The organism is Polynucleobacter necessarius (assembly GCF_900095185.1).
Taxonomy (GTDB): domain Bacteria; phylum Pseudomonadota; class Gammaproteobacteria; order Burkholderiales; family Burkholderiaceae; genus Polynucleobacter.
The window spans coordinates 1-57,671 of the sequence record NZ_LT606948.1 but is presented as its reverse complement, the minus strand read 5'-3'; the positions used below and the strand labels follow the sequence as shown (position 1 = coordinate 57,671).

At 45.2% G+C, this 57,671-nt stretch carries 51 protein-coding genes, 1 tRNA gene and 16 pseudogenes (1 of these 68 running past the window's edge); 48 read left to right on the top strand and 20 right to left on the bottom strand.

Features of this window, described 5'->3' with window-relative positions:
• Window positions 1-1,301: the 3' portion of an arginine/lysine/ornithine decarboxylase gene (locus DXE31_RS00325; protein WP_114697403.1), read on the top strand. 967 nt of this gene lie to the left of the window's left edge; 1,301 of the gene's 2,268 nt are visible here — the last part of the coding sequence; the start codon falls outside the window, past its left edge; its stop codon occupies window positions 1,299-1,301.
• A gap of 140 nt (window positions 1,302-1,441) precedes the next feature.
• On the opposite strand, the pseudogene DXE31_RS11815 reads toward DXE31_RS00325, so the two are convergent.
• The 3 genes and pseudogenes from DXE31_RS11815 to argH all read right to left on the bottom strand — a co-directional run.
• A pseudogene (locus DXE31_RS11815) lies at window positions 1,442-2,526 on the bottom strand (TRAP transporter large permease subunit); the annotation flags it as partial.
• A pseudogene (locus DXE31_RS00315) lies at window positions 2,523-3,044 on the bottom strand (TRAP transporter small permease subunit). The pseudogenes DXE31_RS00315 and DXE31_RS11815, both read right to left, overlap by 4 nt.
• 34 nt (window positions 3,045-3,078) lie before the next feature.
• The gene (gene argH, locus DXE31_RS00310; RefSeq protein ID WP_114698607.1) at window positions 3,079-4,497 is read right to left on the bottom strand and encodes an argininosuccinate lyase; all 1,419 of its coding nucleotides are present in this window, start codon (window positions 4,495-4,497) and stop codon (window positions 3,079-3,081) included.
• 43 nt (window positions 4,498-4,540) lie between these two features.
• Here argH and hemC point away from each other — a divergent pair, with 43 nt between their 5' ends.
• Together hemC and DXE31_RS00300 are read left to right on the top strand one after the other, a co-directional pair.
• Window positions 4,541-5,518 (top strand): hydroxymethylbilane synthase, encoded by a 978-nt coding sequence (gene hemC, locus DXE31_RS00305; RefSeq protein ID WP_114697402.1) that lies wholly within the window; start codon window positions 4,541-4,543, stop codon window positions 5,516-5,518.
• Window positions 5,519-5,532: 14 nt separating this feature from the next.
• A complete protein-coding gene (locus DXE31_RS00300; protein ID WP_114697401.1) occupies window positions 5,533-6,357 on the top strand; it encodes a uroporphyrinogen-III synthase in 825 nt (274 codons plus the stop codon).
• Window positions 6,358-6,372: 15 nt separating this feature from the next.
• Here DXE31_RS00300 and DXE31_RS09895 read toward each other — a convergent pair whose 3' ends face one another.
• Together DXE31_RS09895 and DXE31_RS00290 are read right to left on the bottom strand one after the other, a co-directional pair.
• Window positions 6,373-6,666, bottom strand: a complete 294-nt coding sequence (locus tag DXE31_RS09895; protein ID WP_231969210.1) for a chorismate--pyruvate lyase family protein — start codon at window positions 6,664-6,666, stop codon at window positions 6,373-6,375.
• 199 nt (window positions 6,667-6,865) lie between these two features.
• The gene (locus DXE31_RS00290) at window positions 6,866-8,332 is read right to left on the bottom strand and encodes a DEAD/DEAH box helicase (RefSeq protein WP_231969209.1); all 1,467 of its coding nucleotides are present in this window, start codon (window positions 8,330-8,332) and stop codon (window positions 6,866-6,868) included.
• Window positions 8,333-8,582: 250 nt separating this feature from the next.
• On the opposite strand from DXE31_RS00290, the gene leuE reads away from it, so the two are divergent.
• Complete coding sequence (leuE, locus tag DXE31_RS00285; protein ID WP_162785487.1) at window positions 8,583-9,266, top strand: leucine efflux protein LeuE; 684 nt, start codon at window positions 8,583-8,585, stop codon at window positions 9,264-9,266.
• 188 nt (window positions 9,267-9,454) lie between these two features.
• Here the strand turns inward: leuE and DXE31_RS00280 are convergent, their stop codons facing one another.
• Together DXE31_RS00280 and DXE31_RS00275 are read right to left on the bottom strand one after the other, a co-directional pair.
• Window positions 9,455-9,748 (bottom strand): aldehyde dehydrogenase family protein, encoded by a 294-nt coding sequence (locus DXE31_RS00280; RefSeq protein WP_114697399.1) that lies wholly within the window; start codon window positions 9,746-9,748, stop codon window positions 9,455-9,457.
• A gap of 58 nt (window positions 9,749-9,806) precedes the next feature.
• On the bottom strand, window positions 9,807-10,031 hold the full coding sequence (locus DXE31_RS00275; protein WP_114697398.1) for an aldehyde dehydrogenase family protein: 225 nt from the start codon (window positions 10,029-10,031) through the stop codon (window positions 9,807-9,809).
• Window positions 10,032-10,048: 17 nt separating this feature from the next.
• On the opposite strand from DXE31_RS00275, the pseudogene msrA reads away from it, so the two are divergent.
• Window positions 10,049-10,565: pseudogene (msrA, locus tag DXE31_RS12575) on the top strand (peptide-methionine (S)-S-oxide reductase MsrA).
• Between the two features lie 14 nt (window positions 10,566-10,579).
• On the opposite strand, the pseudogene pdxH reads toward msrA, so the two are convergent.
• Window positions 10,580-11,216, bottom strand: a pseudogene (pdxH, locus tag DXE31_RS00265) (pyridoxamine 5'-phosphate oxidase).
• 22 nt (window positions 11,217-11,238) lie between these two features.
• On the opposite strand from pdxH, the gene DXE31_RS00260 reads away from it, so the two are divergent.
• The 7 genes from DXE31_RS00260 (at window position 11,239) to DXE31_RS00235 (ending at window position 19,174) form a co-directional block, all read left to right on the top strand.
• Window positions 11,239-11,988: a tRNA threonylcarbamoyladenosine dehydratase gene (locus DXE31_RS00260; protein WP_114697397.1), complete on the top strand. Its 750-nt coding sequence runs from the start codon at window positions 11,239-11,241 to the stop codon at window positions 11,986-11,988.
• Window positions 11,989-12,235: 247 nt separating this feature from the next.
• Complete coding sequence (locus DXE31_RS00255; protein ID WP_114697396.1) at window positions 12,236-13,603, top strand: amino acid permease; 1,368 nt, start codon at window positions 12,236-12,238, stop codon at window positions 13,601-13,603.
• A 28-nt stretch (window positions 13,604-13,631) separates the two neighbouring features.
• The gene (ald, locus tag DXE31_RS00250) at window positions 13,632-14,750 is read left to right on the top strand and encodes an alanine dehydrogenase (protein WP_114697395.1); all 1,119 of its coding nucleotides are present in this window, start codon (window positions 13,632-13,634) and stop codon (window positions 14,748-14,750) included.
• 174 nt (window positions 14,751-14,924) lie between these two features.
• Entirely contained in the window at window positions 14,925-15,059 is a 135-nt protein-coding gene (locus tag DXE31_RS10710) for a TMEM165/GDT1 family protein (protein WP_231969208.1), read from the top strand.
• 135 nt (window positions 15,060-15,194) lie between these two features.
• Window positions 15,195-15,398 (top strand): TMEM165/GDT1 family protein, encoded by a 204-nt coding sequence (locus DXE31_RS12235; protein WP_331851963.1) that lies wholly within the window; start codon window positions 15,195-15,197, stop codon window positions 15,396-15,398.
• Between the two features lie 85 nt (window positions 15,399-15,483).
• Window positions 15,484-18,093 (top strand): aminopeptidase N, encoded by a 2,610-nt coding sequence (pepN, locus tag DXE31_RS00240; protein ID WP_114697394.1) that lies wholly within the window; start codon window positions 15,484-15,486, stop codon window positions 18,091-18,093.
• Between the two features lie 67 nt (window positions 18,094-18,160).
• Window positions 18,161-19,174: a class 1 fructose-bisphosphatase gene (locus DXE31_RS00235; protein ID WP_415077781.1), complete on the top strand. Its 1,014-nt coding sequence runs from the start codon at window positions 18,161-18,163 to the stop codon at window positions 19,172-19,174.
• A gap of 385 nt (window positions 19,175-19,559) precedes the next feature.
• Here the strand turns inward: DXE31_RS00235 and DXE31_RS13085 are convergent.
• A pseudogene (locus DXE31_RS13085) lies at window positions 19,560-20,823 on the bottom strand (cyanophycin synthetase family protein); the annotation flags it as partial.
• Window positions 20,824-20,945: 122 nt separating this feature from the next.
• Between DXE31_RS13085 and DXE31_RS00210 the strand changes: the two are divergent.
• The 12 genes and pseudogenes from DXE31_RS00210 to DXE31_RS00160 form a co-directional block, all read left to right on the top strand.
• A pseudogene (locus DXE31_RS00210) lies at window positions 20,946-21,218 on the top strand (cyanophycin metabolism-associated ABC transporter); the annotation flags it as partial.
• 301 nt (window positions 21,219-21,519) lie between these two features.
• Window positions 21,520-21,723: pseudogene (locus DXE31_RS00205) on the top strand (tripartite tricarboxylate transporter TctB family protein); the annotation flags it as partial.
• Between the two features lie 113 nt (window positions 21,724-21,836).
• A pseudogene (locus DXE31_RS00200) lies at window positions 21,837-22,848 on the top strand (tripartite tricarboxylate transporter permease); the annotation flags it as partial.
• A gap of 201 nt (window positions 22,849-23,049) precedes the next feature.
• Window positions 23,050-23,283 carry a DUF2946 family protein gene (locus DXE31_RS09865; RefSeq protein ID WP_197712060.1) on the top strand — a complete coding sequence of 78 codons (234 nt, stop codon included), beginning with the start codon at window positions 23,050-23,052 and terminating at the stop codon, window positions 23,281-23,283.
• A gap of 336 nt (window positions 23,284-23,619) precedes the next feature.
• Window positions 23,620-23,868 carry a TonB-dependent receptor plug domain-containing protein gene (locus tag DXE31_RS00190; protein ID WP_114697389.1) on the top strand — a complete coding sequence of 83 codons (249 nt, stop codon included), beginning with the start codon at window positions 23,620-23,622 and terminating at the stop codon, window positions 23,866-23,868.
• Between the two features lie 40 nt (window positions 23,869-23,908).
• Window positions 23,909-24,250: a TonB-dependent receptor gene (locus DXE31_RS00185; protein WP_231969206.1), complete on the top strand. Its 342-nt coding sequence runs from the start codon at window positions 23,909-23,911 to the stop codon at window positions 24,248-24,250.
• Between the two features lie 289 nt (window positions 24,251-24,539).
• Entirely contained in the window at window positions 24,540-25,361 is an 822-nt protein-coding gene (locus DXE31_RS00180) for a TonB-dependent receptor domain-containing protein (protein ID WP_162785484.1), read from the top strand.
• 1 nt (window position 25,362) lies between these two features.
• The gene (locus DXE31_RS09630) at window positions 25,363-25,506 is read left to right on the top strand and encodes a hypothetical protein (RefSeq protein ID WP_162785483.1); all 144 of its coding nucleotides are present in this window, start codon (window positions 25,363-25,365) and stop codon (window positions 25,504-25,506) included.
• Window positions 25,506-26,669, top strand: coding sequence for a sialidase/neuraminidase family protein (locus tag DXE31_RS00175; protein ID WP_162785482.1), 1,164 nt, complete (start codon window positions 25,506-25,508; stop codon window positions 26,667-26,669). The genes DXE31_RS09630 and DXE31_RS00175 overlap by 1 nt, the downstream gene beginning before the upstream one ends.
• 74 nt (window positions 26,670-26,743) lie before the next feature.
• Window positions 26,744-27,142 (top strand): TlpA family protein disulfide reductase, encoded by a 399-nt coding sequence (locus DXE31_RS00170; RefSeq protein WP_162785481.1) that lies wholly within the window; start codon window positions 26,744-26,746, stop codon window positions 27,140-27,142.
• 55 nt (window positions 27,143-27,197) lie between these two features.
• Window positions 27,198-27,512 carry a hypothetical protein gene (locus DXE31_RS00165; protein WP_114697384.1) on the top strand — a complete coding sequence of 105 codons (315 nt, stop codon included), beginning with the start codon at window positions 27,198-27,200 and terminating at the stop codon, window positions 27,510-27,512.
• Window positions 27,513-27,604: 92 nt separating this feature from the next.
• Window positions 27,605-28,066, top strand: coding sequence for a copper chaperone PCu(A)C (locus tag DXE31_RS00160; RefSeq protein WP_114697383.1), 462 nt, complete (start codon window positions 27,605-27,607; stop codon window positions 28,064-28,066).
• An 80-nt stretch (window positions 28,067-28,146) separates the two neighbouring features.
• Here DXE31_RS00160 and ilvD read toward each other — a convergent pair whose 3' ends face one another.
• The gene (gene ilvD, locus DXE31_RS00155; protein WP_114697382.1) at window positions 28,147-29,844 is read right to left on the bottom strand and encodes a dihydroxy-acid dehydratase; all 1,698 of its coding nucleotides are present in this window, start codon (window positions 29,842-29,844) and stop codon (window positions 28,147-28,149) included.
• Between the two features lie 316 nt (window positions 29,845-30,160).
• Here ilvD and DXE31_RS00150 point away from each other — a divergent pair, with 316 nt between their 5' ends.
• A complete protein-coding gene (locus tag DXE31_RS00150; RefSeq protein ID WP_114697381.1) occupies window positions 30,161-31,147 on the top strand; it encodes a helix-turn-helix domain-containing protein in 987 nt (328 codons plus the stop codon).
• Window positions 31,148-31,175: 28 nt separating this feature from the next.
• Here DXE31_RS00150 and DXE31_RS00145 read toward each other — a convergent pair whose 3' ends face one another.
• From DXE31_RS00145 to ppa, 3 genes and pseudogenes are all read right to left on the bottom strand, one after another.
• Window positions 31,176-31,514, bottom strand: coding sequence for a P-II family nitrogen regulator (locus tag DXE31_RS00145; protein ID WP_114697380.1), 339 nt, complete (start codon window positions 31,512-31,514; stop codon window positions 31,176-31,178).
• 71 nt (window positions 31,515-31,585) lie between these two features.
• Window positions 31,586-33,214 (bottom strand): annotated as a pseudogene (locus tag DXE31_RS00140) (NAD+ synthase).
• 23 nt (window positions 33,215-33,237) lie between these two features.
• A complete protein-coding gene (ppa, locus tag DXE31_RS00135; RefSeq protein WP_114697379.1) occupies window positions 33,238-33,774 on the bottom strand; it encodes an inorganic diphosphatase in 537 nt (178 codons plus the stop codon).
• Window positions 33,775-33,955: 181 nt separating this feature from the next.
• Here ppa and DXE31_RS00130 point away from each other — a divergent pair.
• Window positions 33,956-35,640: pseudogene (locus DXE31_RS00130) on the top strand (sodium-translocating pyrophosphatase); the annotation flags it as partial.
• A gap of 31 nt (window positions 35,641-35,671) precedes the next feature.
• Here the strand turns inward: DXE31_RS00130 and trxB are convergent.
• Window positions 35,672-36,628: a thioredoxin-disulfide reductase gene (gene trxB, locus DXE31_RS00125; protein ID WP_114697378.1), complete on the bottom strand. Its 957-nt coding sequence runs from the start codon at window positions 36,626-36,628 to the stop codon at window positions 35,672-35,674.
• Between the two features lie 117 nt (window positions 36,629-36,745).
• Here trxB and DXE31_RS00120 point away from each other — a divergent pair, with 117 nt between their 5' ends.
• The 14 genes from DXE31_RS00120 (at window position 36,746) to phoR (ending at window position 49,583) form a co-directional block, all read left to right on the top strand.
• Entirely contained in the window at window positions 36,746-38,983 is a 2,238-nt protein-coding gene (locus tag DXE31_RS00120; RefSeq protein ID WP_174222253.1) for a DNA translocase FtsK, read from the top strand.
• 6 nt (window positions 38,984-38,989) lie between these two features.
• Entirely contained in the window at window positions 38,990-39,673 is a 684-nt protein-coding gene (locus DXE31_RS00115; protein WP_114697376.1) for an outer membrane lipoprotein carrier protein LolA, read from the top strand.
• Between the two features lie 42 nt (window positions 39,674-39,715).
• Entirely contained in the window at window positions 39,716-41,029 is a 1,314-nt protein-coding gene (serS, locus tag DXE31_RS00110; protein WP_114697375.1) for a serine--tRNA ligase, read from the top strand.
• Between the two features lie 230 nt (window positions 41,030-41,259).
• Window positions 41,260-41,457 carry a hypothetical protein gene (locus DXE31_RS00105; RefSeq protein ID WP_162785480.1) on the top strand — a complete coding sequence of 66 codons (198 nt, stop codon included), beginning with the start codon at window positions 41,260-41,262 and terminating at the stop codon, window positions 41,455-41,457.
• A gap of 52 nt (window positions 41,458-41,509) precedes the next feature.
• A tRNA-Ser gene (locus DXE31_RS00100) sits at window positions 41,510-41,599 on the top strand.
• A gap of 583 nt (window positions 41,600-42,182) precedes the next feature.
• Window positions 42,183-42,332 (top strand): hypothetical protein, encoded by a 150-nt coding sequence (locus DXE31_RS09625; protein WP_162785479.1) that lies wholly within the window; start codon window positions 42,183-42,185, stop codon window positions 42,330-42,332.
• Window positions 42,333-42,383: 51 nt separating this feature from the next.
• The gene (locus DXE31_RS00095; protein WP_114697373.1) at window positions 42,384-42,638 is read left to right on the top strand and encodes a hypothetical protein; all 255 of its coding nucleotides are present in this window, start codon (window positions 42,384-42,386) and stop codon (window positions 42,636-42,638) included.
• A 320-nt stretch (window positions 42,639-42,958) separates the two neighbouring features.
• Window positions 42,959-43,981: a phosphate ABC transporter substrate-binding protein PstS gene (gene pstS, locus DXE31_RS00090; protein ID WP_114697372.1), complete on the top strand. Its 1,023-nt coding sequence runs from the start codon at window positions 42,959-42,961 to the stop codon at window positions 43,979-43,981.
• Window positions 43,982-44,068: 87 nt separating this feature from the next.
• The gene (pstC, locus tag DXE31_RS00085) at window positions 44,069-45,046 is read left to right on the top strand and encodes a phosphate ABC transporter permease subunit PstC (RefSeq protein ID WP_114697371.1); all 978 of its coding nucleotides are present in this window, start codon (window positions 44,069-44,071) and stop codon (window positions 45,044-45,046) included.
• Window positions 45,047-45,051: 5 nt separating this feature from the next.
• On the top strand, window positions 45,052-45,918 hold the full coding sequence (gene pstA, locus DXE31_RS00080; RefSeq protein WP_114698605.1) for a phosphate ABC transporter permease PstA: 867 nt from the start codon (window positions 45,052-45,054) through the stop codon (window positions 45,916-45,918).
• An 8-nt stretch (window positions 45,919-45,926) separates the two neighbouring features.
• On the top strand, window positions 45,927-46,763 hold the full coding sequence (gene pstB / locus DXE31_RS00075) for a phosphate ABC transporter ATP-binding protein PstB (RefSeq protein ID WP_231969204.1): 837 nt from the start codon (window positions 45,927-45,929) through the stop codon (window positions 46,761-46,763).
• 13 nt (window positions 46,764-46,776) lie between these two features.
• A complete protein-coding gene (gene phoU / locus DXE31_RS00070; RefSeq protein ID WP_114697370.1) occupies window positions 46,777-47,484 on the top strand; it encodes a phosphate signaling complex protein PhoU in 708 nt (235 codons plus the stop codon).
• A gap of 13 nt (window positions 47,485-47,497) precedes the next feature.
• On the top strand, window positions 47,498-48,211 hold the full coding sequence (phoB, locus tag DXE31_RS00065; RefSeq protein WP_114697369.1) for a phosphate regulon transcriptional regulator PhoB: 714 nt from the start codon (window positions 47,498-47,500) through the stop codon (window positions 48,209-48,211).
• A 55-nt stretch (window positions 48,212-48,266) separates the two neighbouring features.
• Entirely contained in the window at window positions 48,267-49,583 is a 1,317-nt protein-coding gene (gene phoR / locus DXE31_RS00060) for a phosphate regulon sensor histidine kinase PhoR (protein ID WP_114697368.1), read from the top strand.
• Window positions 49,584-49,724: 141 nt separating this feature from the next.
• Here the strand turns inward: phoR and DXE31_RS00055 are convergent.
• Window positions 49,725-49,907: pseudogene (locus DXE31_RS00055) on the bottom strand (MgtC/SapB family protein); the annotation flags it as partial.
• Between the two features lie 69 nt (window positions 49,908-49,976).
• On the opposite strand from DXE31_RS00055, the gene DXE31_RS00050 reads away from it, so the two are divergent.
• From DXE31_RS00050 to DXE31_RS00030, 7 genes and pseudogenes are all read left to right on the top strand, one after another.
• Complete coding sequence (locus tag DXE31_RS00050; protein ID WP_269460611.1) at window positions 49,977-50,570, top strand: DUF2252 family protein; 594 nt, start codon at window positions 49,977-49,979, stop codon at window positions 50,568-50,570.
• A gap of 213 nt (window positions 50,571-50,783) precedes the next feature.
• Window positions 50,784-51,074, top strand: a pseudogene (locus DXE31_RS00045) (DUF2252 family protein); the annotation flags it as partial.
• Window positions 51,075-51,179: 105 nt separating this feature from the next.
• Entirely contained in the window at window positions 51,180-51,569 is a 390-nt protein-coding gene (locus DXE31_RS09860; RefSeq protein ID WP_197712059.1) for an alkaline phosphatase, read from the top strand.
• Window positions 51,570-51,833: 264 nt separating this feature from the next.
• The gene (locus DXE31_RS12565) at window positions 51,834-52,079 is read left to right on the top strand and encodes an MgtC/SapB family protein (protein WP_415077780.1); all 246 of its coding nucleotides are present in this window, start codon (window positions 51,834-51,836) and stop codon (window positions 52,077-52,079) included.
• On the top strand, window positions 52,063-52,377 hold the full coding sequence (locus DXE31_RS12560) for a hypothetical protein (protein ID WP_415077779.1): 315 nt from the start codon (window positions 52,063-52,065) through the stop codon (window positions 52,375-52,377). Before DXE31_RS12565 ends, DXE31_RS12560 begins: the two co-directional genes overlap by 17 nt.
• Before the next feature lie 101 nt (window positions 52,378-52,478).
• Window positions 52,479-52,646, top strand: a complete 168-nt coding sequence (locus DXE31_RS12555) for a GDCCVxC domain-containing (seleno)protein (protein ID WP_415077778.1) — start codon at window positions 52,479-52,481, stop codon at window positions 52,644-52,646.
• A gap of 198 nt (window positions 52,647-52,844) precedes the next feature.
• Complete coding sequence (locus tag DXE31_RS00030) at window positions 52,845-54,326, top strand: Ppx/GppA phosphatase family protein (protein WP_114698603.1); 1,482 nt, start codon at window positions 52,845-52,847, stop codon at window positions 54,324-54,326.
• Window positions 54,327-54,407: 81 nt separating this feature from the next.
• Here the strand turns inward: DXE31_RS00030 and DXE31_RS00025 are convergent.
• The 5 genes and pseudogenes from DXE31_RS00025 to DXE31_RS12550 all read right to left on the bottom strand — a co-directional run.
• Window positions 54,408-55,083: pseudogene (locus DXE31_RS00025) on the bottom strand (GNAT family N-acetyltransferase); the annotation flags it as partial.
• 269 nt (window positions 55,084-55,352) lie between these two features.
• On the bottom strand, window positions 55,353-55,751 hold the full coding sequence (locus tag DXE31_RS00020; RefSeq protein WP_114697365.1) for a diacylglycerol kinase: 399 nt from the start codon (window positions 55,749-55,751) through the stop codon (window positions 55,353-55,355).
• A gap of 11 nt (window positions 55,752-55,762) precedes the next feature.
• Window positions 55,763-56,788 (bottom strand): annotated as a pseudogene (locus DXE31_RS00015) (glycosyltransferase family 4 protein).
• Window positions 56,785-56,940, bottom strand: coding sequence for a hypothetical protein (locus DXE31_RS09620; protein ID WP_162785478.1), 156 nt, complete (start codon window positions 56,938-56,940; stop codon window positions 56,785-56,787). Before DXE31_RS09620 ends, DXE31_RS00015 begins: the two are co-directional and overlap by 4 nt.
• Window positions 56,894-57,031: pseudogene (locus DXE31_RS12550) on the bottom strand (UDP-2,3-diacylglucosamine diphosphatase); the annotation flags it as partial. The pseudogene DXE31_RS12550 and the gene DXE31_RS09620, both read right to left, overlap by 47 nt.
• Before the next feature lie 192 nt (window positions 57,032-57,223).
• Between DXE31_RS12550 and DXE31_RS10705 the strand changes: the two are divergent.
• Window positions 57,224-57,671 (top strand): annotated as a pseudogene (locus DXE31_RS10705) (lysophospholipid acyltransferase family protein); the annotation flags it as partial.

The following is a 57,671-nucleotide window of genomic DNA, read 5'->3' as shown; positions in this document are numbered from 1 at the left end:
CGCGCGTCATGACTTTAACCCAAAGCACTTATGATGGTATTGTCTATAACGTGGAGATGATTAAAGAGATGCTGGACGGTAAAGTGGACTCTTTGCATTTTGATGAGGCGTGGTTGCCACACGCTGCATTCCATCCTTTTTATAAGGACATGCATGCAATTGGCTCAGATCGTAAACGCTCTAAAAAGAGTTTGATGTTTGCAACTCAGTCAACCCATAAATTGCTGGCAGGCTTATCACAAGCATCGCAAGTCTTGGTTCAAGATGCTGAAGATACAAAGTTAGATCGTGCTTGCTTCAATGAAGCTTATCTTATGCATACCTCAACGAGTCCTCAATACGCCATTATTGCCTCGTGCGATGTTTCAGCGGCTGTGATGGAGTCTCCTGGTGGCACTACCTTGGTCGAGGAGTCCATTGCTGAAGCAATGGACTTCCGCCGTGCCATGCGCGAAGTGGATGATAAATTTGGAGCTGACTGGTGGTTTAAGGTTTGGGGTCCCGATCACTTAGCTGCAGAGGGTATTGGTGAACGTTCCGATTGGATCTTAGAGTCATCAGCTTCTTGGCATGATTTTGGCAAGCTGGCTAAAGATTTCAACATGCTTGACCCCATTAAGGCAACCGTAGTGACACCAGGTTTGGATATTGAGGGCAATTTTGGTTCTATGGGTATTCCGGCCAGCATTGTCACCAAGTATCTTGCTGAGCATGGGGTTATCGTAGAGAAGTGCGGTTTGTATTCTTTCTTCATTATGTTCACGATTGGCATTACTAAAGGTCGCTGGAATACTTTGGTTACTGAGCTACAACAATTCAAAGACCACTTTGATAAGAATTCTCCATTGTGGAAAGTGCTTCCAGAGTTTGTGGCCAAGCATCCTAGATACGAGCGTGTAGGCCTTAAAGATATTTGTCAGCAAATTCACGAGTTTTATAAGAGCCGTGATGTGGCACGCATGACTACGGAGATGTATACCTCTGATATGGTTCCGGCCATAATGCCATCTAAGGCGTGGGCAAAGATGGCGCATAAGCAAGTGGATCGCGTACCTTTAGATCGACTAGAGGGACGCGTAACGGCAATGTTAGTAACGCCGTACCCTCCGGGCATCCCTTTATTGATCCCTGGGGAGCGATTCGATAAACGCATTGTTGACTATCTCTACTTTGCAAGAGATTTCAATGAAAAGTTTCCTGGATTCGAAACGGATATTCATGGCTTAGTAAAAGCAGATATCGCTGGCCGTAGTGAGTACTATGTTGATTGCGTGAGACAAGAGCGCGACATCACTTTATAGCCGACAACTTGATAATGCGATTATTTCGTAGTCGACTTTTCTAAGTGAAAAGTAACTGGAGCATCTTCATCTAGAAGATTTGAGGATGACTTCGGTTTTCCATCCTATGCCCTTTTAGGATGGAAATCGTGACTCTCTGCTATCGCAGCTGGTTTATCCAAGAATATAGTCACTATCACGAATTGCAGTGCAACCCAAGGTAATGCTCCCCAGTAGATATGCTACTTTTGACTTCCTTAGGCGCTACGCCTCGGAGATAAAAAAGGGCAAATCCACATGGCGGATGCATAAATGAAGTTTGCATATTGACGCAGAGCATCACACCCAAACTATGGCAGCACTCGCAGCTGCTTGAGGATTGCCATTCATCGAATCTAGCAGTATGGGTGAGAGTAATTGCACTGCAACTGATGCCAGAATAGGCATCACGATACAGGTGATCTCAAAAAAGTCTAAAAAGAAGGTCAAAAAGAAAACAAACAGGTTCACAACAATCAAAAAGCCAATCCAACCACCCGGCAGATTGGAAAATAATTCTTCAACCCAGAAACCGCCATCCACCCCTTGAAATACAACTGAGAAACAAGTTGATCCAATCAGGATGAAAACCACCATCGCAGTAATGCGCCCATAGCACCAGATTCAGTAGGGGTAGCGATGCCGTTCATGATAGTGCCGAGTACCCAGAAACTCAGTACTGCAGAAGGAATAATGCCTAGTAAACATTTTTTCCAAAGCATCCAACCTTTTAGCGTGAGTTCACTAGCAGGCACTGGGGGTAAGTATACAGAGCAAGCAAGGCAATTTGTAAAAGAGAAGGCCCCCAAGCACCTAGATACATACTGCCCACATCAGCGCTTCCACTTTTTGCGTCTTGAGTTGATCTGCTAGAACGATTAAAACTAGAGAAGGCGGGATCAATTGGGTGATAGTGCCAGATGCTGCTAATACCCCTGTGGCATAGCGCATGTTATAGCCGTAACGCATCATCACATGACTGGTAATGAAATCATCGCCATAGCAATTACCTGGGCAGCCACTGTGCCAGTGATAGCCCCGAGAAAATGGCTTGTAAGAAGGCGACCCCCAAGAATCCCTCACTGATCGCAATTGCCGCAAAAAATAATCCAGTTGCCATTAAAGAGAATGCCACCGGAAAACCAATCAACATAAAGATGATCAGTCCACCAAACATCAGAGGAGGCATCCACTCCAATGGAGTCATTCCATCGGCTTTTCGTAATGAAGGTCTTCGGCAGGTAAAGTGACTTCACCTCTAAGCGCGCCGATACGCTTGATGATTTCTGAAAGACCTTGCAGACTCAGCATCATGAACCCGAAGGGCACCATCAACTTAATTGGATAGCGGGCTAAGCCGCCAGCGTTTAGTGAGTACTCCATGACTAACCAAGATGGGGAAAGCAGAGTCGACTATGAGAGCCACGCAAATAGGAGGCATGCTGGCATTAAAAAGAACGACAGCCCAAATCAATCAACCCATAAACGTCCGCGATCGGAAAGATGTGAGTAAATTAAATCGACGCGTACATGTTCATTACGTTTTAGGGTGTATGAGGCCCCAAGCATCACGGCAGCTGCAAATAGATACCACTGAAGCTCTAAAGGCCAGTTGTTACTAACATCTAATCCGTAGCGCAAGAGCGCATTTGCTGCAGAAACTACGCAAGACAGCAAAATCATCATGCTGGCTGCCTTACCCAGGAGTTGGTTTACTCGATCAATGCCTGTAGAGAGTTTGGATCAAAACCGCATGGCCTCAGAGATCTGCCCGACCTCGTTTGATAGCAGCTAGCACTTGTGCCGGAGCGGTTCCACCAGCATGTTGTCGGGACTGTACTGCGCCATCAATGGTGAGTAGGGCAAATACATCATCGTTAATCAGTTCAGGGCGATTATCTAAGCCGCATGCAAAGCGTAATTCGGAAAGACTCAGATCGGTCAGCATGCAGTTTCTGCCAACGCAGGCTTTTACTGCGTGAGCTACCGCTTCATGTGCGTCGCGGAAAGCCAAACCTTTTTTCACTAGGTAGTCAGCCAAGTCTGTAGCTGTTGCAAAACCGTCTTCAGCGGCTTTTTTCATTACCTCCGCTTGGACTTCAATATGGGGCACCATGTCAGCAAAGATGCGCAAGGTATCTTGTACAGTATCTACTGCATCAAACAAAGGCTCTTTGTCTTCTTGGTTATCTTTATTGTAAGCAAGAGGTTGCCCCTTCATTAAAGTCAATAAAGAAATCAAATCGCCATAAACGCGTCCAGTTTTACCCCTAGCAAGCTCTGGAACATCTGGATTTTTTTTCTGCGGCATGATGGAGCTGCCGGTACAGAGGCGATCCGGTAGATCGATAAAACCAAAGCGGGGGCTGAGCCACAGAATGAGCTCTTCTGACAGGCGAGATACGTGCATCATCAGGATCGAAGCAAATGCACAGAATTCAATAGCAAAGTCTCTATCAGATACTGCATCTAAAGAGTTATTGCAAATGCCATCAAAACCTAAGATCTTGGCAACTTGCTCGCGATCAATGGGGTAGGTTGTTCCTGCCAGCGCTGCTGCACCTAAGGGCAGGCGATTAAAACGCGCACGCAAATCTGCTAAGCGGCTCGCATCACGGCTAAACATTTCATAGTAGGCCATTGAATGATGGCCAAAGGTAATGGGTTGAGCAACTTGCAAATGCGTGTGACCTGGCATGATCGTTGATGCATGCTTCTCTGCTAAATCTAATAATGCAACCCGTAACGATTTGAGAGTAGTTGCAATATCATCTACGTTTCCACGTAACCAAAGACGTAAATCAGTAGCAACCTGATCGTTACGTGAGCGGCCAGTGTGTAAACGTTTGCCAGCGTCTCCTACTAACTCTGTAAGACGAGCTTCAATATTGAGGTGCACATCCTCGAGAGCTAATTGCCAATTAAATTGTCCAGACTCGATTTCACTCTGAATTTGGGCCATACCCTTTTGAATATCAGCCAAATCTCGATTGCTGATGATCTCTTGATCTGCCAGCATTTGGGCGTGAGCCAGAGATCCTGCAATATCAACCAATGCAAAGCGTTGATCAAAATCAATAGAGGCGGTATAACGCTGAACAAGTTCGTCGACAGGTTCGGCAAAGCGGGCCGACCATGCTTGGGCTTTGTTGGCTAAGGAATTATTTGATGAGCGCATAAACACAGTATATTGGTGTAGGTCTTTGAGTATTTTAAATGTTATGCCCCAACCCCTACATTCTTCTCCCTTATCAACCACGCTAGCTGCGCCAAAGAGCCTGGTGATTGCGTCCCGCAAGAGTCGCCTAGCCATGTGGCAGGCCCAGTATCTCCAAGCCTGCCTGCAAAAGCTCTATCTCGAGTGTAATGTCCAGATTTTGGGGATGACCACTCGGGGGGACCAGATTTTGGATACAGCCCTCTCTAAAGTCGGTGGCAAAGGCCTGTTTGTGAAAGAACTAGAGACCGCCTTAGCAGATGGCCGAGCCCACTTGGCAGTGCACTCCTTAAAAGATGTCCCGATGGTCATGCCAGCAGGTTTTGATCTGACTTGCGTGATGGCTAGGGAAGATGCCAGAGATGTGTTTGTCTCCAATGATTGCGCTAGCTTAGAAGCGCTACCGCCAGGAGCTGTGGTGGGCACTTCCAGTCTGCGCCGTGAGTCCGTGCTGCGTGCCCACTTCCCCCATCTGAGCATCGAACCCTTACGGGGTAATTTAGATACCCGCATCGGTAAGCTAGATAAAGGTGAGTACCAAGCCATTATTTTGGCTGCCGCGGGACTCAAGCGCTTGGGCCTTGAGTCCCGGATCCGCGCCTACCTACCGTACGATCCTTACACCCCTGCACCAGGGCAAGGTGCCCTGGGTATTGAGACCTTAAGTACACACCCTCACATCCAAGCCTGGCTGACTCCCTTAAATGATTTACCAACCCTTTTAGCCGTATCAGCCGAGCGGATGGTGTCTCGTCAATTAGTGGGCTCTTGTGAAGTGCCCCTAGCAGCCCATGCGACTTGGGAGCAAAACTACATGAAGATCCGCTCTTTTGTAGCCAGTACCGATGGTAAGCAGATGTGCCTAGCCCAAGGAAGTGCTCCGGTCACTTCCATAGCAGATGCAGAGGCCTTAGGACTAGCCGTTTCGCAGGACCTGCTGGCGCAAGGGGCGGCTGAGTTGATACCAAATTTTTCTAAATAAAATTCATTCTAGCGATGAGTACTAAAACCATCGTCGTCACAAGGCCAAGTGGCCAAGCGCGTCAATTAATTGAGATGCTCACCCGTGCTATTGAGGACAGTGGTGTCAGTAAGAGGAGTCTCCTCGAGATTATCTCTTTACCCTTGCTAACCATTACTCCTAAATCTGATGAACATTTAGCGATCCACATTCAATCCGCTTTGAGTAATGCAGATCTAGCAATTTTCGTAAGTCCAAACGCCATTGAAAGTGTGATGCGTTTATTCGAGCGAGATTGGCAAGAGGTTGCGAAGAGGGTTATTCCGATTGGGGTGATGGGTGGCAGCAGTCGTTTAGCACTCAAGAATCATGGCATTGGTGAAGAAGAGCTACCCACCCCCATCATCATTCCAAAAAATAATGAACAGTGGGATTCGGAGGGCTTATGGAATGAGCTTCAAGCCCTTAATAGTGATTGGAGAAATAAAAAAATCGTTATTTTTAAAGGCGAAGATGGTCGTGATTGGCTTGCAGAAATCTTAAAGAAAGCAGGAGCTACCGTAGAGCCAATCTCCACTTATAGTCGAGTGCCACTTGATATCGAGAACCCAGCTTGGCAAGCCATTTGGGAGATAGAGTTTAGAAATTCACTTTGGTTGCTAACTTCATCCGAGGCAGTTCGTTATCTTGGCGAAGTCATCCGTGATCAATTTACTCAAAATCTGAGTGCCGCTAGTGCCTTATGTCTACATCACAATATTTCGGATGCAGCTGAATTGATTGGGTTTGGTGAAGTCTTTACGAGTGAGCCAGGTGATGAAGCTCTGATTAAGTCAGCTTTAGCTTGGTTATCAATTTAAAAAATAGTTAATCAGTTAATGCTTTGCTGCTTCTAGTAAAGCAGGTAAGAATATTTCGTTGACCAAAATAGGATGACCCTTTAAGCGATAAAGGGTGCGTCGAGCCCACAAAGGTGAGTTCAATTTAGCAAAATGCTTGGAGTATTTTTTCCATAGCTCACTACTCTTATCAAGACGAGCAATCTCCCCTGACGGCTTTGACTTCGAGTGCTTACGGGTTTTACTGAACAAAACAGCACCCAAGGGTTTGGTACCTAGGCGCAATATGGCATGATGATTCCTACTGCTAGCTCTAGCGGTAGGAATCATGCCTATTTAAGGATGGTGGGCAGTCACGCAAGACTTGAACTTCTAACGTTTGCCCGCTTGTCTGTTCAATTTTTTGGGTAATGGAACCAATATCGCCAAGCCAAGTTTGGCACTCGCGTGGTGCTCGATGGATTTCACCGGAACCGACTCGGTTCCATGCAGAACGGAGACGATTACGGTGAATCATGTTTAGCTGCCGCTAAAGTTGCGACGTTGACCGGCCAGACTTAGGTTTCGCAAAGCGTGGACCTGCAGGACGACTTGGACGAGAGTCAGTAGAGCGTGCAGGACGGGAATCGCCTGAGCGACTACCACCTGCATTACCGCCACCGCCAAAGCGTGACTCTGAACGTGCGCCTGAGCCATAACGACCACCGCCACCACCTGAACGGTTACCACCAAAACCGCCGCTTGGGCGACCACCGCCACCACCAACGCTTGGCTTCTTGGCCTGTGGCTCAAGACCAGCGATGACTGAGGCTGCGATATCTTGCTGCGTAAAGCGCTCGATATTGCGGATCTTGGCACGATCACGGTGTTCAACCAAAGTGATAGCAACGCCATTGCGACCAGCGCGACCTGTACGACCTATACGATGCGTATAGTCTTCCGGTTTCATTGGTAGGCCAAAGTTAATGACGTGGCTGATACGTGGTACATCAATACCGCGAGCCGCTATGTCAGTTGCGACCAAAATCTTGGTGTGACCTGTGCGTAAAGACTCGAGACGACGCATCCGCACAGCTTGAGGCATCGCACCATGTAAGGCAGTTGCCTCATAGCCATCGGCACGCAATGTATCAGCGATCTTCTCGCTCTCAACTTGAGTGCTTGCAAACACCACTGCTTGATCCAAATCAGCATCAGCCAAAATATGCTCTAGCAATTTATGCTTGTGTGACATGCTGTCCGCCCAATGCAACTTCTGTTCGATGTTCGCGTGCTTCTCGCCTGCATGGGCAAGTGCGATACGCTTGGCATCGGTAGTGAGTTCGTTTGCTAAAGACATCATCTTCGGCGCAAAAGTTGCAGAGAACATCAAGGTTTGTTTACGGCCAGCGCAACGTTTGTCAATTGCCTCGAGATCATCAGCAAATCCCATGTCGAGCATGCGATCGGCTTCATCAATTACGAGTTGTTTTACATCATCTAAGCGAATCGCTTTGCTATCGCATAGATCGAGTAAGCGACCTGGTGTGGCAACAACCAACAATGCGCCTTTCAATGCTTGGATTTGCTTGCCATAAGGCATGCCACCCATCACAGTTGCAATACGAATTCCTTTCATGCCGCGTACTAAGTTCACAGCATCAGCTGCAACCTGTTGCGCTAATTCACGAGTAGGGCAGAGTACTAACACTTTCGGTTGTGCACGTCCTGGTACAGGCGAGTTATGCGGGTTGTCTTCAATGAGTTGATTAATCAACGGCAATAAAAAGGCTGCGGTTTTACCGCTACCAGTTTGGCTGCTGACTAATAAGTCAGCACCAGCTAAAGCTGCAGGAATAACCTGAGCTTGTATGGAAGTGGCTTGGGTAAAACCCAATTCAGCAACGTTTTTAAGGAGTGATGCCGCTAGGGCAAAGTTCTGGAATTCATGTCCAGCGCTCTTTGAGTCGCGACTTGCGTCTTTTGACGCGTGTTTAGTTTCTTTAGAAAAAGTCATGCTATTACACATCCCCTTAAAGGGATGTCTCCGTATGTTGCATCCCGTGTTTTTTATAGGACGCGATGGTCAAAGGCATCGACCATCAGACAAGCGGCAGCGCGTTTTTTTACTTCTGTGTTTATGACTTCTAAACGGTACGCTGAAATAGAGCTGGGGGGCGATGAATCCAATTGCTTTAAAAGCTTTCTATTATGACAGTTTGAGCACTCGATTGCAAGGGTTTTCCCGAATAAATTATGATATCGAGATGGAATGGCTCTCATTCAGTCTCTTATCGCCTACTAGCGCGGGAATTATTGGTTTTCCAAGTTATTTATTGGGAACGATTTTCATCATCTTATTGCCAGGACCTAACTCACTGTATGTACTAACAATTGCCATACAGAAGGGGTGGCGTTTTGGAGCATGGGGTGCTTTGGGTATTTTTATTGGTGATTCCATTTTGATGATGGCAGTGGCATTGGGTGCAGCCACACTCTTGCTTTCATCCCCATTCATTTTTATTGTGGTGCGTGCCTTGGGCGCACTCTATTTGGGATGGATGGGGGTAGGTTTGGTTCGGAATGGGTTGCAACGCTGGAAACTTAAGGAGTCTGCAGCTACACACAGTGATCTGCAGATGCGCATCATGATGCGTTTACATCCCTTACTTGCTGCGCTAACTCTGTCGCTAACAAACCCCAAGGCCATCTTTTTCTTTATTGCATTTTTCTCGCAGTTCATTCAGCCTGAATTTGCCAGTCCGACATATGCTTTCATCTATCTAGCAGTGGTCTTGCAAATGCTAAGCATGACGTATTTGGCGTGTTTAATAGCTGTGGGGCAATGCTGCTTTCAATTCTTCCAAAATCAGCCACGCCTCACGGCAGTATTGTGGTTATTGGCTGGAATACTATTTATCGGATTCGCGATGCGACTTCTGTTTGCTTAGTGCGAAATGATTTGTCTTACTTCGAATAGCGAAAAAGCCACTCAGTCATTTGGCCGTAGGGAGGGCGCGCCATTTTTGTGCCCTTGAATAGGTTGAAGCCCAACAAGCCACGCACTTCCAGGATTGATTTCTGATGACTGAAAGTGTCAAAGGGTAAGTCTTCGATAGCGACCTGGAGGAGTGTGTCATTAATCGTTACGTCTCCGGAGACGTATTTCATTTAAAACACGTTGCATATTCATTTTATCTTTACCAAACCAAAAGAGAGCCAAAGGATGTGGCTTGCTATTGATATATGTAATTGTCTCCGCAGTGTTGGCGATATTCACGATCGGCAAAATAGGATCACAAATTTCTTCATGGAGCACGCGCGCTTCTGTCGAAACGTTAATGAGAGCAATTGGCTCAAATGGTCTTGCACCAGCGCCTCGATTGCTTAGCAAGGGAATTGCTTTAGCGCCGCGATCTAATGCATCACTCACTCAGTGATGCCAGTATTCCAATTGTCTTTCATCAATAGGACCAGTTCATTCTTCAGGATTACGAAACTGAGCTTGGGCTGCATTCTTGAATAAAAGATGCTTGAGAGCTTGCCTCAATCCACATGTAGTCTGGGGCAATGCAGGTTTGTCCACCATTGAGTAGTTTGCCGTAAACGATAGAGGCCGCTGCATCATTGAGTTTTGCACTGGGATCAATGATGACTGGTGTTAAGCCACCAAGCTCCAAAGTAACGGGGGTCAGATTTTCTGCTGCCGCACGCATGACTTTTTTGCCGATTAATTCAGATCCAGTATCTAGAGGCGGTTTATCAGCAAATTAGTGGGGTTCACAATCCGTGGTTTCTGGATACGCGGGCGGAGCGAGTTCAAGCCCGACTGATGAGGCTGTCTGCAGTGGTGAATCGGGGCATGCGGAAATTGTCGATATCCTATTTGATCCAAAGACCATTTCTTACAGAGACTTACTGGAAATTTTCTTCGTCATACATGACCAACTACTTTGAATTATCAGGGCAACGATCACGGCACTCAATATCGCTCTGTTATGTTTACCCACAGCACTGAGCAAATGCAGATTGCGCATGAGGTAGTAAAGGAATTAGAGGGCTCCAAAATATATTCTAGTGCGGTTGTGACTCAAATCGAAGCAGCGCCTACTATTTATCCTGCAGAAGACTATCACCAGAATTATATTCAGGCACACCCTTTCCAAGGGAATTGCATGGCAGTGGTAGCGCCCAAGCTGGCTAAATTCCGCGCAAAATTTAAATCACTCATTGCTCCGCAGTTCTCCTAGTGCAGGAGAATTTTCTAGGGAGCGAGGCGATTGACTTGCCAGGCGCTTCCCTCAAGCTTGTAGTGCATGCGATCATGCAAGCGTGAGTGGCGACCTTGCCAAAATTCGATTTCGTTTGGGCGTAATCGATAGCCACCACCAATGCTGTGGGCGTGGTGGCGTATCGCCAAACTCTTCCTGAAACCGTTTCTCCGCTTCTTCTAAAAATTCACGGTTGGGAATGGCCATGCTTTGGGGAGATGCCCAAGCTCCAAGTTTGGATGCTGGTGGTCGGGAGTGAAAATATTGATCACTCTCTGCAAAGCTAACCCGCTCTACCAATCCCTGGATGCGGACTTGACGCTCGAGTTCATGCCAATGAAAGAGGAGAGCGGCTTGTGGGCGGACTGCTAAATCACGCCCTTTTTTGCTTTCGTAATTTGTAAAGAATGTAAAATCGGTTTGATCTGCGCCTTTTAGTAAGACAAAACGAGCTGATGGATTCCCAGATTGGTCCGCTGTCGCCAAGGTCATTGAGTTGGGCTCTGGACACTCCGCCTTTAAGGCTTGGTCAAACCAGAGTTGAAAAAGCTCAAAAGGATTTTTAGGCACCTCGGTTTCGGAGAGTTGGCCAAAGGTGTAGTTTTTGCGTAGTTGTGCAATGGAGTCCATTGATTCAGTATAAAGATAAGCTATGACAGAAGACAAGTTAGAGGGAAGCTTAGAAAAGCGTCGTTTTGGCGGAGTTTCACGACTCTATGGATCAGAGCTGCGCGAGCGCTTCCTGAATGCGACAGTGGTTGTTGCAGGTCTTGGAGGCGTAGGTTCTTGGGCTGCTGAAGCTTTGACACGAACTGGCATCGGCCATCTTGTCTTGATTGATTTTGATCACATCGCTGAAAGTAATACGAATCGTCAATTGCATGCAATAGAAGGGCAATACGGTAAAGCTAAGGTTGAGGCAATGACCCAACGGGTATTACAAATTAATCCCGCAATTAAACTGACCTCCTGTGATGAATTTTTAGAGCCAGATAATCTAGATCGACTGATTCCGAGTAATGCATTGGTATTAGATGCAACAGATTCAGTGCAAACCAAAATTACCCTATCAGTTTGGGCTGTGAAAAATAATCGCGCACTAGTAATGTGTGGTGCTACTGGTGGAAAGTCAGATCCAATTTCCGTTCGTTGTGATGATCTTTCACGTACAGAGCAAGATGCTTTGCTGGCAAAAGTACGCCAAGGATTTAGACAGGATCACGGTTTTTCTCGGAGCCTGAAGAAAAAAATTGGCATCCGCGCAATTTACTCTCATGAACCGCGAGCTGGTACCTCTAGCGGTGGCTTAGCTTGTTCTGGTTACGGCTCTACCGTGATGGTAACGGCAGCATGTGGTTTGGCTGCCGCTGCAGAAATACTCAATCTCATCGCAGCACAGTAGTTTTTCAAAAAGGCTCATCAAAAGCTTAAGGGGATTCCCTGTAAGAAATTACTGATGCTTTTGCAGTCAGTAATAATTGATTGCGACGCCTCGCGTTGATTGTAAAAGAGATTGCATTATTTTCTTAAATATATTTTTTCAATAAATCACTTTAGTAATTTTTCTCCTCTAGTTTTCGTCTGAGAACCAGTCCCTAGACTTTGCTCTGTTAGTATATCGCCAATGACAAATCGAAAGGAGGTTTCTCTTGCAGACTGAACACGCTGGCTTAAAACGCCATCTCAAAGTACGACATATTCGCTTGATGGCTTTGGGGTCAACAATCGGTGTTGGTTTATTCCTTGGCTCAGCGAGTGCCATTCAACTTGCTGGTCCATCCATTCTGTTGGGATATCTACTAGCAGGTATCGCGGCATTCATTGTTTTGCGCACACTTGGCGAAATGGCTGTCCATGAACCTGTTGCGGGTTCTTTTGCGGCGTATGCCCATACCTATGTCGGCCCTCTTGCAGGATATATGGTGGGCTGGGGATATTGGACCTATTGGATCGTAGTGGGTATTGCCGAAGTTACTGCCGTGGGCATCTACATGGGCATTTGGTTTCCGGAAATACCTCAGTGGATCTGGGCGCTTTCCTCCATTCTGATGATGGGCTTAATCAATCTCATTGCCGTTAAGGTATTTGGTGAGTTTGAGTTTTGGTTTGCCTTGATTAAAGTAGTCGCCATTATTGCCATGATTGCTTTGGGTGGTTCGGTCATCTTCTTTGGCTTTACGAATGATTGGCAACCCATCGGTTTAAGTAATTTATGGCAGCACGGAGGTTTCTTTCCAAATGGAATTAGTGGAATATTGCTCTCTCTTCAGATGGTTTTTTTTGCTTACGTTGGCATTGAGATGATTGGCCTCTCTGCTGGTGAAGCTGAAAACCCACAAACAACTATTCCGATGGCAATAGATTCACTTGCATGGCGCATTCTGATTTTCTACATGGGCGCTATTTTCGTCATCTTGGCGATCTTTCCTTGGAATCAGGTAGGCCAGCATGGCAGCCCATTTGTCGTCATGTTTGAGAGATTGGGTTTACGTGAAGCTGCAGGTCTGGTGAACTTTGTTGTCATTACTGCTGCACTCTCATCTTGTAATGCAGGCATCTTTAGTGGCGGACGCTTGTTATATTCGCTGTCATCCAATGGATATGCACCCTCAGCCTTTGCCAAGCTGTCTAAGTACGGTGTTCCTCATCGTGCAGTAATGAGCACCGTAGTGGCATGTATGTCAGGCGTGGTACTGAACTATTTTGTACCTGAAAAAGCATTTCAATACATGATGGCAGCAGTGACCTTTATTGGTTTAATGGTTTGGATTGCAATCTTGATTACACAGCTGAAATTCCGTAATTCCCTTTCTAAATCTCAAGTTGCTCAATTAGTGTATCGCACCCCTTGGTGGCCCTATTCCTCGTGGTTTGCTCTGGCATTTATTGCTCTAGTAGTGGTTTTGATGGGCTTTCATGAGGATGCGCGGATCGCTCTCATCGTAGGACCGTGTGTATTGGGCGTGTATCTCGTGATGTTTTATGTCGCGCGCTTACATCGCAAATCAGCAACTTAACGTGACTTTCAATCAATAGGAGATAGCAATGATTATTGGTGTACCTCAAGAGGTAAAAAATAATGAGTTTCGAGTTGGTTTAACTCCAGGCAATGTGAGCGGGCTGTGTAAACAGGGTCACTCTGTTTTAGTGCAACGTGGAGCGGGCGAGCAGATTGGTTTGAGTGATGAGTCCTATCGGACTGCTGGCGCCAGCTTAATGAATAGCGCTGCTGAAGTATTTCATAAGGCAGACATGATAGTCAAAGTGAAAGAGCCTCAGGCACAAGAATGTGTAATGTTGCGAGAAGATCAAATTCTATTTACCTATCTGCATTTAGCCCCTGACCCAAAGCAAACTCAAGCATTAATTCAGTCTGGCGCAACTTGTATTGCCTATGAGACTGTCACTGCAATGAATGGTGCATTACCGCTATTGGCCCCTATGAGCGAGGTAGCTGGGCGAATGTCAATTCAGGCAGCTGCAGCTCATCTAGAAAAAACTAATGGCGGTTTAGGGGTCCTGATGGCAGGCGTACCAGGAGTGTCACCTGCAAAAATAGTGATTTTAGGAGGTGGGGTGGTTGGCCGCAATGCTTTACAGATGGCAGTAGGTATGGGTGCCGATGTATGTATTTTCGATCGTGATATTGAACGCTTACGTCAGCTTGATATGTTCTATGGCAATCGGGTGAGAACGTTTTATTCCGATAGCCTCTTGATCGAACAAGAGGTCTGCGAAGCGGATGTGGTTATTGGGGCGGTGTTATTGCCAGGTGCTGCAGCTCCAAAGCTCGTGACACATCAGATGATTAAAAAAATGAAGGCAGGATCGGTTGTTGTAGACGTGGCCATTGATCAGGGAGGTTGCTTTGAAACCTCCAAACCCACCACTCATGCAGACCCCACCTTTCTCGTAGATGGCGTATTGCATTATTGTGTCGCCAATATGCCAGGAGCTGTTGCTAGAACATCCACGTTCGCCTTAACTAATGCCACTTATCCATTTGTTGAGGCACTAGCAAATCGTGGTGTGATGCAGGCATTATCGATTGATCATCATCTACGCAATGGTTTAAGCGTGTATAAAGGTATTTTGACCTCTAAGCCAGTAGCAATGGCTCAGGGGTTAGATTTTGCTTCAGCCGAGGACTTATTAGTAGCATAGCGCCAATAAAATAGGGATACTAAAAAAGTATTCTGTGTGACCGGTCCGGTAGATGAGAGGATTTAAAATCTGATCTCTAATCAATTTACGCAAGTAAATGCAAAACTAACGGACCTTCTATGATGGATTTTTCAGCTTTGGCTCTTTCTACTGGAGAGGTTGCCTTAGCAGAGATTGGGGGATAAGGCCCAATTACTCTCCTTGATGTTGGCTGCACGCTATCCGAAGCAAGCTTTAGCGATTATTGCTGGCATCTTTATCGCCATGATTGCAATCATGGCTGTGCTGCATTTGTCGGTCATTGGCTAACTACCCTTGTATCACTTGAGGTGATGGCTAGATTTTGGGTTTAACCTTCTTAGGTATTGGATTATGGCTATTGGTACTAGATCATATTGATGCTGCTGCTGGTTCAAAGGTGGCTATAAAGCCTTTCAGGTATGTATGCTGAAAGCAGGCCTCTTCTTTTTGGCGGAGAAGGGTGATAAAACGCAGATTGCCACAATTGCCCTTGGCGCACGTTATGAAGACGTAGTGCGCCGTAACGATTGGCACCACATTAGAGATGATGTCAGCCCATGCCCCGGCGGGTCTGGATCGGGCAAAAATTTACGAAGCGAATGCCGATTAAATGGGTACATGCGGTAGTCGCAATCACCTTCATTTGGGCTTAATAATTTAGACTGTAGTAAGTCAATCAACAAGTCTGACAGTCAAGACTTACAATAGGTCTATGAAAACTGATCTCCCCCAGAGCTTCCGTAGGCTCGAATACCGCCCACCTGTATATACGTTTGATCAGGTCGAGCTCGATATTGCTTTAGATCCAGCACGCACGATCGTCAAGAGTCGCATCGAGGTTCTACCAGGTAAAAGTTTTGAGCCCGGATCTCCTTTGATCTTGGTTGGACATGAGTTGGAGTTTGTGAGCTTACGTATCAATGGCGAGGCATACCGACATTTTAAATTAACGCCCGAAACTCTCACAATTCATTCTTTGCCAAAAGAGGGTAAAGAAAAATTTGTCGTAGAAATTATTTGCGTTTGTGTTCCTGAGAGAAATACCTCTCTCATGGGTTTGTATGTCTCCAACGGAAACTTCTTCACCCAGTGTGAAGCAGAGGGTTTCCGAAAAATTACTTACTTTTTGGATCGACCAGATGTGATGGCGCGTTATCGTGTGATATTGCGGGCCCGTGAAGTAGAGTGCCCAGTCTTGCTGTCTAACGGCAACCTCTTGAATACTGAAAGGCTCCCCAACGGCTGGCATAGCGCAACCTGGGAAGATCCATTTCCGAAGCCTTCTTATCTGTTTGCCTTAGTGGCGGGTAAGTTGGAGTGCATTGAGGAAACAATTACCACTAGTAGCGGTGCCAAAAAACTCCTACAGATTTGGGTTGAGCCTCACGATCTGAAGAAAACTCGCCACGCTATGGATTCTCTGATTGCCTCCATTCATTGGGATGAAAGACGTTTTGGTTTAGAGCTGGATTTAGAGCGTCTCATGATTGTTGCGGTCAGTGATTTCAATATGGGCGCCATGGAGAATAAGGGATTGAATATTTTCAATACCAAGTTTGTGCTTGCGCAGCCAGAGACTGCTACGGATGCAGACTTTGCCAATATTGAGAGTGTTGTGGCGCACGAGTACTTTCATAACTGGACTGGTAATAGGGTGACTTGTCAGGATTGGTTCCAGTTGTCCCTTAAAGAGGGGCTGACAGTATTTCGTGATCAGGAATTTTCTGCCGATCAAATGGGCAGCGAGTCCGGTAGAGCAGTCAAGCGTATAGAGGATGTGCGTTTGTTACGTCAACTCCAGTTCCCTGAAGATGCAGGTCCAATGGCTCATCCGATTCGCCCCGATGAGTATCAAGAGATTAATAATTTTTATACCGTTACTGTTTATGAAAAAGGATCTGAGGTTGTGCGGATGTATCAAACCCTCTTAGGTAAAGAGGGTTTCCGCAAAGGTATGGATCTTTATTTCAAGCGTCATGATGGTCAGGCGGTAACTTGTGATGACTTCTTAATGGCGATGGCTGACGCCAATAGCAAAGATCTCACCCAGTTTACAAATTGGTATAGCCAGGCCGGCACCCCACGAGTGAAAGTGCAAGAGCATTACGATCCAACTACGAAACAATATCAGTTAACGTTGACTCAAAGTTGTGCGCCGCGTCCTGGGCAGCCTGAGAAAAAACCGTTTCATTTTCCATTGAAAATGCGCTTACTGACTAGGGCGAATGATCAGCAAGAGCAATTACTGGAGTTGACCCAAGCAAGTCAAACTTGGACTTTCGACAACATTGCAGAACGTCCTGTTCTTTCAATTAACCGAAATTTTTCTGCACCAATACAGTTAGATTTTGAACAGTCCGAGGCTGATCTGTTAACTTTATTCTCCAATGACGATGACGCGTTTAATCGTTGGGAGGCCGGCCAGAAATTCGCAATGCAAATGATTTTGAATGGTCGCTTGCCAGACGCGCAACTGATTCAGGCATACCGTAATTTGCTGTTGGATCCTGCTTTAGATCCAGCCTTTAAAGCTCTAGCATTAATGCTGCCAGCTGAATCCTATTTGTATGAGCAGTGCAAGAGCGTAGATCCACAAAAGATCTTTACTGCTCGTCGTGCATTTCGTCGCGAGCTTGCCAACCAGCTCCAATTAGAGTGGACTGCTTTATATCAACAAATGCAAACTCCTGGACCATTCAAAGCCAATGGAGTGGATGCAGGTAAACGCGCTCTCAAGAATTTAGTGTTGAGTATGCTGCTTGAGGCTAGCCCTGCTGTCTGGACTCCGATGGCTACTCATCAATATGAGATCGCTGACAATATGACGGATCGCTATGCAGCTCTGTCTGCATTGGTTGTGCATGGATCAAGGGCAGCCCAAGACTGTTTGATAGATTTTTATAATCGTTTTGCCAATGATGCTCTAGTGATCGATAAGTGGTTTGGATTGCAATCTAGTCGCCCACCGGTAGATGGGCTTGAGTCGACGCTATTAGAAGTTAAAAAACTGCGAGAGCATGCAGCATTCAAGCTAAACAACCCGAATCGGGTCCACAGTGTCATTCATGCATTCTGCTTAAATAATCCAGCGAGTTTTCATCAATCTGATGGAGGTGGCTATGAGTTTTGGGCAGATAGCGTCTTGGCCTTGGATCCAATTAACCCTCAAGTTGCCGCACGTTTGGCTAGAGCCCTAGATCGCTGGCGTTTATTTGCCCAACCTTATCAGGATTGTATGAAAGCCGCTCTGGAGCGGGTTTCCGCATGCCAAACCCTCTCTCCTGATGTGCGAGAGGTGATTGGAAAGGCATTTGGTAGCTAGCGCAACTCAATGACAAGGCAAAATAGAGCCCAATAGACCGCTTTGACAAAATTCCGGAGCAAACCTTTTGTCCTCAAGTAACCATATCAATTTCAAGCAATATTTAGCTTCCGTAAAACTTGCAGGCGAGTCCGTTCCTGCTGGATTGCAGGAATTGCTGACTGCTGTTGTGAAGACCTGTGCAACCCTGAGCCATGAGGTAGCGCAGGGCGCATTAATTGGGTTATTGGGGTCTGCGGGCACAGGTAATGTGCAAGGCGAGGTGCAGCAAAAGCTCGACATTATTGCAAATGATTTGCTTATCGAAGGTGTGCAGAGTTGCCAGTCTCTAGCAGGTTTAGCTTCAGAAGAAATGGAGTTTCCATTACCAGCTCAAGGTACAGGTGACTATTTACTATTATTTGATCCACTCGATGGCTCATCGAACATTGACGTCAACGTCTCTATTGGTACCATCTTCTCGGTTCTGAACAAGCAAGATCCTAATGCGCCACTACAAACCTCTGATTTTCTGCTGTCGGGGCGACACCAAGTTGCAGCTGGTTATGTAGTTTATGGCCCCCAAACTACTATGGCTTTGACTCTTGGTGACGGCGTAGTGATGTTTACGCTGAATAAGGTAAACGGTACATTCTTATTAATCAAGAATAAGGTGAAAATTTCTCATTCCACCAAAGAGTTTGCAATCAATATGTCTAATATGCGTCACTGGGCTGATCCAGTGCGTCGCTATGTTGAGGAGTGTCTGGCTGGTGTCAGCGGCACTCGTGATAAGGACTTCAATATGCGTTGGATCGCGTCTATGGTGGCGGATGTGCATCGCGTATTATCTCGGGGTGGAGTCTTTATGTACCCTTGGGATCAACGTGAGCCTCATAAGCCTGGTAAGTTGCGCTTGATGTATGAGGCCAATCCTATGAGCTTTCTTGTTGAGCAAGCAGGCGGAGCATCTACCAACGGTACAGATTTGATCATGGATCTTCAGCCAACGGATTTACATGAGCGAGTATCGGTGATGTTGGGCTCTAAAGAAGAGATTGATCGCATACAGCACTATCACTCATCATCAGCTCATCGGTAGATCTGGGCTCTATGACACGAAAATATCTTTGTCACGACGATCACTAGCCTCACTGATCACCACGTGACTCTTCTTAGGTTTCATGGCTTCAACAGCGCTCGTGAGGGCGCGCATGGCGTCGGGGTTATACGCCATAGTCGGCAATGACTGTAGCGCCATTATGTTGGAATTGATTAAAACGGCCCGGAACAGAATTGAGATCGCTTTCAAAGCTATGCAGATCGCGAGCGATTTTCTCTGCATCTAAGCCAAGGGTCTAAGCCGCGCCAATTGTAGCCATCGCATTTTCAATCTGAACACCAAGAACACCATCTTTTGTGCGCGGAATTTCACTGACAGGGAAGCGATACATTACGCGTGAGCCCTTTGATGCAACGATATAAGTACCATCAAAGTAAATAACTTTTTTATTTGTAGCGCGATGTGCAGTAATCACGGGATGATATTGATTTTGTGCAAAGAAGATGACGCGACCAGAGCATTTATCACCCATTTTCGCTACCATCGCATCGGGTCTGTAGCGTTCAGAACAGCGGCACCTGTAAGGAGCTACGTTTTGTACGATCACGCGCTTAAGGGCGGCTAAATCCTCGACGCTGGTAATGTAGTTCAGGCCCAGGTGGTCGCATTCGCCAATGTTAGTGATTACCGCGTCACTTCGCAGCGGTCAAAACCTAAGCCTTCAGGCAATCAGCCGCCCCGCGCAGTTTCCAACACGCCAGCATCGACATCTCAGGGTGCATCAATACGTTGCGAGCGCTCTTGGGTCCACTACAGTCGCCAGTGTCAATTAAACGATGGTTCATATAAACACCGTCAGTACCTGTTATGCCGACGCGTAAACCTGTTTCGCCAATGAGGTGAGCAAATGAGACGTACGGTAGTTGTTTTGCTGTTTGTTCCGGTAACAGCAACTACTGGAATTCGACCATCTTCGCCGAGGGGGAACATCATGTTAATGGTGTCTTCGCCTACAGGGCGGCCTTTGCTGTAAGATGATTTTAAATGCATGCGCAACCGGTTGCACTACTACTGGTAAGTCAATATCCTGCGCTGCCTCCCAGGCGTCATCTGGGCTCGTAACCGTTCTACCTTCAGGCGTAGGAACCCCCGCGCTGCGCAATAAACTCTTAGTTAAATCTTTATCTCGAGAGATTGTCTCTGCAATCGCGCTGGTTTGATCGGTCTCAGCAGTCCAGATACGACGTTGTTTAGATCCGTCACCCAATTGAATTAAGTTACCTTCTGATAAACGAATCGACGGAATGCCGCGTTCTTCGACTGCATTCACAATTCAGGCAGTACTCAGTCCTAGCAGAAGGTCATCACCAAGTTCACGTAAATTTTCAATAATGGTTTGAACTTCAGCTACACAATCTTTATTGTCCTGTGCTAAAGCAAGATAGAGGTCGCGAGCGTATTTCAGGGCGGTGAGAGTTACTTCTTCGTTAATTGCGCTAACCACTACTTTATAGATGCCTCGACGGTCAACATCTCACGCTTTACCAAAGCCGCCAGGAATGCCAGCCAGATTTTGTAGTGCAAGAGTTAAGTACTCAAGAATGTGAGCGGGCCAAGCACCTTCTTCAACACGTGTTAAAAAAACCGTCAGTTTCTCCGTAGCTGCAGCGATGTTCAACAAGGCTAGGTCATGGCGATCATGCTGGGGTAGGGCATTTACGGTTAGAGATAGCCGATAAATTATTCAAGTCGTGGAAATTTACCTTGGCGGTGCATCCTCAAGTATTGCGCCTTCAATCGAGCTTTAGACAACTTACAAATTAATGATCGAGGTAATCGCGTATGGGGCCTGTTTTCTCCAACAGTGACGCTACTCACAGAAACAGGTTTGCTAGTAGTGTGGGGCTTTATTTGGCAAGAAGTAGCTTACCAAAAAGTGACTGTCGGCGTCTTTATTGCGTTCTTGGCATATATCGGTCGTTTTTATATACGCCTTGACTCGATGAGTCGGATTGTTTCTCATACGTACAAAGCTGCTGCTGGCGCGAAACGAATTTTTGATATTTTGGATCATGTAATTAGTGGGGCCCTATTTTTTAAGTAAGTGCATTAATTAACTTTTATAAAAAATAAAAATGTCTGCACATACAAACAATACAAATGAAGATGCAGCAATCAGTATGAGGGCGATGGATATCATCACCGCTTTATTTGTTTCTTACTGTTGGTCTAACAGTAATGGTTGGCAGCTTAAAGTTAGGTGCAAGCTGGGGTATTGACGGTCCTGAGGCTGGATACTTTCCTTTTTACATTAGTGTGAGCATTTTGCTTTCAAGTACAGTGACTTTGTATCAAGCAGCTGTTGTTAACAGAAAAAAGAATCATTTGTTGATAGAGAGCCACTTAAGCAAGTGATGGCGGTTTTGTTGCCTGCCATTGTTTTTGTCGTAGGTGTGCAGTTAATTGGTATTTATGTTTCTTCAGCTCTCTACATCGCAATTTTCATGGTATGGCTCGGCAAGTATCCAATTTGGAAAACAGTCGTAGTCTCAGTAGGCGTGAGTGCAGCCCTGTACTTTATGTTTTAGTACTGGTTCCAGGTTCCATTGCCACATGGCTCATGGATTAATCCGCTTGAGATGATTGGCGTGCAATAAAAAAATAACAACTATTAAAAAGATTAGAAAAGAAGGAGTCCAAGTTGGAAGAAAGTAGCGCTCTATTCAACGGCTTTGCCGTTGCAATGACACCCTTTAATTTAATGCTCATGTTTATCGGTGTAACACTTGGCGTGATTATTGGTGTTCTACCGGGTCTTGGTGGCGCAAACGGAATTGCGATTCTGTGGTCTTTGACTTTTACAATGCCGCCTACGTCCGCAATCATCATGCTCTCCTGTATTTACTGGGGCCCGTTGTTCGGCGGTGCGATTACATCCGTGCTCTTCAACATCCCTGGTGAACCATGGTCGGTTGCGACCCCCTTTGACGGTAGCCGATGGCCCGAAATGGTAAAGCAGGTGAGGCACTGACAGCAGCATTCACATCCTCATTCGTTGGCGCATTCTTTGCAATTGTGATGATTACATTCTTGGCACCGCTGGTTGCGAAGTTTGCCTTGCAATTTGGTCCGGCTACGTTCTTCTCGGGTTACTTGCTGACCTTCTGTAGTTTTGTGGGCATGAATCAAGGCTCACCGTTTAAAACGATTTCTGGGATGATGCTCGGCTTTGCTTTGGCAACGGTCGGTATGGATACGGTGACAGGTCAATTGCGTTTGACATTTGGTAACCCAGAGTTCATGCGTGGCTTTGACTTCCTGATTGCGATTATCGGTTTGTTTAGTATCGGCGAGATTCTTCTCTCCATGGAAGAAGGATTGGCGTTCCAAGGTGCTGCAGCTAAGATTCGCGGTAAGGTTGTTTGGGAAACTTGGAAGCATCTGCCAAGATGCTGGGCCACATCTTTACGCAGCTGCTTAATTGGTTGCTGGATGGGTGTCACCCCTAGTGGCGCTACTCCGGCATCATTTATGGCTTACGGTGTTGCTAAGCGTGTTTCCAAAGAAGGCGACAAGTTTGGTACCGGCAAAATGGATGGTATTGTTGCTCCAGAGACTGCAGCCCACGCCGCAGGAACAAGCGGCGCTCCTCCCAATGTTGTCTTTGGGTATTCCTGGTTCACCAACAGCAGCGGTATTGCTAGGCGGCTTTTTCTTCTCTAACCCATTGGTAGGAGGTATTACATCTCTTGCATTCGTGCTGCTGTTTTGGCCATTGATCGGTAAAGTTCATTGGTAAGAAGAAAGTTGCTGCTGCATAAACAGAATTGACTCAAAGGGGTCAATTCAAGAGGGAACAGGGGCGCATGCCCCTTTTTTCATGGGCATAAAAAGTTCCGCTAAAATCTCTAATTATGAATTTCCATAAAAACCGCCTCATTCACTGGATTGCCGCTTTTGCAATTGCTATCAGCATAATGGCACCTGCTGTTTCTCAAGCGGTTTCGCTTGCTAAACATAGTCAAGGTTTTGCGATGGAGATATGCGTTACCGATGGTAGCAAGGCAACAATGAATATCCAGATGCATGAAAAAGAGGTTGCAAGCAGCCGCAACATTGCTCCTATTGTATCACCCATCACGCCATAACTCCAGCGTTTAATACCAATCTCCAGTGTGAGGCGCCACAAGCCTTATCTTTGTTACTCCAGCTTTTCTATAAAGCACTCAAGCCACTCGCTGTTTGGGTAACCCCTCCCTCAGCTGCACCACCAACAACAGCCTAAATCTTTTAGGGCATAGCTTCTTAGCTATGTAGCTGGCAACGAGTTTTTCTGCTGCGTTGCTGCTAAGTGGTTTGGAGAAGTAAGTGTTGTTTGAGAAAACAAAAAATGAGTATTTGTATTGGGTGCTTATTTGCTTCATTATATGGCGGAGTTCATGCGCAAATTGCCTCACCACCCGATTACGATCAAACATTAAAGAGTGTTACTGTCACGGCAACTCGTTCTGGCACTCCATTTAGATGAAATTCCCTTAAATACCACAGTTCTTACTAAAGAGGCGTTGGAGGTGGCCCCAGAACAAACCATTGATCAAATTTTAAAAAATGTACCTAGTGTTATTTTGAATGACACACCGTATTACCAACAGGATCCGACAGCTCAAAGTATTAACGTACGTGGCCTTGGTAATGCACGAACCTTGGTATTGATTGATGGTGTTCCAGCTTAATGATGCATTTTCTAGAACGGTGCAATGGAATTTGGTGCCAATGTCAGCGATTGACTCTGTTGAATTGATCCGCGGCGGTGTTTCTAGTTTGTGTGGTAACTATGGCATGGGTGGGGTTATTAATATCAAGACCAAAACCCCAGTCAACAGTCAGCAAAAAGCATCTGTAAGCTATGGTTCATTTGGTACAGCAAACGTTGCGGCTTCAAAGGATTTGATTGCCTCTGAAAGTCCCCAGTTGAGATTCTCGGCCGATTATTTCAATACGGAGGGTTATCAAAAAAACATTGCGACGATTTCGCCAGCATCACCTAATAGTATTAAGAATGGCCAGGGTCCCGCTTCTTCGCATAACTCGAACTTCAAAATACAGGGATGCTAATGGTTTCTTCCGAGTGGGTTATCACACCATGTCCAACCTATCGTCGGGGTATACTTTTGCTACCAATATTACGCAAGAGCCAGATGTGGCTGAGGGGACAAGTACTCGGCTGAATGATAAATCAAAAGTAGATGTGAATTTCTTTTAGGAGAATACGGGCCTTAATAAGCAAAACGGCTCCACTTCTACAACGAGATCCAACAATATTCCAGCAAATACGCCTTATATCAATGCAAACTATCAGGATCCCTAAAGCACCCTTGGCGCCTCAGTTCAGTTGAGGCAGGAGGTGACTGGATTAATCGATCAATATGTCCTTGGTGTTGATGCCAGAAATATTGCTGGCTCAAATCTAACGAATAACTTAAATGATAATGGGACCTCTTCCACAATTAACTATGCTCAAGGCCAGCAAACATTTTATGGCTTGATGGGGCAGGTGAAATCAAAAACCGAGCTATTTCCTGTGGAAATAGCTCTGGCGGCTCGTATAGATCAATGGAATAGTCAAACGCCCACCAACTATAACGCTGGCCCTAACGGTACAAATCCAGTCTATCAAAATGTACCAAATCAAAGTAAGACCCAGATAAACCCTACTTTGGGATTGCTATATAACATGATCAAAGACTGGGACTTGCGTTCTGCAGCTTATCAGGCCTTTGCGCCGGGCATGAATAATACTTTGCGCTCATATGGATCTTCAAACGGATACAGCTTTGCAAATCCAAGTTTAACTCCAGAAACTATGACAGGTTATGAGGTAGGCACCGACTATCGCTGGAAGGGTGGCTTTGCGCAATTGGCTGCATTTAATAACTATATTCAGAATGCAGTGGCGACATACAATCTTTCGACCCGAAGCGCCACAGATCAAGCCCTAGCAAAACAATTATGTGGAGCTACTACTTGGACTGGTCAAACTAGCCAGTATGGTGCTTGTGCTTCTGCACAAAGCTTAAGCTATTACACTAATAATCAGACTCTCTTTAGTCAAGGTATTGAGTTTCAGTTTCATCACGATATTAATTCACGATGGGCAACAGATCTTAATTACGCTTTTACCAGCACTAAGCTAACCATCTGTGGTGGGTTTGCGCGCGAACTATGAAATGGCCAAAAATACAATGATTTACGCTTCTGCAGTCAATTTATTGAATCGCCAATATATTACTCCTGGTACAGGTAGTAATAACACTTCTTATATTCAAGGGATGTCACAAGCACTTTCTGTTGGTGCACGTATCATTTTCTAATGCTAACCCATATCTTTCGCTCCAGTACTTATTCAGCCCTGCTGGGGATACCCGCAATGGGCAGACCCAGTCCATATGCGAATGCCCCAACAATGCAAACGGATCATTCTTTGTCTAGTGCTTCTGCAATGCAGACAAAGTTTGGAAATGTTTGCCAAGGCGGAGGGCTGAAGTGCGCAAATGCAGCGACCCCGTTTTTTACTCCAGATGGAAAATCACTGGATGTTGGCAGCGATGCGCGCCCTCAAATTGTGGTCGACAAGCAGGGGAATGCATTTGTTGCGCATTCGTTTTTCAAAGAAAGCCACTGGAATGCGCAAATCAATATTGCCCGATCTGCGGATGGAGCAAAAACATTCTCTATCCCAGAATCGTTAGTTTATGACGAATCGAGTCAGCGCTTTTCAATGGTATTGGTCAAGCCAGATGCCTCAATTTTTATTACGTGGATTGATAAACGAATAGTCGCCAAGGCGAAAAAAGTGGAGAGAAGTGTTTGGGTGGCTCGATTGCGTATTCTTTTTCTCGAGAAAGTGGCAAGACATTTGAAACCGAGCAGTTTGCTAACGAGAGCAGTTGTGAATGCTGCCGTATTGGGGGCCAGCTTGGATTCCAGGGCTAATCCAACGATTATTTATCGTGCCATCTTCCCAGGGGGCATTCGGGATCAGGCAACGCAAGTAATAAATACAAAAGGTGCTGAGCCTGTCCGACGCATATCTGATGATGAATGGAAAACAGATGCCTGCCCACATCATGGTCCATCTATTGCAGTATCTGGCTCTGGAAAATTCCATGTGTCTTGGGACACCCAAGACAGCAAGCGTGCTGGAGTGTTTTATGCCAACTCTAGCAATGAAGGTAAGCGCTATTCAAAGCCAATTAGGGTGGGCTCCGAAGTTCTCACCGTTACAAGACCCTATCTTTTTACCTCTGGTCAACAGGTCTGGCTTGTTTGGAAAGAATGTGATGGCAATAAATCTTCGGTCTATTTAAAAGAATCACCAGATGATGGTAAATCTTGGTCAGCTCCTAAATTATTAACCGATACTGCGGGGTATGGTGACCATCCCTTGTTGGCATCACGAGGCGATGCAGTATTTTTATCTTGGTTAACTTGGGATGATGGATATCAATTAATAAATATTGGAAGAACTCAATGAAGCAATTCTGGTCATCTCTGTTAATGACGATACTCCTCTCTATATCTTCATGGGCTGTGGCTGATGTAGCCAGTTTGAAACCCTATCAAACTGGGAATTGGAAGGCTATTGTTAAGACTGAACAGAGTGCACCACTGGCGGTTCATTTTTGGGGTGTAACCTGCCCCGCTTGTGTAAAAGAGATGCCACAGTGGGGACAGTTTATAAAAAATAACCCAGGTACAAAGATAATTTTTATTCAGGTTGACGATGTTTCTCAAGAGGTAATCAAAAAAATGCTCAGCAAAGCCGGATTAGATAATGCGAATAATTATTATGTGGTGGCACCATTTGATGAGCGCTTACGATATGAGATTGATCCTCAATGGCATGGGGAGACACCCACAACGATTTTGATTGACTCAAAAGGTAGGACTTCGAGAAAAACGGGTCTCATTGACTTTAAACAGCTAAAAACAATATTGCTGCTCTAAAAGGATCTTCAAAGGCTATTTGGCGAAGCATATAAAGATGAGGATAGACTAAGGTATGAGCCGATTTCTGAAAAAATTGCCGGGATATCAGGTTTGTGAGCCAGGTCTTGAGCGCACAATCTTGCGAGAGCTTCCTCAGTTGATTTTTTTAGGGATGCTCGCTATCAGGGAGCCTAGCGTTTTAGCTAGAGTGCTGCTATCGACCCAAAAGCAAAAAATGATTGATATCGTGGTTATAGGCACAGAAATATTTTATTTAGCGATGATTGTCACTCTAGGGATAGGGGCATGCATCGTTATGTTGGCAAAAGGTCCGGCGTATGTTGCTGATGCATATCCATTAGTAGATTCGGATAGACCAAAAATATAGTAAGCATGGTGAGTTTAGATAGGAAGCAGTGATTGATTTGAAAAAAGCTTGAGCAGGATTTCAAGTTCTTAGATTAACGAAAGGAAGCAGGTATGAAACGTAATACAGTATTATTATTGGTTGCAGGATTGAGTTTGAGCTTTACAGTGCTCGCACAAGAAGTCAGAGTGGGATCAATCAAGATTGAGCATGCATACACACGAGCTACCGTTCCAGGTCAGCAAGTTGCTGGTGGCTTTATGAAGATAGAAAATACAGGCGCTGCCGATCAGCTGGTTGCAGCTAGCTCTCCAGTGGCTGATGAAATGCAACTTCATGAGATGGCCATGGAAGGTAATGTAATGAAAATGCGTGAAGTGAAAGCTATTGCTATACCAGCAAGCGGTGCAGTTGAGCTCAAACCTGGCGGATTGCATCTCATGTTTATCAACATTAAAGCGCCTTTGGCTGCTGGTGAAATTGTGCCAGTAAAGCTCAGATTTGCAAAGGCTGGCGAAGTAGAGGTGAAGATGCCTGTCAATGCGATGGGTAATTCCGGCGCAATGAAGCACTAAGATTCAGATTGATTAGCAATGGTGAGGTAATAAAAAAGCCCCTAGATTTCGTTAGGGGCTTTTTAGTTAGGACAATCAACTTAGATTTTTAAATCCAAGTCCGTTACTGCACCTTTGCTAGCACTACTTGCAAGGCTTGCATATTTAGCTAACAAGCCACGGGTATAGCGAGGTTTAGGCTGTTTCCATGCGGCACGACGCTGAGCAATCTCAGCTTCATCCACGTTCAATTCAATGAGTAACTTATGGGCATCGATTGTGATGGAGTCGCTTTCCTTAATTAATGCAATTGTTCCGCCAACATAGGCCTCTGGAGCGACATGGCCAACCACCATGCCCCATGTACCGCCTGAGAAGCGACCATCCGTAATGAGGCCTACAGACTCACTCAATCCTTGACCAGCTAGAGCTGAGGTTGGGGCGAGCATTTCACGCATGCCAGGACCGCCTTTGGGGCCCTCATAGCGGATAACTACGATGTCACCATCCTTAATTTTCTGAGCCATGATGGCCGCCATTGCATCATCTTCAGAGTCAAAGACGCGTGCTGGGCCAGTGATGGATGGGTTCTTTAAGCCGGTAATCTTGGCAACGCAACCCTCTGGAGAAATATTGCCTTTTAGAATGGCCAAGTGACCCTGTTTGTACAAAGGATTATCTAAAGTGCGAATGACTTTTTGATCGGCGCGAGGCACGGAGGGAACAGGAACATCTTTCAATGTCTCAGCAAGTGTTTTGCCAGTGATGGTCATGCAATCGCCGTGGAGCAGTCCACCATCGAGCAAAATTTTCATTACTTGTGGAATACCGCCAGTTTGATGCAAATCAGTTGCCAGGTAAGTGCCAGATGGTTTCATATCAACAATGACTGGAACGCGTTGGCGAATACGTTCAAAGTCATCAATTGACCAATGAATTTCAGCGGCACTGGTGATGGCTAAAAAATGCAAGACTGCATTTGTTGAGCCGCCAACCGCCATAATCACGCTCACTGCATTCTCGATAGATTTCTTGGTAATGATGTCGCGGGGACGCAGATTATTTTTGATCGCCTCAACTAGGACACGTGCTGATTCAGCGGCGCTTGCCACCTTTTCAGCATCTTCATTGGCCATCGTAGAGGAGTAGGGGAGGCTCATTCCGAGAGCCTCAAAGGAGGAACCCATCGTGTTTGCCGTGTACATGCCGCCACAAGAGCCGCTACCTGGACAAGCATGTTGTTCAATAACCTTTAACTCTTCTTCACTTAATCTGCCAGAGGTAAATTCACCAACCGCCTCAAATGCAGAAACAATATTGAGTTCTTTGCCTTTGTGGTGTCCCGGCTTGATTGTGCCGCCATAGACGTAAATTCCGGGTACGTTGGTGCGGGCTAGGGCCATCATGCCGCCTGGCATATTTTTATCGCAACCACCAATCACAACAACACCGTCTTGCCACAAACCATTTACACAAACTTCAATGCTGTCAGCAATGACCTCGCGTGAGACGAGAGAATATTTCATGCCCTCGGTACCCATGCCTATGCCATCAGAGACAGTTGGAGTGCCAAATAATTGGGCTTTTGCGCCTGCCTCTTCAAGCGCAATCACAGCGGCATCAGCTAATTTTTGTAAGCCACTATTGCAAGGGGTAATCGTGGAGTGACCATTTGCAACTCCAACCATTGGTTTTGCGAAATCCGGCTCTTCGTAACCCATTGCGTAATACATTGAACGGTTGGGTGTGCGAGTGACCCCTTCGGTGACCATGCGCGAGCGTTCATTAAGGCGTTTCATGCTTATTACTCCAGAAAAGGTTTGTGTCTAAAGGCTCTATTGTGCTGTGAGATCTGCTCCAGGGTGCTCAATGCTTAATGGGCAGTATTTCTCAAGAAAATGTTGCGTTGCAATATACATAAAACAAGGAAATACAGGATTAGGTTCCCAACACCATTTTGTAAACAGTTGGCGTAAGATGGTGGTGACCATCCGTTTTCTATTTAACTTTAGATCCATTGAAGCATTGGTATTTAAATACTAATATTGAAAAAAGTATTAAAGTAATCAAAGCGTTACAGTACAGTAAATAAAACAATAGCGAGACAAATCTTCAGTGGGCAGTCCGACAAAACTTCCTGAGATCCGAAAAGAGGCATTCACCAAGGCTAGAGAAAGCCTGGGTTTAAGCACGAAAAATTTATCTGGCATGTCTTGTTTATCTGTACGTCAAATTGAACAGATTGAAAACGGTGAAACCAGTAGTTTTTATGGTGCTCAAGTTAAATTTACAGCAGCAAAAAAAGTGGCGGGTTTATTAAAACTCAAACCAGAAGAGGCATTTGAATTGAGTGAATCAGCGCAGGCCGTAAAAAAATCTGACACAGAAGCAAAGAATGAACAGCCTATAAAAGCAAAGGAAGTTCAAGCATCCCAAGAGATAAAAACAAGCGCTCCTGTAAGTCCACCTCTGTTGCCACAAGAAGAGCCCCCAAAAGTTAGCGCAACGAAAATATCTGAAGATTATGTTGACTACAGTGTAAAAACGAAGGCACCAGCTGATCCTAAAAAGAGCATCTTCATTTTGTTAGCAATTGCTGCAGCAATCATTTGTTCTGTTGTAAACCTACGCCCTCTATTTTTTCCTGAGCCCGTTAAAGAGGATCTTGTTATTATTCAAGAGGTAGCGCCGGATGCTCCTCCTGCAGAGATGAAGTCTGCCACCGCAGTTATTGTGCAGCCCGAACCAGTTGTTTCAACCGAATGCCCTTTAGCTGATGCTTCGGCACTCAATTACAAGCCCGATGCGCCCAAAAAAACTGGCGATATGGTGTACTTCCAATCTAAGACTGCTCAAACTATTTGCGTAGTGGATGCTGCTGGTAAAACCCAAAATAAAACTCTTGAGCCAGGCGTTGGAGCTAGCGTTTATGGAAAGCCGCCATTCAAGGTGCTAACCAGCGGATTAAATGGGGTAGATATGTATTTTCAGGGTGCTAAAGTCCGCATTGGTAACACACCGAATAAGACAATTAATTTGGAGGCGGCTGAAATAATTCAACCTGCCGCCCCAGTGCCTGCTTCAGAATCTCAGACGCGTTAATGCTCTGAGCGTTGTAGCAGTTAAAACATTAAACCGCTGCGTTATCTGTTTCGCCAGTGCGAATACGGATCACTTCTTCAACTGCAGTAACAAAAATCTTGCCATCACCAATTTTTCCAGTGCGCGCAGCTTTGGTAATCGCTTCAAGGGCAGCTGCAATACGATCATCTGCCACTACGGTTTCCACTTTCACTTTTGGCAAAAAGTCGACAACATATTCAGCGCCACGATAGAGTTCGGTGTGGCCTTTTTGACGACCAAAACCTTTAACTTCGGTAACGGTCAATCCTGTAACGCCCACTTCTGCTAGAGCCTCACGGACTTCATCGAGTTTGAACGGCTTAATGATGGATGTAATTAATTTCATTTATTCCCCCTAACGCGGTAATCATACCTAGAACTTGAATCCATTGCCAAAATACAGTGGTTTTTGGGTGTCTAGGCTCTAAATTGTGAGGTGATGGGATAGCGCCAATCTCGGCCGAAGGCTCTGGTGGTAACGCGGACTCCCGGAGGAGCTTGGCGACGCTTGTATTCATTCAGCTTAATCAGGCGCGTCACCTTTTCAACGCTCTCAGGATCAAATCCTGCACCAATAATTTCTGCAATTGATTGGTTTTGCTCCATGTAGCGCTCAACAATGCCATCCAATACTTCGTAGGAAGGCAAGCTGTCTTGATCTTTTTGGTCCGGGCGTAATTCAGCCGAAGGAGCGCGTGTCAGGATGCGTTCTAGAATGACTGGCGCAATACTATTGCGATATGCGCAAAGTCGATAAACCAAAGTTTTGGCAATATCTTTAATCACTGCAAAACCTCCAGCCATATCACCGTATAGAGTGCAGTAACCCACGGCCATTTCACTTTTATTGCCGGTGGTTAAAACCAGCCGACCAGTTTTATTAGAGAGCGCCATGAGTAGGGTGCCACGAACGCGTGCCTGAATATTTTCTTCTGTAGCCTCTACTTTTAAGCCCTTAAATTGCTCCGCTAGCGATTGTTCGAGTGCATCTACTGGACCACTAATCGGAATCTCGTCGTATTGCACGCCTAAATTCTGAGCCATTTCTCGGGCATCAATCCAGGAAATATCTGCCGTATAGCGAGAAGCCATCATGACAGCGCATACCTTATCAGCGCCCAAAGCGTCTACAGCAATTGCTAAGACTAATGCAGAGTCTACGCCGCCCGATAAGCCAATAATGACGCCTGGAAAGTCATTTTTATTGACGTAGTCGCGTACTCCCAAGACAAGTGCTTGATAGGCTTGCGCTTCAACTGACTGAGGTGGAGATCTCAAGCCTCTTTCCAGTTCGCCGTTGACCGAAACTGAAACCGTACCCAAGCCAGATTCAAATTGCAGCATGGACATTACGAGATCACCACTGCTGTTGAGTACAAAAGAGCCGCCGTCAAATACCAATTCATCTTGACCGCCAATAGCGTTGACATAGACCAGAGGCATATGAGTTTGAGCAATATGCCCTCGTAATACTTCAATGCGCAGTGCTTCTTTTTGAAGGTGATAGGGTGAAGCATTCGGCACAAGCAATATCTGGGCACCAGCGCTATGTGCTTACTTAGCGGGTCCAGCATGCCATGCATCTTCACACACAATTAAACCGTAACGAATACCTTCGCATTCAAATACACAAGCTTGATTGCCGGAAACAAAGTAGCGAACCTCATCAAATACCTCATGATTGGGCAGCTCCTGTTTTGCATAACCTGCGATCACTTTGCCGTTTTGTAAAACAGAAGCAAAATTAAGCAAGCCAGAAGCGGTTTTTTTAGGGTGACCAACAATCACTGTCAGGTCGGCATATTGAGCTAGCTCAGCTGTTAACTTCTCTAATTGCAGTTGTGCAACTTCAATAAAAGCGGGGCGTAGTAATAAGTCTTCTGGGGGGTAGCCTGTGAGTGAGAGCTCTGGTGTAACCACAAGTCTGGCGCCTTGGGAATAGGCGTCGAAAGCGGCTTTATGAATGAGTTGCGCATTGCCAGCTAAATCACCTAGTAAAGGGTTGATTTGGGCTAGGGCGATTTTTTTGTGCTCACTCCAGTTCACAAAGCCTTTTCAAGTATTGAAAATTATGTATTTTCTTTGTTATAGCGCTCGATACCTTCCAAGATTTCCTTGTGCGCATCAGCAACGCCACCCCAACCTTTGACTTTTACCCATTTACCTTTTTCCAAATCTTTGTAGTGTTCAAAGAAGTGTTGGATTTGAGTTAAACGTAATGGGTTGATGTCTTCTGGTTTTTGCCAGTGGGTATAAATTGGCAAAATTTTGTCTTCTGGTACTGCTAATAATTTAGCATCTTGACCTGCTTCATCTTCCATTTGCAAGATGCCAATTGCGCGGCAGCTGACTACTACGCCTGGAATGAGCGGGAATGGAGTAATAACGAGAACGTCAACAGGGTCCCCATCACCCGCAATCGTTTTATTGATATAGCCATAGTTACATGGATAGTGCATTGCAGTACCCATAAAACGGTCAACAAAAATTGCGCCACTCTCTTTATCTACTTCATACTTAATTGGATCCGCATTCATTGGGATTTCAATAATGACGTTGAAGCTTTCAGGGATCTTTTTACCTGGCTTGACGTTGTCGAGACTCATAAATACTCCGAATAGTGAGTAGTAAATACCCTGATCCTATAAAGGGGGCACAGGGGGTTCTGCTGCATACTGGTAAAGCTTAAAGACCATAGTTTAAAGCTTTCAGAAACCAGGTCTATCTAAGTGCTGGTTATGCACAATAATAAAGATTAACAAATGATTAACTTTAGGGAGTTCAAGCATGAGTAATATCACTTTAGGCTTGTATTTTGCTTTGGCGTGCGGTGTTATAGCGGTGATTTACGGTTTCGCGTAATGCGCGCGACTGGATCTTGAGGCGGAGTACCGGCAATGCCAAAATGCAAGAAATCGCTGAGGCGATTCAGCAAGGAGCAGCAGCGTACTTGTCGCGTCAATATCAGACGATCGCTGTAGTTGGGGTAATCCTAACGATTCTCATGGCACTCTTTTTAGATTTTGCGACAGCGATTGGTTTTGTAATTGGTGCTGTTTTATCTGGAGCCTGTGGTTTTATTGATATGAATGTTTCGGTGCGCGCCAATGTGCGGACGGCAGAAGCAGCGACTAAAGGAATAAATGAAGCCCTAAATGTCGCATTCAAAGGCGGTGCAATCACTGGCATGCTAGTGATTGGTCTTGGCGTGCTCGGTGTAGGTTTGTTTTTTTATGTTTCTTGTGTCAATCGGTGCGGGGCAAGAGCGCTCTGCCGTTTTGCACCCATTGATTGGTTTAGCTTTTGGTTCATCTTTAATTTCAATCTTTGCGCGTTTAGGTGAAGGCATCTTTACTAAAGGTGCTGACGTTGACGCAGACTTGGTAGGTAAGGTTGAAGCTGGTATTCCCGAGGATGACCCTCGCAATCTTGCTGTTATTGCGGATAACGTAGGCGATAACGTTGGTGACTGTGCAGGCATGGCAGCGGATTTATTTGAAACCTATGCTGTAACTTTGATTGCAACCATGGTGTTAGGCGCTTTAATGATTACTGGTGTGCCAGTAGCGGCGATCATCTCTCCAGTAGTGCTCGGTGGGGTATCCATCATTGCCTCTATTATTGACTGTTCTTTTGTAAAAGCCAGTCCTGACATGAAAAACGTCATGCCCGCTTTATATAAAGGTTTGATTATTGCCGGTGGCTTATCACTGGTAGTGTTTTACTTTGTCACCAATTTCATCATGCCTGATGATTCTTTGGGAATTCCTGGTAGCCAATGGCGTTTGTTTGGTTCAACTGTAGTCAGCTTATTACTCACAGCAGGTTTGGTCTGGATTACTGAGTACTACACCGGTACCCAGTTCAAGCCAGTGCAGCATATTGCTGAAGCCTCCACTAAAGTCCATGGCACCAACATCATTGCAGGCTTAGGTATTGCCATGAAGTCGACTGGTGATCCTGTGCTTTTTGTATGTGCGGCGATTTTTGCAGCGTATTGGTTAGCCGGCTTGTACGGTATTGCCATTGCAGCAACAGCTATGTTGTCGATGGCAGGTATCGTCGTTGCACTTGACGCATATGGTCCGATTACTGATAACGCTGGTGGTATTGCCGGGATGGCAGGTTTGCCACAATCGGTGCGTGATATCACCGATCGATTGGATGCGGTAGGTAACACTACTAAAGCAGTCACTAAAGGCTACACGATTGGTTCTGCTGGTTTGGCTGCTCTCGTTCTCTTTGCTGACTATACGCATGCGCTAGAGAGCATTGGCTAGCAAGTCTCTTTTGACTTATCTAATCATATGGTGACCATTGGCCTCTTTATCGGCGGCATGATTCCTTACCTATTTGGTGCTATTTCGATGTGTACCGGCGGTGGCGCTTGGGACAATGCTAAGAAATATATCGAAGAAGGTAACTTTGGGGGTAAAGGTTCTGAGGCGCATAAAGCCGCAGTTACTGGTGAACTAAGTGTTTTAATTAAGCAAATGAATAGACTTATTCCAACGTTTCTAAATAACGATGCGCATCTAATGCAGCCATGCAGCCTGTTCCCGCACTAGTAATGGCTTGACGGTAAATGTGGTCTTGGACATCTCCGGCAGCAAATACACCGAGGATGTTGGTAGCAGTAGCATTGCCCTCAAGTCCAGAATGGGTCTTGATATAACCATTTTTCATCTCGAGTTGACCAACAAAGAGTTCGGTATTCGGTTTATGTCCAATTGCAATAAAGGCGCCTGTTACAGAGATCTCTTCAGTGCTGCCATCCTGTTTCTTGATGCGAACACCAGTAACCCCTTTTTCATCGCCCAACACTTCATCAAGAGTGGCATTGAGTTTGAACTCTACTTTGCCTTCAGCTACCTTTGCCATAAGGCGATCATTCAGAATTGGCTCAGCACGGAATTTGTCGCGACGATGAATTACTGTTACTTTCTTCGCGATGCCAGTGAGGTAAAGCGCTTCCTCAACAGCTGTATTGCCTCCACCGACTACGCAGACGTCTTGATTGCGGTAGAAGAATCCGTCGCAAGTTGCGCAGCCAGAAACACCACGACCCATAAATGCTTCTTCACTGGGTAGGCCAATGTATTGAGCAGATGCACCAGTACAAATAATTAATGAATCACAGGTATAGGTACCAGAGTCACCAACCAAGCGCATAGGCTTTTCTTTAAGGGCGGCCGTATGAATATGGTCAAAAATGATTTCTATATTAAAGCGCTCAGCGTGCTTTAAAAAGCGCTCCATGAGCTCTGGGCCTTGAACGCCATCAGCATCAGCTGGCCAATTTTCAACGTCCGTTGTGGTCATTAATTGACCGCCTTGGGCCAGGCCGGTAATGAGGGTAGGCTTCAGGTTGGCGCGAGCAGCGTATACGGCTGCCGTATAGCCTGCAGGACCAGATCCGAGGATCAGAACTTTGGAGTGTTTTGGGGTATTTGTAGTCATATTCAAATTATAGATTTGCTTGATTACAATCGGTAGAACATGGCAAGAACCGCGTATCCGAAGTCTAAGGCTCCATTGAGCCCCCCCCAGCCCCCTGAGAACGGCGGGCAGGGCAGGATGCGCCGCCTCTTACTAGAGGCCCGCTGGTTCATTTCTCTGGGCTTATGTTTAGGATTATTTGCCATCTTGCTGACGTATTCTAAGGCTGACCCAGCTTGGTCTCACGCGAGTTTTGAGGCCCCTAAGAACCTAGGCGGTCGTTTTGGGGCGTATTTAGTCGACTTGATGCTGTATATCTTTGGTATCTCGGCATTTTGGTGGGTTGCCCTCTTTGGGCGTCGTGTGCTTAATGGTTGGCGCGAGTTGTGGAGTATTCCTTTGCCCCCAGATCCAGATACCAAGCCAGACTCTCTTGTAGTTTGTTGGTTGGGCTTTGGACTCACTTTAATTTGTAGCATGGGACTAGAGTCCATTCGCTTACATTCCTTGTCTTGGGAACTTCCTAGACCCCCAGGTGGCATTTTGGGAGAGCTGATTGGTGACCCTCTGCAAATGTCACTTGGTTTTACGGGGGCAACAATTGTTCTCTTGTTTGGTCTTTGTGCTGGCTTATCGTTATTTCTGCATTTCTCCTGGTTGGATATTGCTGAAAAAGTAGGTCGCTTTTTAGAGGTTTCTTTTTTACGCATTCGTGAGCGACGTGATAGTGAAGCAGATCGCAAGGTGGGTGAGGCGGCTGCGGAAGAACGTGAAGAGTTTGTTGAAGAATTTCGGGGTCGTGTAGAAGTCGCGGCGCCAGTGCAAATTGTGCGCGTCCCCGCAGAGATTCCCACGAGCGCTCGAGTCGAGCGTGAGAAACAACAGCCGTTGTTTGTAGATATTCCCGATGCAGAATTACCACCACTTGCTTTACTTGATCCAGTGCCTGAAGCTAAAGAAACGATTTCTGCTGAAGTCTTGGAATTTACTTCACGCTTAATTGAGCGCAAGTTAGCGGAGTTTAATGTTCAAGTAACTGTGATTGCGGCATACCCTGGACCAGTGGTCACACGGTATGAGATTGATCCAGCAGTTGGTGTGAAGGGAAGCCAAATTGTCAATCTCTCCCGCGACTTGGCTCGATCACTTGGTGTAGTGAGTATGCGGGTTGTGGAAACTATCCCTGGCAAAACCTGCATGGCCTTAGAGTTGCCAAATCCAACCCGTCAGTCAGTCTATCTATCAGAGATTCTGACCTCGCAGGTATATCACGACAACCACTCATTATTGACCTTGGCATTGGGTAAAGATATTTCTGGAAGTCCGATGGTCGCTGACTTAGCGAAGATGCCACACTGCTTGGTAGCGGGTACTACTGGCGCTGGTAAGTCAGTCGGTATCAATGCAATGATTTTGTCTTTATTGTTTAAAGCAAAGACTGATGAAGTGCGTTTGATCATGATTGATCCAAAGATGCTAGAGATGGCGATCTACGACAAGATTCCGCATTTATTGTGTCCAGTTGTAACTGACATGAAGCAAGCCTACAATGCACTTAACTGGGCCGTGAATGAGATGGAACGCCGCTACAAGCTCATGAGTAACTTTGGTGTGCGTAACTTAGCGGGCTTTAATAAGAAGCTTCTGGAAGCAGAGGAAAAAGGTGAGAAGCTCACAAATCCATTTAGCCTAACTCCAGATGATCCTGAGCCAATTTATAAAGCTCCAGTGATTGTCATTGTGATTGATGAGTTGGCTGACTTGATGATGGTGTCAGGAAAGAAGATCGAAGAGTTGATTGCCCGCATTGCACAAAAAGCCCGTGCTGCTGGTATTCATTTAGTCTTGGCTACACAGCGCCCCAGCGTGGATGTGATTACCGGTCTGATTAAAGCCAATGTACCAACCCGTATTTCATTCCAAGTAAGTTCGAAGATTGATAGTCGGACGATTTTGGATCAGCAGGGCGCAGAAGCGCTCCTCGGAATGGGTGACATGCTCTATATGGCTCCAGGTACTGGCTTGCCAGTGCGTGTTCATGGAGCTTTCGTATCGGATGATGAGGTGCACCGTGTAGTGGAGTGGCTTAAAGAGAATGGCGAAGTCAACTATATCGATGGGGTGCTTGAGGGCGCTGATGAATCTAATATAGATGCTCTCACTGGTGAGAGTGGTGGTGAGGCCGATCCTCTCTACGATCAAGCAGTTGCTATCGTCTTAGAAAATAAACGTCCCTCCATCTCATTGGTGCAACGTCATCTGCGTATTGGCTACAACCGTGCTGCACGTTTATTAGAAGATATGGAAAAAGCGGGTCTTGTTTCGAAGATGGGTAATGGCGGCAATCGCGAGATTTTGCATCGCCCATCAGAGTAAAAGTTCATGACACAATTTTTCATTGCAGCAATCCTTAGTATTGCCGGTTTCTGTTTTTCAGTAACGGCACATTCTCAAAGAGAGAGTGGCACAGAGCAATTACGTCAATTTGTGCGTAACTCTAAAACTGCAGAAGGTGATTTTGTGCAGCAGCAGTTACGTGCTCCTAAAGCGAATGAGCCTCAAGACAAAGGCTTAAAGGTGGTGCGCCAGACTCAAGGTCATTTTGTGTTTCAGCGTCCAGGACGCTTTGTTTGGGATACACAAAAACCATATGAGCAAAAATTGATTGCAGATGGCAAGCAATTAATCTTGTGGGATAAAGATTTAAATCAAGCAAGCTTTCGTCCTGCTGGACAAGCGTTAGCTTCAACCCCTGCAGCAATTTTGTTTGGCGAAACTTCATTGGATCAGCATTTTGATCTCATCGAGGGTGAAGAGCGTTTAGGGATGATGTGGGTGTCCTTAATGCCTAAAAAAGATCCGAATGCCAAGGACAAAAACGACTTACCGTATACCAAGATCGCCATTGGCATGGCCAATGGCTTACCCAAGGCGCTTAAGTTAACAGATGGACTGGGAAGTGTAGTGCTGGTAACAGTCGATAAAATTCAGCTCAATGTCGCTTTGCCAGCCAATCGCTTTGTGTTTACTCCACCTGCTGGAGCAGAGGTCTTGCGCTTAAACTAGAGCTTCAAGACCCAGTCAAAATAGACCAAATTAGAACAATTTATGATTGATCCGCAATTACTCCGAAAAGATATCGCTGCGGTAGCGGCTCGCTTAGCTACACGTAAATTTCAGCTTGATGTTGAGAAGTTCAATACATTGGAGTCTGAGCGTAAATATTTACAAACCCGTACAGAAGAATTGCAAGCCAAACGCAACCAATTGTCTAAGGCAATTGGTATGAAAAAGGGTAAGGGTGAGGATGCCTCAACGGAGATGGCTGAGGTTGCTCAAGTTAATACTGACATGGAATCTGGTGCTGCAAGATTAAGCGCACTGCAAGCAGAGATTGCAGATTTCTTAATGGGCATCCCGAATTTTCCTGATGAATCTGTGCCTACCGGGAAAGACGAAACTGAAAACAAAGAAGTCAAACGTTGGGGTGAGCAACCTATTTTTGATTTTGAGATTAAAGATCACGTAGATCTTGGTGGTCCATTAGGTCTAGATTTTGCAGCAGTCGCCAAGATAAGTGGCTCACGCTTTGTTGTGCTCAAGGGGCCGATTGCTAGATTGCATCGTGCTTTGGCGCAATTCATGATTGATACCCACGCATCAAACCACGGCTATCAAGAGGTATACGCTCCATACATGGTAAATGCAGCATCTATGCGTGGCACCGGTCAGTTACCTAAGTTCGAAGAGGACTTATTTAAAGTTCTGCGTCAAATGGGTAACGAAGTCGAGGGGGGTGAAGCAAAAACTGAAAACTTCTATCTTATCCCAACAGCTGAAGTACCAGTAACCAATTTAGTCCGCGATGAAATCGTCAACGCAGATAATCTACCGATGAAGTATGTAGCTCATACACCATGCTTTCGCTCCGAAGCAGGCAGTTACGGTCGTGATGTGCGTGGCATGATTCGTCAGCATCAATTCGACAAAGTCGAATTAGTACAAATTACGAAGCCCGAGCATTCCATGCAAACATTAGAAGAGCTCACGGGCCATGCAGAAAAAATCCTAGAGCTATTGGAGCTCCCTTACAGAAAAGTGCTGCTCTGCACAGGTGACATGGGTTTTGGCAGCACTAAGACTTATGACTTAGAAGTATGGGTGCCGTCACAAAATGCTTATCGTGAAATTAGTTCTTGCTCTAGCATGGGCGATTTTCAAGCAAGACGCATGCAAGCGCGCTTTAAGGCAGGACAAGGTAAGCCTGAATTAGTGCACACCTTAAATGGATCCGGTCTTGCGGTGGGTAGAGCATTAGTAGCCCTGCTTGAGAACAAACAGAAAGTAGATGGCAGTATCGCCATTCCAAAAGCTTTACAGCCATATCTCGGTGGTCTCATAGTGCTTAAGCCAATTGCATAAGTGAAAAGTAGATCCTTTGAAATGAAATCACGCTCAACACTTCTTGGCCTCATTTGCGCGATATGGATTGCGCCAAGCGTTTTTGCTGCTGAAAAAACCTATCGATGCGAAGTACTAAGCGACGCTTATATCAAGAGCAATGGAGAGCTCATCTTGGCCAAAAAGATAGCCCAAGAGTGGGTTAAGCATTTGTGGTAGTCAAGAGAAGCGGAGAAGTCATTGGAGATGTGATGGACACCTTAAAAAATCCTAAGGTGATTGCATCTGGAAGTGCAGGCAACGCTTACAAGGTGATTTGGATGCAAAAGTCTAGTGGCAAAAATGGTGCTTTTGTAGACTATCTCAGCATTGATGAGATAGTGAATGGCAGCAAGAAACCTTTTGGATTCTTTTCTGGTGGGCTGCTCATGACAGGCATCTGCGAGTAAAGAGTTGCAGTGTTTTAGCGGGACTGTTGTTCAAGTTGATCCTGCGTGTATTGGAGAGGTGGCAGAGTGGTCGAATGTACCTGCCTCGAAATCAGGCGTACTAGCAATAGTACCGAGGGTTCGAATCCCTCCCTCTCCGCCACAAAGTCATTAGATAAACAGCTTCATAATCCTTTTCCCCACATTCTCGAAATGAATTATCAGTGAGCTTGGAAAGCTTTATGAGGCTAAATTTGATTCTGACGATGCTGAGCTTGAGAGGTCGATTTCTTAAAATCACCCCAGCATTCTTCTGAGCTGCCTTATAGAGGCTAGCCTGTTGCAATAATTAAGATTTATTGACATCTAGTCTTTGCTCCCTGAATCAACCTTGGGGAGATAGCTCTGAGGTTTTTGAAAATCGTTGCACAATCATCCTGCATAAAACAGCCACAGAGTAAATTCCTGTAAGCCAATAGCTTACAAGGTAATAGTATAAAAATACCATCAAATTTCTGTTCTAAGTACGAATAACGACTACTCAATCTTTGTCTTTGCACTACTAGATGATTTGAACCATATCACATCATCTATTCTTAGTAGATGATTTTGTTGATAGAGCAAAATGGTACTACTGTTGCTACTTTGACCATTGCTGATGCCTCTACTGGCGCCTATTCAATCCAACAAAAATGCAGCATTGAAACATAAATTATTCATGATGAATTGTGATAGATGAGACGTTTATGCACAGCCTCAAATCATTGGCAGCGTCTTTACTAATTGGCTTAGCCACCTTCACTGGTCCTGCAAGTGCACAAAGCGATGTACCTCTGCCTACACCGACTGCTAAGGTCACTGTTGATCTAAAGGTGTACGCTTTGGCAACTGGTTAAAAGGCTAGCGTTTCTTCAGGAGTATTAACGTATCAGGGTAAACAATACCCCTTGACGGTTAAGAATATCGGCTTATATGAAAATCAAATCGGCGCATCTCATCTAGTTGCCAGGGGTGATGTGCATCACCTTCATAACCTTACTGATTTTGAAGGTAAGTATTTTTCATTAGTGGGGGGCATGGAAGAAACCGGCCGCTCTAAAATTCACAGTGACAAGAATATCACTATTTCTTTAACGGGCTGGTCTAAGAGCCCTGTGGTGATTCAACAAGGTGGATCCACAATTGAAGTTACGAAGAAGTAATGATGTAACGTTTTAATAAAAAACCACCTACGGGTGGTTTTTTATTTTGGTAGACTTGCCTGAGGTTATTTTTAAGTTCAGAGGCTAAATAGCCCATTGTTTTTAACTAACTTAAACGAGAGATTTCATTCTAAATACTCATTCATGATTCCTCATAATCCCCTTAAAATATGGGTTTTTATAACCTCCACATCCTTATAAAATATTGATTTAATTAAATATTTTGTGATACTTAGTAAGTGTCATCAAAGCGTCATACGCAGCCCGTATCTTTCATTCATTGAATTAATTTTGTAATCCCTTTGTTAAGGACTGTTCAAATGAAATCACTCTTGAAAAAAGCGCTTGTGATTAGCGCCATTTCTCTTGCTCCAGCTGCCTTTGCTGTTGACATGACTGGTGCTGGTGCAACATTCCCATACCCAATCTATGCAAAATGGGCTGAAGCTTATAAAGCTAAAACTGGCTCGAATTTGAATTACCAGTCAATTGGCTCTTCAGGTGGTATCAAGCAAAGTAAAGCTAAAATTCTTGATTTCGGTGCTACCGACAATCCAGTGAAATTTGAAGATCTCGCAAAAGATGGCATGGTTCAGTTTCCAGCAATTATTGGTGGAGTTGTTCCTGTCATTAACGTTGATGGCGTTAAGCCAGGAGAAATCAAATTAGATGGTCCAATATTGGCCGATATCTTTCAGGGAATCATTTCTGACTGGGGCGATAAGCGTATCGCTATCATGAATCCTGGCGTAAAGATTCCTTCTGGCCCAATCATTGTAGTTACACGTGCTGATGGTTCTGGTACAACTGCAATTTTTACGGACTACTTAGCTAAGACCAGTACCTTATTTAAAGATTCAGTCGGTGCAGGAGCACACGTTAAGTGGCCAGCCGCTTCTACGGTAGGTGGTAAAGGTAATGAAGGCGTAGCTGCTAACGTTACTCGCGTGAAAAACTCAATCGGTTATGTAGAGTATGCATACGCTAAAAAGAACAAAATGAATTTCATTTCCTTGAAAAACAAGGACGGTAATTTTGTTGCTCCGGATGACTTAACATTCGCTGCTGCAGCTGCTGGAGCAGATTGGGCAAAGATTTCTGGTATGGGAGCCTTTATCACTAATGCTGCTGGTGCGAAATCGTGGCCTATTACAGGCGCATCATTCATTTTGCTCTATAAGAATCCTGAGAACAAAGCCAACGCTGCTGAAGTCATTAAGTTCTTTGATTTTGCATTTAAGGATGGCAAAAAGATGGCTGAAGAGTTAGATTACGTGCCAATGCCTGATGCGACCACTGACTTCATTCGTAAAAATGTATTCACTAAGGTTATAACGAAATAAATTTGATGATTAACCATTCATCTCTGATTAAGAAACAGCCCTGCATGACTGCGGCGCTGTTTTAATATTTACTAAAGCTCACTCACGATGGAAATTACTCAGTCACATTCAGCGCCAACGCCTCAGGCCTTGAGTATTGCTAAATTGCAGCGGATACAGGATTTACTATTTCATGGCATTACTCAATTTTTTGCGATAGGAGTCTTGATTGCCTTATTGGGCATCTTAGTTTCGCTTAGCATTAATGCATGGCCTGCACTCAGTACTTTTGGGCCTGGCTTTTTCTTCTCCAAAGAATGGGATGTTGTTAACGGCGAATTCGGTGGTCTTATCGCGATTTATGGCACTGTGGTTACCTCCTTTATTTCCTTGTTAATTGCTGTACCGCTCAGTTTTGGTATCGCAGTATTTCTGACCGAACTATGTCCTGGACCCTTGCGCAGACCCTTAGGTACTGCAGTAGAGTTGCTGGCTGCGGTGCCATCCATCATCTACGGCATGTTTGGACTTTTTATTTTTGCACCATTGTTTGCAGAATATATTCAGCCAGCTTTGGCTGGTACATTGGGTCACATCCCAGGTTTTGGTATTTTGTTTTCCGGTGCTTTTAACGGTATTGGTATTCTCTGTGCCGGCTTAATTTTGGCCATGATGATTCTGCCCTTTATTGCCTCGGTAATGCGTGATGTATTTGAAATTGTTCCACCAGTTCTTAAGGAACCAGCCTATGGTATTGGCTGCACTACTTGGGAGGTGGTTGGAAACGTTGTGCTGCCATATACCAAGGCTGGCGTCATCGGAGGAATCATGCTTGGACTAGGGCGCGCACTTGGTGAAACAATGGCAGTTACCTTCGTTATTGGTAATGCGCACCGTTTGTCCCCTTCACTCTTTGCTCCGGGAACTTCTATTGCTTCGACTCTTGCTAATGAATTTGGCGAGGCAGAAGCTGGCAATCATCTTTCATCATTGTTTGCTCTCGGTTTAGCACTTTTCCTGATCACCTTCATTGTGTTGGCATGCGCTAAGTGGATGCTGAACAATATGGAGAAGAAACAGGGCTGAAAAACATGAACTTTAATTCTAATATGGATCCAGCAATCTTTGCTAAACGTAAGCGTGCCAATAAAATTGGTCTAACTCTCTCCATGGGAGCCATGGTTTTGGGTATGGTTTTCTTGTTTTGGATTTTGAGTGTTTTAGTAATTAAAGGATTCTCAGCATTAGATTTATCTCTTTTTGTGAATAGCACTCCAGCTCCCGGTTCTGAAGGTGGTGGTTTGGCTAACGCCATTGTTGGCAGCCTCATGCTGGTAGGTACATGTACCTTGGTGAGTACTCCGATTGGCGTTCTAGCTGGTTTGTATTTGTCTGAATATGGAGATCGCAGTCGAGTTGCAGCCATTACTCGCTTTGTGACCGACATCATGCTTTCAGCACCATCGATTGTGATTGGTTTATTTGTGTATGCATTCGTAGTAGCACAGGTAAGACACTTCTCTGGTTGGGCTGGTACTGTTGCCCTTGCACTCATTGCGATACCAGTTGTGGTGCGTACCACTGAAAATATGCTTCGCTTAGTGCCTGGAAGTTTGCGTGAAGCTGCTTATGCTTTGGGAACGCCAAAATGGAAAGTGGCCTTTAAAGTGACTTTGCGTGCAGCGCGGAGTGGCGTCATTACAGGTGTCTTATTGGCGCTTGCTCGTGTGAGCGGTGAAACAGCGCCACTGTTATTTACTGCACTGAATAACCAATTCTTCTCTACCAATATGAATGCGCCTATGGCCAATTTGCCGGTAGTGATTTTTCAATTCACAATGAGTCCATACGATAACTGGGTTGAATTGGCCTGGGGCGGTGCATTGTTGATTACTTTTGCAGTTTTAGGCTTAAATATATTGGCACGTGTGGTTTTCCGTGAGAAAGTGCAAAGATGATGAGTAATATGAACACAATGTTTGACTTAAATCAGATCGACAGTCAAGGGGGTAGAGTGGATGCAACGGGGCAACAATCCGAACAGGCAGCCATTAATGCTCTCGAGGTCAGAGATTTGAATTTCTTCTACGGCTCATTTCAGGGCTTAAAAGACATTAATTTGGACATCGAACAAGGGAGAGTTACCGCATTCATTGGACCATCTGGTTGCGGAAAGTCTACTTTATTGCGTACCCTAAATCGTATGTATGATCTGTACCCTGACCAGAGAGCAGAAGGCGAAATTAATTTCTATGGTCAGAATATTCTTTCTCCTGAACAAGACCTAAACCTATTACGCTCTCGTATCGGCATGGTTTTCCAGAAGCCAACTCCATTTCCAATGTCTATTTATGAAAACATTGCATTTGGAGTGCGTCTCTATGAAAATCTCTCCCGTTCAGAGATGGATGAGCGCGTTGAGTGGGCCCTAAATAAAGCTGCTCTGTGGAATGAAGCAAAAGATAAATTAAATCAAAGTGGACTCTCGCTATCTGGAGGTCAGCAACAGCGCCTATGTATTGCTCGCGGTGTTGCAGTAAAGCCATCCGTAATTTTGCTGGATGAGCCTACTTCGGCTTTGGATCCGATTTCTACAGGGAAGATCGAAGAGCTCATTAATGAATTGAAGCATGAGTACACCATTGCAATTGTGACTCATAACATGCAACAAGCTGCGCGTGTATCGGATTACACTGCCTATATGTATTTAGGTAGCCTAATTGAGTATGGCAAGACAGATGAGATTTTTATTAAGCCTAAGCGTAAAGAAACAGAAGACTATATTACCGGCCGCTTCGGTTAATTGGAGATAGTAAATGTCAGATAAACACCTATCATCACAATTTGATGCTGACCTCAATTCACTCTCAAGTCGCGTACTTGAGATGGGTGGATTGGTTGAGTCCCAAATCTCCACTGCCATGCGTGCTTTTACGACAATGGATATCGATACTTGTAATATTGTCATAGAAAATGAAAAGCTGGTTAATGATTTGGAAATTCAAATTGACTTAGCCTGTACTGAGTTAATTGCTCGTCGCCAGCCAACTGCACGTGATTTGCGTTTAGTGATGGCCGTTTCAAAAGCGATAACCAATCTTGAGCGTGCTGGTGATGAGGCTGAAAGGGTTGCTAAGAGAACTAAGCGATTAATTGAGTCTAATGTCCCTTATAAAATCAACGTGGCAGAGATTCGTTTATCCGGCCAAATGGCGATTAATTTATTACGTCGCAGCCTAGATGCGTTTGCTCGCCTTGATACCGCTGCTGCGGCTGAGGTAGTAACCGAAGATCGTCAAATTGATGAGGAATTTAGGGGTTTTGTGCGCAAGCTAATTTCGTACATGTCTGAAGACCCGCATACGATTAGCACAGGCTTAGATATACTGACAATCGCTAAAGCGATAGAGCGTATTGGTGACCATGCCAAGAATATTGCAGAGTTTGTGATTTATATTGCTAAAGGCTCTGATGTGCGTCATATTCCGCATGAAGATCTAGTGCGCGAAGCAAACAAGCAATAAAACACTGAACACTATGACCCATCACATACTCATTGTCGAAGATGAGCCGTCAATTGCCGAATTAATAGCCATTAACCTTACGCATGCAGGATATAAGGTTGAAAAGGCTATGCAGACTGAAATTGCGATTGCATTAATAAAGGAGAGTGTGCCTAGCATGATCATCTTGGACTGGATGATGCCAGGCAAATCCGGTGTGCAATTTGCAAAAGAACTGAGAGCCCAGGAGCGAACTAGAGGCTTGCCAATTTTGATGCTCACCGCCAAAAGCGAAGAAGTGGATAAGGTCCTAGGGTTGGATTCTGGGGCAGATGATTATGTAATAAAGCCTTTCTCTCCAAAAGAGTTGGTTGCTAGGGTGAGGGCCTTATTACGTAGACAGTCTCCAATGGAGGACACGGGTCCATTAAGTATTGGTCCGATTACACTTGATCCAAGCTCCCACCGTGTGTTGGCTGTTTGGTCTGATCTAGAGCCCAAGCCCGTCTCTTTAGGCCCAACTGAATACAGGCTTTTGCAGTTCTTTATGGCTAATCCTGAGCGTGTTCACTCCCGCACAAATTTGCGCGACAATGTGTGGGGCAATGAGGTCTATATTGAGCAAAGAACTGTAGACGTTCATATCAAGCGCCTGAGGGCAGCCTTAGCTCCCGTGGATTGTGATCGTTTCATTGAAACCGTTCGCGGCAGTGGCTACCGTATTACTAAGACGCCCACAGAATCTTAACAATAGGATTTTTTCAATTTTTTAGATTCGCTGACGGATCGACTAAGATTGCAGCATGGTTTCCGCCTTAACTCGCTTCGCCTTGTTGATTGGCCTTGCCCTGATTGCGGCTTTCATTACCCTTGAAGTTTGGAGTGCGCAGTGGGCTATACCGTTGGGGATTTTTATCATCTCAGCCCCCCCTATTTACTCCTATATTAATTTAGCACGCTTAAAAAAATATATCCTGAGTGATTCCCTGGAAAAAATGTCGTTGCCGAGCGGCTACTGGGAAGAAGTGCTTTTTAGACTGCAACGCTTAATTAAAAACCAAAAACAAAAACTACTCACGATTGAGCGCCAACACAATACTTTTATAGAAGCATTTCAGGCATCTCCAAATGGTCTGGTGATGCTCGATGAAAACGATCAAATTGAATGGTGTAATAGTATTGCCGAGCAGTTTTTTGGGCTCATCTACAAACGGGATGTCATGCAGCGTATTAACTTTTTAATACGTAGGCCGGAGTTTATTCAGTACTTTACTAAGAGAAATTTTGAAGAGCCCTTGTTAATGGAAAGAATGGGTCCGAGTAGTAGTATCAGCGTAATGCTACAAGCCTTTCCATTTGGACAAAAGCGTCATTTGATCTTGGTCCAGAACGTCACCGATTTACAAAAAGCGGATGCTATGCGTCGCGACTTCGTTGCAAATGTCTCTCATGAGATGAGAACTCCTATTACAGTGTTAATGGGCTTTTTAGAAACTGTTCAGTCTCTTGATCTTCCTAAGGATCAGCAAGATCAATATTTCGAGATGATGATGGCTCAGGCCATCAGAATGAAGAGTCTGGTAGAGGATTTGCTGACTTTAGCGAATCTCGAATCCAATTCGCTACCTGCGATTACTAAGCCAGTACATATTAAAACCTTGATGGCTCTACTCAAAAATGATGTGGAAGCGCTCTCAATGGGAAGACACTCATTTACCTTTGAAGCTTTATCTCAACAAGATTTGCTGGGGGATGAGCGCGAGGTTTTGTCTGCATTTAGTAACCTAGTATCTAATGCTATTCGCTATACGCCTGATGCTGGTTTGATTGACGTCAAGTGGAGTTTCAATGCAGAGGATGGGCAGGGAGAATTTTCAGTGACTGATACTGGCCCAGGCATAGCTGCTGAGCATCTTTCACGTCTAACAGAACGCTTTTATCGCGTGGATCGGAGTCGTTCGCGAGATACAGGTGGTACGGGGTTAGGTTTGGCTATTGTGAAACATATTGCCAGTCGACATCAGGCTCAATTGATTATTGAAAGCACTCCAGGCAGGGGGAGTACTTTTATGTTGCGCTTCCCTAAGGAGCGCCTCATCCCAATAACGCATCCTGCTTAGTCTTTCTTCTTCTTTTTCTTCGTTTGGTAGCTTTTCAGTCTTGCCATTGGCATAAAGGCACCAGACCTTAATTTCTTCGAAAAGCTCGTTTAGATCATCGTGTGGCAGACTTTTCAAATCCACTAAGCCAATAGCCGCCAAAGATAAGCCTCCGAGAGCAAATTTACCAGCCCCAAAAGCTGCACCGATGAGGGCGCAGGCCCAAAGACTGGCTGCCGCGGTGAATTCATAAACCCTTTTGGATCTTTGTTCTCGAATAATGACACCAGCAGCACCCAAAAAACCGAGCCCTGTAATAAGGCCTTGTAGCACTCGGATAACCATTGCTCAGCAGGGAGTTTATGAAGCCCCAAAAAATCGTATAGACCCGATACATATTTTGGAAGAGCGCGTATTAAATCTCTTATTCCCATTCGTTATGAACGGATGCTGCAGTCTCCCTTTGCGTTTTATCGTGGAGGCGCTGCAATCATGGCGCAAGATTTAGCGTATCAGCCTACTACTGATATCACCGTTCAGTTATTTGGGGATATGCATGTTTCGAACTTCGGATTATTTGGCACAGCTGAACACCGATTGGTATTTGGGATTAATGATTTTGATGAAACCTTATCTGGTAGTTTGGAGTGGGATCTCAAGCGCCTACTAGCAAGTGTTGTAATAGCTTGCGAAAGTAATGGTGGTAACAAGTCCTTAAGTCAAAAAATAGTGATGCGTATTTGTGCTGAATATCAAAAGCGCATGCTGCAATATGCCAAAATGCCGTACCTCGATCTAGCTCAGCAATTTATTAGTGAATCCGATATTCGCAAAAATTTTTGTAAAGAGCATCAAAAGCAGATTGACGCATATTTCAAAGATATAAAAGGTCAAAGCAATATTCAGGTATTGCAGACGCTGACTACTTTAGTTGGTAAGCATAGAAAAATCATTAATAAGCCTCCCTTGATTGAGCATTTCAAAAAAACGCTGATGGAGTGCCCCTAGAGACTCTCATTGATAAGGCTTTATTAAACTATTCCAGTACTTTGCTGTTAGATCGCCAAATTCTATTTGAGCGCTACAGCCTTAAAGACTATGCCTGCAAGGTAGTTAGTGCTGTATTTTGAGGGAGATAGCGAGAGTGCCTCTCTCTTTTTGCAATATCAAGAAGCTCAAAGATCAGTGTTGAGTCCTTATTGAGGTAAATCGGTTTACCGTGATATGGGTCATCGCGTAGTTGCTGGTCAAAGATTATTGCAGGGCACACCAGATATCTTTTTGAACTTTGGCTCTATGCAATTTGATAGCGATCGAAGTGAAGGTTTTTACATGCGCCAATTACGCGATATGAAGGGTGGAATTCCAATTGGTCCTGGCGGAGTTTCCCTTAAAAACTTTACAGATTATTCAAAGCTATTTGGTTGGGCTCTTGCCCTTGGGCATGCGCGCAAAGCAAAACGAGCAGGAGGCCGTGAAAAGTGGCAGACTTACGGCCCCGCCAAGAGCTAAGACTCAGTCCATTAAGCTTTAAGCGGTAGTCATGGGTTTGTCATGTTTTTGGTAGATAGTCTAATTTGACCCAAAAAGCTATTTGGGGTTTTTCATCCTGACAATATGGATGGATCATTGGATCGTCTTTATCTAAAAAAGAATACGGTAGAGCAGTATCCCAATCAACCTGACCTTACCGAGATGACGCAATCTGCCCTAGATATGCTTTCCAGAAATCCCTATGGATTTTTCTTGATGGTAGAGGCAGCGTTAATTGATAAATTTAATCCTTCACTAGATTGGGAGCGTGCTGCGTTTGACACCATTATGTTGAGTAATGCAGTGCAAATCGCAAAAGACTTTGCCAAAAAACATCCGGATACTCTAATCATCGTTACGCCAGACCACACCCATAGTGGCTCGATTGGTGGGGTGGTTCACCAGGACCCTTGTGTGAAAAAGGGGGCGTCTACGCTGCAGCGGGTTACCCAAATTATCCCAAAAGGCAGCTAAGGGCTATCCGAATGAAATTGATGTCTCAAAGCGCCTTGCATTCTTTTACGGAAACTACCTTGATCATTACGAGACTAGGCATCCAAAGTTGGATGACGCTGTCTTGAATGCCATGGGGCCATTCTCAGAGAAATGCAAAGGTTTTATGGACAACACTGAAGTATTTAAAGTGATGGTGAAGTCTGTAGGGCTTGGAGCAAAATAGCTTTATGGAATTTATCAACAATATTAACTATGGATCGCTAACAGATTCAGTAATTAGCCTTGGGTGCGACAATATTTGTAGATGCTGCAAATCGCCTCACTGGCCATGAGGGTGCAGTACATGTCATGGCTTATGTAGTGTCCGGGGTTGAATTTTTGGGCGCTGGTGTGATGATGCGAGAGGAGGGCAATGTCAGAGGTATTAATACCGCTGCAACCCTGTGGACATCTGGTGCAGTTGCAGGCGCTGATTTAATTCTAGAAGCAGCGCTTGCGACGATCTTTATGATTGCGGCCAATAGTTAGCTTTATTAAAAAACAACCTTTGGATACGGATGCGGTTGAAGTTACTAATTCAGTATACATCATTACATCGAAGCACGCTCAAACGCATGCATTGAAGCAATTTATTCAGACTTTAGAAGCAGCAGGGTTCCAGACTCAGGATATTGAGGTTCATCAGTTTGGTTCTGATGATGTGGAAATGCAGGCGGTATTGACCACTTCCGCAGTTGACGGCGATGAGATGGATCGATTAATTGAAAAAATAACCAATCAAGATTTTATTATACCAGCATTCTGGAGTCCTAGTGCTACAGACTAGACTTATCAAAACTATTGACACAATATTGCAATAATCTTGCTTCATTATAAGATGTTGAATACAACTATCCAAGATTGTGAATCCATCCTAACTGGTCCATATTGCCATGCTACGGAGTCTATTCAAGTGGAGCGCTGTACATCCCTCCTCATCTATACCGTTGCCGTTCTTGTAGTGCGATTCTGAAGCCCAAGTCAGGTGATTGCTGTATTTTGTGTAGTTTTGGAAATCGTGATTGTTCAAGCTCTGAGCAAAATTTAGCCGCCTAGATTGAGCCTAATCATCCCAGCCGTAAAGGCTGACTGCGTTTTTCATCAATGTGTCATGGTTTTTTCATAAAATAGACACAATTGACGCAGCATTCCATTTTTTTGGGAAACATTTTGGCCAGTAATCCGTTAGATCCTTCAGCAAATTCGGCAGACCTCGTGGCCGCTGCTGTCGATCTCGGGTCCAATAGTTTTCGAATGCTTGTAGCTCAGGCTGTTAATACACCTTCTGGAACCCAACTCCGCCCGATTGATACCTTGCGTGAGACTGTACGTCTAGCGGCTGGCTTAACCGAGAATAAGCTTCTGGGGAATGATGCCTATCAGCGAGGGCTTGTCGCTATAAGACGTTTTGGTGAGCGTATTCGTGAGTTTGATCCTGCTAATGTTAGGGCCGTTGCCACCAATACCTTGCGTGTCGCAAAAAATGCCTCGCAATTTGTGAAAGATGCAGAAGAGGCTCTGGGTTTTCCAATCGAGGTTATTGCAGGTGTAGAGGAGGCGCGCCTCATTTATATTGGGGCGGCGCATGAAGTGCCGGCTGTGCACGGTAATCGATTAGTGATTGATATCGGCGGGGGATCAACCGAGTTCATTATTGGCAAAGGGTATGAGCCAAAGCTGATGGAAAGTCTCTACATTGGCTGTGTATCCCATAGTCTACGTTTTTTTCCTAAAGGCAATATTGATGCCCATGCTTTCAAAGACGCCGAGTTAGCAGCGCGCCGTGAAATCCAGGTGATTTCAGGGGGCTATTTGAAAAGTGGCTGGAATCAAGTCATTGGTTCATCTGGAACCGCTAGAGCATTAGCGGAATTAATTGGAAACAACCATTTCAACAATCACGGTGATAGCTTGACCATGGGCCGCGTGCATGGCGGAAGTGGCTTGATTACGCATGAGGGTTTAAAAAACCTCAAAAAACATCTTCTCAAGCATGAGCATGTCAACCAAGTTGATCTAATCGGCTTAAAGGATGATCGTCGCTCAGTATGGCCAGGTGGTTTAGCGATTATGCTCGCTGCATTCGATGAGCTGGGTATCGAAGCGATGGAAGTGACTGATGCTGCTTTGCGGAGCGGTGTTCTCTATGACTTACTAGGACGTTCACAGCACCATGACATGCGCTACGTGACTGTAGGGCAATTCATGCAGCGCTATTCTGTCGATCGAGATCAGGCTAGTCGAGTTGGACAATTGGCTACCAATTTTTTGCAGCAACTACCTAAGCCGGAAGGTGAGAGCAGGGCGGATAATGTCGCGCTACTGCAATGGGCTGCCAATTTACATGAGATCGGCTTGTCGATATCGCATAACGGTTATCACAAACACTCTGCTTACATTGCAGGTAATGCGGATATGCCAGGCTTCTCTAAGAATGACCAAGCAAGGCTTGCAGCGCTGTTAATTGGGCATACCGGTAAGCTGGGTAAGTTAACAAATAATCCTAACTTCCAAGACTGGCGCATGCTGTTTTGCTTGCGTTTAGCGCAGGTGCTATGTTGTGGACGAAATGATACCAGCTTTCCTAAGGTTAAGGTCTCGGAGCACGATGGATCCTATCTCGTGAGTCTTCCCAGGAAGTGGGTTGCAGAACACCCGCTAACCGAATTTAGCCTGCTTAAGGAAGCTGCCGAATGGGATAGAGTGGGTCGAACTTATCAAGTGAGTTTTAAGTAGGTAAGATGGAGAAAAACAAATAAGAGTAACAATAAAAAAGCCACCTCGCTTAAGGTGGCTTTTTCAATGACGCTAGAGAAGCTACAGCCCTAAGAAATGCTTGGCATAGCGTGGATTGATTTTTGACAAGCGCAACATTGTTAATAAGTCAGCTGTGTTGAAATCAGGATTCCAGGCTGGAGCGCTACAAATTTTTGCGCCTAGCTTTAGGCAGCCTTTGATCAATGGTGGGGGTTGCACCTCTAAGCCGCCATTTAATTTATCGAGTGGCAATGGTAAGTGCGGGAAAGCATGGAACTCGGTCGGCGCCATTTGATCATTTCCTAAAGAGTTATACAGACTTGCAGCAAAGTGACTACCGTCAGCCATCGGAATGCTGGTGCATCCCAACATAATTTCATAACCATTCTTTTGCATATATGACGGCGCCAGAGCGGTAGTCTTGATGGACACATGATCTGCCGAGATCTACCAATTTCGGGCAAAGATAATCAATACGAGAGAGGTCAAATTCAGAATCTGAGTAGAGTCGACCGATTGCAAGAGCCTTATGAGGTGGTAAGACACGATAGGTGCCTACTACCTTGAAGCTATCCTGATCACGAATCAGCAAATGGGCGTAATAAGAGTCAAATTCATCCACATCAAGACCTTCTACGTTACGACGCAAGTTTGCTCCCATTTCTTCGGCAAATACTTTGTAGCGTAGTTTCTGCGTTTCTTTGACTTCACTCGGAGTGCTTGCCCAAACAATTTCGAAAGCCGGTTTTTTTGGGTTTAGCAATTTGAGCGCTTGGGATAACATCCGCTTCCCTTAATTCAGCTCTTGTTTTGGTAACAAATTTTTTGCCGAATAGTTTTTTGGCTCATTTCTTTGCCAACTTTTTGGAAAGTTTTTGAAAGGCATTTGGCTTGGTTTTTTAGCCATTTAATTTTTTTGGGTGTAAAGATTTCAAATGAGCCGATTAGGTTTGGGATTTCAGACATGGCTAGCCTTTGTTGGTGATGAAATTAAGAATGTGACGCTTATAGAATCAAAGGAATACAAACAGCAGCCCAAACAAGGGCGGCTACCAAAAGAGCGAGCACGACAGCGGCACTACCAAGATCCTTGGTACGCTTTGAAAGATCATGATGATCAAAAGAGATGCGATCGATTGCAGCTTCCACGCTAGAGTTCAGAAGCTCGATAACCAGAACCATCATTAGCGATGAAACGAGTAATGCTTTTTCAAACAAGGTGATTGGAAGTACGGCCGCGATTGGCGCTAACAGCACAAAGAGTGTGAGCTCTTGTCTAAAAGCGCTCTCTTGCTGAAAAGCATAAACCAACCCGCACCAAGAAATTTTGGCCGCATGCCATGCTCTTGCAAGGCCACGATTACCTTGATGGGGATTTTGGTTTATGTGATAAGGGGAATTCATCGTAGCCGCTCTTAGGCGAGTGCGGTGACACGCACTTCTGTTGTTGGAACGGGTTTGAGATGATTGGCAAACTGTTCTGAGGCTGCCCTCCAGGAGAGCTGCTCTGCATGGGCGCGGGCTACTTCACGGGGAATCTTTAATGCCTGTATGCAGGCTTCACGTAAGTCTTCATTCATTGCGCCAGCATTGGAGTTGCCAAGAACATCAATCGGTCCCGTTACTGTGGATAGGCTGCTACTGGCGTGCCGTAGGCTATTGCTTCGAGTAGTACAAGGCCAAAAGTATCTATCTTGCTCGGGAATACAAAAACATCTGCCGCAGCATAAACTTTTGCTAACTCATGCTGTTGAAGTACTCCTAAATAATTTACTTCTGGATATTTTTCTTTAATGCCTGCAAGTGCTGGACCATCTCCAACTACCCACTGTGATCCTGGTAAATTTTTTTCTAAAAATGCATTAATGTTTTTCTCCACAGTAACGCGGCCTACATATAAAAAGATTGGATGAGCAGTGTTCAATGCTTTTGATTCTTGTACCTTAAATATGTCTAGATCGACTCCTCTTGACCAAAGCACTACATTTGTGAAGCCATACTTTTCTAAGTCATTTTTAACAACAATGGTTGGCGCCATCACAGCCATTGATGGGCCATGAAACCAACAAATAAATGCGTAGGTAACCGCAAGGGGGATGCCAGTGCGCGCTTTGACATACTCTGGAAAGCGGGTGTGATAAGCAGTCGAGAAGGGTAGGCGATTCTTAACAGCATATGCACGAGCAGATAAGCCTAGGGGACCTTCGGTAGCAATATGGATTTGCATCAGGAGCAAACTCTTTAATTCGGTGTGCCACTTCTTTGCCTGGAAAGAGCGATATCAGGATAGGTGGGGCATGGGATGGATTGAAAGCCGTTAGGCGTGTAATCATGTCTACTTCGTGGCCCATAGCAACTAACTCAGCGCGGGTTTGTTTGATCGTGCGGACCACTCCATTGACTTGTGGATCCCATGCATCAGTAATGATCATGATTTTTATAGTGCGGCCTCTTTAATCAGTGATTCGATCGGGGGTTGATGCGTAATTTGCGCTGATTTAATTGGCTTACCCTTGATATGAGGCCAATGAATGATTTTGAGTTCACCAGCCATCGATAATGTCACTAACCAAATAAAACGTTGCGACTTCATTGTGTTTTAGAAAATCGAGAAGGTAGTTTGCCTGGCACCCTGATGTTCCTAGGTGTACGTCTGAAATCCAGATAGCTTTGTAATGCATCATGAAACCGTATAAGCCTACTGAGTATGTAAGCAGCATGACAGTTTCAAGTCAGTTTTATGACGATGCTATCTTTTCAATAGCTTGATTTATATTGCTATCCAATATGACCAATAAACTATCAACTAAACCGTCGTATTCCCATTTGCAAGTCAGAGAGCTAAATCTCAGCATATTCAGAATTGGTCGATTCAATTGCTGCAGATTTTCGGCATTGAGTTACAACTTCAGAATGAAGCAATATTGCCGGCCAGTCCTTTTCTGCTGGCATCGAACCATATTTCGTGGATGGATATTCATGCGATTAATGCATATTGGCCGATTCGATTTGTAGCCAAGTCAGATGTGGAGGGGTGGCCTATTTTCGGGTGGATGGCCAAACAGCTGGGTACGGTATTTATCAAGCGCGATAACGATCGTCATGACAAGTAAATTGCCAGTGAAGTGAATAAGGTGCTGCAAATCCAATCAGTGTGCATATTCCCTGAGGGGACCTCTACTAATGGAGAATGCGTAAAACCCTTTGAGCCTAATTTATTTGAAGCGGCGGTAATGGCGCGGGTCCCCGTCTATTCACTTGCAGTTTCATATAGATCGGCCATGACAGCTAATAGAAGCGAAGTGGCTGCTTTTGTGGGGGGGG

Excerpts from the sequence above, each read along its gene's own strand:
- DXE31_RS00275 (WP_114697398.1), bottom strand. The coding sequence starts at position 10,031 with ATGCGTGCGGCAGCAGAAAATCTGACCCCCGTTACTTTGGAGCTTGGT.
- pepN (WP_114697394.1), top strand. The coding sequence starts at position 15,484 with ATGAAAACTGATCTCCCCCAGAGCTTCCGTAGGCTCGAATACCGCCCA.
- DXE31_RS09865 (WP_197712060.1), top strand. The coding sequence starts at position 23,050 with ATGAATTTCCATAAAAACCGCCTCATTCACTGGATTGCCGCTTTTGCA.
- DXE31_RS00145 (WP_114697380.1), bottom strand. The coding sequence starts at position 31,514 with ATGAAATTAATTACATCCATCATTAAGCCGTTCAAACTCGATGAAGTC.
- leuE (WP_162785487.1), top strand. The coding sequence starts at position 8,583 with ATGGAATGGCTCTCATTCAGTCTCTTATCGCCTACTAGCGCGGGAATT.
- DXE31_RS09630 (WP_162785483.1), top strand. The coding sequence starts at position 25,363 with ATGGCCAAAAATACAATGATTTACGCTTCTGCAGTCAATTTATTGAAT.
- DXE31_RS09625 (WP_162785479.1), top strand. The coding sequence starts at position 42,183 with ATGCACAGCCTCAAATCATTGGCAGCGTCTTTACTAATTGGCTTAGCC.
- serS (WP_114697375.1), top strand. The coding sequence starts at position 39,716 with ATGATTGATCCGCAATTACTCCGAAAAGATATCGCTGCGGTAGCGGCT.
- DXE31_RS00020 (WP_114697365.1), bottom strand. The coding sequence starts at position 55,751 with ATGAATTCCCCTTATCACATAAACCAAAATCCCCATCAAGGTAATCGT.
- pstS (WP_114697372.1), top strand. The coding sequence starts at position 42,959 with ATGAAATCACTCTTGAAAAAAGCGCTTGTGATTAGCGCCATTTCTCTT.
- DXE31_RS09860 (WP_197712059.1), top strand. The coding sequence starts at position 51,180 with ATGGATGGATCATTGGATCGTCTTTATCTAAAAAAGAATACGGTAGAG.
- DXE31_RS00290 (WP_231969209.1), bottom strand. The coding sequence starts at position 8,332 with ATGACTTTTTCTAAAGAAACTAAACACGCGTCAAAAGACGCAAGTCGC.
- argH (WP_114698607.1), bottom strand. The coding sequence starts at position 4,497 with ATGCGCTCATCAAATAATTCCTTAGCCAACAAAGCCCAAGCATGGTCG.
- ppa (WP_114697379.1), bottom strand. The coding sequence starts at position 33,774 with ATGAGTCTCGACAACGTCAAGCCAGGTAAAAAGATCCCTGAAAGCTTC.
- DXE31_RS00120 (WP_174222253.1), top strand. The coding sequence starts at position 36,746 with ATGCGCCGCCTCTTACTAGAGGCCCGCTGGTTCATTTCTCTGGGCTTA.
- ilvD (WP_114697382.1), bottom strand. The coding sequence starts at position 29,844 with ATGAAACGCCTTAATGAACGCTCGCGCATGGTCACCGAAGGGGTCACT.
- DXE31_RS00115 (WP_114697376.1), top strand. The coding sequence starts at position 38,990 with ATGACACAATTTTTCATTGCAGCAATCCTTAGTATTGCCGGTTTCTGT.
- ald (WP_114697395.1), top strand. The coding sequence starts at position 13,632 with ATGATTATTGGTGTACCTCAAGAGGTAAAAAATAATGAGTTTCGAGTT.
- DXE31_RS12235 (WP_331851963.1), top strand. The coding sequence starts at position 15,195 with ATGCTGAAAGCAGGCCTCTTCTTTTTGGCGGAGAAGGGTGATAAAACG.
- DXE31_RS00105 (WP_162785480.1), top strand. The coding sequence starts at position 41,260 with ATGGACACCTTAAAAAATCCTAAGGTGATTGCATCTGGAAGTGCAGGC.
- DXE31_RS00260 (WP_114697397.1), top strand. The coding sequence starts at position 11,239 with ATGACAGAAGACAAGTTAGAGGGAAGCTTAGAAAAGCGTCGTTTTGGC.
- hemC (WP_114697402.1), top strand. The coding sequence starts at position 4,541 with ATGCCCCAACCCCTACATTCTTCTCCCTTATCAACCACGCTAGCTGCG.
- DXE31_RS00160 (WP_114697383.1), top strand. The coding sequence starts at position 27,605 with ATGAAACGTAATACAGTATTATTATTGGTTGCAGGATTGAGTTTGAGC.
- phoR (WP_114697368.1), top strand. The coding sequence starts at position 48,267 with ATGGTTTCCGCCTTAACTCGCTTCGCCTTGTTGATTGGCCTTGCCCTG.
- DXE31_RS00185 (WP_231969206.1), top strand. The coding sequence starts at position 23,909 with ATGTCAGCGATTGACTCTGTTGAATTGATCCGCGGCGGTGTTTCTAGT.
- DXE31_RS09620 (WP_162785478.1), bottom strand. The coding sequence starts at position 56,940 with ATGAAGTCGCAACGTTTTATTTGGTTAGTGACATTATCGATGGCTGGT.
- phoU (WP_114697370.1), top strand. The coding sequence starts at position 46,777 with ATGTCAGATAAACACCTATCATCACAATTTGATGCTGACCTCAATTCA.
- phoB (WP_114697369.1), top strand. The coding sequence starts at position 47,498 with ATGACCCATCACATACTCATTGTCGAAGATGAGCCGTCAATTGCCGAA.
- pstA (WP_114698605.1), top strand. The coding sequence starts at position 45,052 with ATGAACTTTAATTCTAATATGGATCCAGCAATCTTTGCTAAACGTAAG.
- trxB (WP_114697378.1), bottom strand. The coding sequence starts at position 36,628 with ATGACTACAAATACCCCAAAACACTCCAAAGTTCTGATCCTCGGATCT.
- DXE31_RS00030 (WP_114698603.1), top strand. The coding sequence starts at position 52,845 with ATGCTTGTAGCTCAGGCTGTTAATACACCTTCTGGAACCCAACTCCGC.
- DXE31_RS00175 (WP_162785482.1), top strand. The coding sequence starts at position 25,506 with ATGCTAACCCATATCTTTCGCTCCAGTACTTATTCAGCCCTGCTGGGG.
- pstB (WP_231969204.1), top strand. The coding sequence starts at position 45,927 with ATGAACACAATGTTTGACTTAAATCAGATCGACAGTCAAGGGGGTAGA.
- DXE31_RS00165 (WP_114697384.1), top strand. The coding sequence starts at position 27,198 with ATGAGCCGATTTCTGAAAAAATTGCCGGGATATCAGGTTTGTGAGCCA.
- DXE31_RS09895 (WP_231969210.1), bottom strand. The coding sequence starts at position 6,666 with ATGATTCCTACCGCTAGAGCTAGCAGTAGGAATCATCATGCCATATTG.
- pstC (WP_114697371.1), top strand. The coding sequence starts at position 44,069 with ATGGAAATTACTCAGTCACATTCAGCGCCAACGCCTCAGGCCTTGAGT.
- DXE31_RS00300 (WP_114697401.1), top strand. The coding sequence starts at position 5,533 with ATGAGTACTAAAACCATCGTCGTCACAAGGCCAAGTGGCCAAGCGCGT.